Origin of the sequence: Lysinibacillus sp. C5.1 (genome assembly GCF_016350185.1) — a bacterium.
In the GTDB taxonomy this organism is placed as follows: domain Bacteria; phylum Bacillota; class Bacilli; order Bacillales_A; family Planococcaceae; genus Lysinibacillus; species Lysinibacillus sphaericus.
Genome location: NZ_CP066226.1, coordinates 3931041 through 3985918, shown reverse-complemented (window position 1 = coordinate 3985918; position 54878 = coordinate 3931041). Strand labels below are relative to the sequence as shown.

The window sequence follows — 54878 nt, the reverse complement described above, 5'->3', positions numbered from 1 at the left end:
TGTACGGCCAGTATAAGCACGAGCAACACGAATCGTTGTCATGACCGCTTCTGTACCAGAGTTATTAAAACGTACTTTATCCATTGAAGGAATGGCTTCTTTTAGCATTTTTGCGAAGGTTACTTCATATTCAGTTGGTGTCCCAAATAATGTACCGTTTTCAGCAGCATGAGAAATTGCTTTCGCAATATGTGGATGTCCATGCCCTGTAACAATTGGACCGTATGCAGCTAAATAGTCAATATAACGGTTGCCGTCAACATCCCAGAAATAAGCTCCTTTTCCTCGGGCCATTGCAACAGGGGAGCCACCACCTACTGCTTTATAAGAACGAGAAGGGCTGTTCACACCACCAACGATATGCAAAAGCGCTTCTTCGTGTACTGCTTCTGATTTTGAGTGATTCATTAATATTGCCTCCTAAGTCATTATACTTAATCTATTGTAGACCTATCAGTGTAAGAAATCCAAAGAAAATAAGGGATATGACTTGATTTGTGACTTAGAGTAAAATAAGACATGCAAAGGAGGAGTTTAATATGACTTTAGTAGAAGGACAAAAAGCACCGAATTTTTCACTTGTTAATGACAAGGGGGAGCAAGTGCAATTAGCAGATTTCAGAGGCAAATATGTTATTTTGTATTTTTATCCGAAAGATATGACACCAGGTTGTACGACAGAGGCTTGTGATTTCCGTGATAAGCACGATGACTTTAGTCAGTTGAATGCAGTTGTATTAGGTGTGAGCCCTGATGATGCTCAAAAGCATACGAAATTTATTGATAAGCATGGGCTGCCATTTTCTCTTTTAGTGGATGAGGATCACGCTGTAGCTGAGGCTTATGGTGTATGGGTCTTAAAAAAAATGTATGGACGTGAATATATGGGGATCGAACGTTCTACTTTTTTAATTGATACGGAAGGTAAGCTTGTAAAGGTATGGCGGAAAGTGCGTGTGAAAAATCATATTGAAGAAGTTTACGCTTTTTTAGCTAAGCAGGAGGAGCAGTAATGAGAATCTATTTTACGTTTGAGCCAAGACCAGATTTACGTAAACCGTTAGTAGAGGAATTCCCACAATGTGATTTTGTATTTGAAAATCGTTTATCTACGGATGAATTACAAAAAGCAGATGTACTGGTTACATATGGTGAAGATTTAAACGAGGCCAATATACAGTATGCTACAAAACTAAAGTGGATTTTTGTTGCTTCGGCAGGTGTAGAGAAAATGCCAGCACAAGCCATTATTGATCGCGATATTTTAGTATCTAATGTGCGAGGGATTCATAAAACACCGATGGCCGAGTCAATACTTGCTCATATTTTAGCCATTAAGCGTGCATTGCCATGGATGTATGAGCAACAAAAGAAAAGTGAATGGTCGAAAAAAGGAAAGCAAACGGAATTACGAGATACTACAGCACTTATTTTAGGACCGGGTGCCATTGGATCGGAAGTAGGTCGGTTACTACAAGCGTTTGGGGTAACAACAATAGGCTGTAACCGTTCAGGTAATGCAGCACCTTATATGGATGAGATGGTGAATTTCACCAAGTTAATAGAAGCTTTGCCTAAGGCGGATATCGTTCTTTCTGTCTTACCGAAAACACCGAATACTACGCACTTATTGAAGGATGAGCATTTTAATGCTATGAAAAATGATGCCATTTTCATGAATTTTGGTCGTGGAAATTTAGTAGATGAGAAAGTTCTTATTCGTGCTATTGAAGCGGGTGAGATTGGTTATGCCGTATTAGATGTGTTTGAAGAAGAACCACTTCGTGCAAACAATCCTTTATGGTCATACTCGAATGTAATTGTTTCACCACATGTTTCAAGTCATTCTTCACGTTATGTAGAGCGTAGCTTAGCTATTTTTAAGCCAAGTTTGACGAAATGGTTGGATGGAGATACCGCTTTAGAAAATGTTATGGATTTGTCGAGGGGCTATTAAATTGTAATTTAATTTAGATGACGCATAGGCGAATGTTGACAGATGTTAGCTTAATTCGATACACTAATTATAACAATTATAAATTAATAATACTTATGAAAAGGGGTGCATGACGATGTCTATACCGCATTTACAGGATGCACTTGACACGTTAAAAACAACTGGTGTGCGCATTACTCCTCAGCGTCATGCTATTTTAGAATATTTAATTCAATCGATGACACATCCAACTGCCGATGAAATTTATAAAGCACTTGAAGGGAAATTTCCGAATATGAGTGTAGCAACTGTCTACAATAATTTACGAGTTTTCAGGGAAGTAGGATTAGTGAAAGAGTTGACGTATGGGGATGCTTCAAGCCGTTTTGATTTTGTGACCAACGATCACTATCATATGATTTGTGAATGCTGTGGTAAGATTGTCGATTTCCATTACCCAGGTTTAGATGAAATCGAACATTTCGCTTCTCAAGTAACAGACTTTGATGTGCATTCACACCGTCTAGAAATATATGGCACATGTCCAGCATGTAAAGATGTTGAAGCGAAAGTACAGTAAGTTTTCTTGGGATTTCACATAAATTCATAGATGAAAACGATTAAAAAGCAAGTGGGCAATAGCTCGCTTGCTTTTTTGTTATGATGGGGCGAATAATTCCGAATGTTAATACACTTTTTATCATTGGAATAAAACTATTGATGTAGAATAAAAGAACAATTAAAAAATAGTGTATATAGGAAAAACAGTTAGATGTTTAATAAAGAATAGGAAAAAGCGATTATTTTCAAATTAAATAAACTGAATATTTACAATATTGATGTTTTGTGATAAAAAATAGTTAAGAAAATAGTAAAAGGAGTTGGTGACATTCAAAAATAAGAACTCTATTTTGAAAAGGAGGGAGTTAGAGTTATATGTAGTTAAGAGTATTGACTTCACAAGTATAATACTTAGATGTGCAGTACACTATTTCAACGTGTAAAGTTGCTATGAGAAAGTACTAAAGCAAGGTTTTTTATGTTGATTGAGATTTTTATATAAAGTTTGGTTCAAAAGTCTAAGTTACTGAAATTTTTAGCACCTCATCCATTTTGAGTTAGGAAAGCTAGTAGGAGGGATATAATGAATGTACATTTAGGGAGTAGTAATTACCTTAGTACATTAAAAAAAGAAGAAAGTTTATCGGATGATTTATTTCTAACAAACAAAAAAAGAAAAGCAACATACGAAATAAAAAAAGAAAATGGTTATGTACGACATATAGTAACGAAGGAAAATGGTGAAAAAGTAATTGTTAGAGAAGTGAAGATTTCTAAACATGAAGAAAAAGAACAGTCGTCTGGTGACGTAAATGCTATGATTACGCAAAAATTAGTAGAGCAAATGATAAAATCATTCGATGACAGGCAGAACCAGCAGCAATTTTTCAAAACTGGTATAGCTGGTCAAAAGGAGAAACAAATTTCTAAATATATAGTAAGCATATAATATCCATTAAAAATCTCAATCCACTATCAATTAAAAAGGAAGATTAATTGAATAGGAGGTTTTTAAATGAAATTTAAAGTATTTCTTTTATCAATGATTACATTAGTGAGTATTTCAGGACTATCTTTTGGAATGCCGGAAGCCAAGGCTGCTAGTAACGAACGCTCAGTACAAGCAGTAATAAAACTCAATATCAGAGATTATACAGTTAGAGTACCTACTAACAGTAGTAATTACCAATTAACTTATCATGAGCCTGGTATGACTTATGTTACTAGTAATAATTCTATATCTGTAACATCCACTGGTAGGTTAATTACATATTTTTCAACAACAGCGAATGTTTTTGTCTATCGTGATGGTAAGCTAGATCATACGATCACTGTCATTGTTGGTAGAGGATAAAGTTAATAGTGATGTGGAGAAAGTATTCCCCATGTTGCTTTCAGTTAGAACAAATAAAAAATCCTAGCTCTTGAGGACTAGGATTTTTTTGCTTTGTTATTATAAGATTGGTCGAACTCTTTTCCTTCAAGTGTAGGATCAAGAGTTAACGGTTCATTACAGTACATGCACATATCAACTCGACCTAAAACTTTCGTATGCTTATGACAATTTGGGCATTCTACTTGAACGGCTCTTGTAGACAGAAGACCAATCCAAGCATAGACAACTGTACTACCAATAATACATAGTAAACCAAGTGTCATGAAGATTAAGACAAGGATGGGATTGTTTTTAAAGAATATCCCCCCATACATAACAACAAAGCCGATAAAAATAAGTGCTAATGCGAATGAACGGATTTTATTAATTTTACTTTTGTAAGGTTTCATACAATATCTTGCCTCCCAATCTAAAATCTACTATAACATATAAGAACGAAGTATTTTAGCTTTGAGTAGGAGTCAAAGAAGGAATAGTTTTAGAGTATGTCGAAATTTTAACGAAATAAAGGTCTTACAATAAATAGAGGAGGGCTGAACATGGAGCAAGTATTGCGTCCTATATATCAAGAACGCGCGAGTCAGTCTAATACATTAGGTGTTATTTTAATGGAGAAACGTGAAGAGCAAAGTAATGTTACTGACACATTTGATACGGTATTACTAATTATCGTGAAAGAAGCGGATCAGCCTGTTTATACAAAGCACTACCTATATGAGGGAAATAAGGTAGCCTTACATACTGTTACAGAAAAATTGTTACGGAAGTGGTTACTAATCGGCTCTAATAAGAAAGTCGTTGATTGGATTTTCTTTGGGAGAGTGTTGTTTGATCGCAATGAGTTCCTTCATAAACTAAAAATCGAACTGCAAGAGTTTCCGTTTAGTGGTCGGAAAATTAAAACGGGTATTCAATTCTCAAAGTTAATTCGACGTTACTTAGAAGGAAAAGAATATTTTGATAAGGGTAGTTACCTTGATGCATACAATCATGTAGTGGATTCCTTGCATCATTTAGGGCGATTGTCCATTATAGATAGTGGGTTGTATCCAGAAGTTACAGTCTGGGCACAAGTGAAAAAAATTGAACCAGCCATTTACAAGCTCTACGAAGAACTAGTTATGAGCAGTGAACCAATTGAAAAGCGTTTAGAGCTTCTATTTTTAGCAAGTGAGTTTTTAATTCATTCACGTACACATGACGGAGCGCAACATATATTAGAAGTAATGCAAACAAAAGAGTCATGGACTATTCAGGAATTACATGATCACCATGAGCTTGTAAACTATTCTGTTGACTTAGAAGTATTCGTAGAATATTTAGTGGGGAAAGGCTACATTTTGATTGACCCTGTCGTTGCAAAAAGTGAGATGATATTTCATCGACATTATAAGGTGAATAAAGAGTCTATAGAAATTGAATAAACCTTGTAGTATGCTAGTAATCGAGGTATAAAAATGTACCTCGATATTTTTTTGAAAAAAGTGTTGACGTTTAATATACTGATATTGTATTATATTAATTGTCGCTAAGACGTAACAGAAACATTCGAGAAAATTAGTGAAAAAAACTTTTAAAAAGTTGTTGACACAAATTGAATGAGATGTTAATATAAAGAAGTCGCTGAAAAACGACCAAACAAAATGAACCTTGAAAACTGAACAAGCAAAACGTAATCAATATAGTTTTTACTAGCTAACTTTGTTAGTGAACGAAACAAAATTTTGGACATCATAATTGATGCCAGCAAAACAATTTGAGCTAATCAAATTTCTTTTATGGAGAGTTTGATCCTGGCTCAGGACGAACGCTGGCGGCGTGCCTAATACATGCAAGTCGAGCGAACAGAGAAGGAGCTTGCTCCTTTGATGTTAGCGGCGGACGGGTGAGTAACACGTGGGCAACCTACCCTATAGTTTGGGATAACTCCGGGAAACCGGGGCTAATACCGAATAATCTATTGTCCCTCATGGGACAATACTGAAAGACGGCATCTCGCTGTCGCTATAGGATGGGCCCGCGGCGCATTAGCTAGTTGGTGAGGTAACGGCTCACCAAGGCGACGATGCGTAGCCGACCTGAGAGGGTGATCGGCCACACTGGGACTGAGACACGGCCCAGACTCCTACGGGAGGCAGCAGTAGGGAATCTTCCACAATGGGCGAAAGCCTGATGGAGCAACGCCGCGTGAGTGAAGAAGGATTTCGGTTCGTAAAACTCTGTTGTAAGGGAAGAACAAGTACAGTAGTAACTGGCTGTACCTTGACGGTACCTTATTAGAAAGCCACGGCTAACTACGTGCCAGCAGCCGCGGTAATACGTAGGTGGCAAGCGTTGTCCGGAATTATTGGGCGTAAAGCGCGCGCAGGTGGTTTCTTAAGTCTGATGTGAAAGCCCACGGCTCAACCGTGGAGGGTCATTGGAAACTGGGAGACTTGAGTGCAGAAGAGGATAGTGGAATTCCAAGTGTAGCGGTGAAATGCGTAGAGATTTGGAGGAACACCAGTGGCGAAGGCGACTATCTGGTCTGTAACTGACACTGAGGCGCGAAAGCGTGGGGAGCAAACAGGATTAGATACCCTGGTAGTCCACGCCGTAAACGATGAGTGCTAAGTGTTAGGGGGTTTCCGCCCCTTAGTGCTGCAGCTAACGCATTAAGCACTCCGCCTGGGGAGTACGGTCGCAAGACTGAAACTCAAAGGAATTGACGGGGGCCCGCACAAGCGGTGGAGCATGTGGTTTAATTCGAAGCAACGCGAAGAACCTTACCAGGTCTTGACATCCCGTTGACCACTGTAGAGATATGGTTTTCCCTTCGGGGACAACGGTGACAGGTGGTGCATGGTTGTCGTCAGCTCGTGTCGTGAGATGTTGGGTTAAGTCCCGCAACGAGCGCAACCCTTGATCTTAGTTGCCATCATTTAGTTGGGCACTCTAAGGTGACTGCCGGTGACAAACCGGAGGAAGGTGGGGATGACGTCAAATCATCATGCCCCTTATGACCTGGGCTACACACGTGCTACAATGGACGATACAAACGGTTGCCAACTCGCGAGAGGGAGCTAATCCGATAAAGTCGTTCTCAGTTCGGATTGTAGGCTGCAACTCGCCTACATGAAGCCGGAATCGCTAGTAATCGCGGATCAGCATGCCGCGGTGAATACGTTCCCGGGCCTTGTACACACCGCCCGTCACACCACGAGAGTTTGTAACACCCGAAGTCGGTGAGGTAACCTTTTGGAGCCAGCCGCCGAAGGTGGGATAGATGATTGGGGTGAAGTCGTAACAAGGTAGCCGTATCGGAAGGTGCGGCTGGATCACCTCCTTTCTAAGGATATTTTCGGAATACAAACCTTGGGTTTGTAAGATTACGTTTTGCGTTCAGTTTTGAAGGTTCATCATTACGATGAAATACTTCAAAACTGTGCTCCTGTCGCTACGCTTTCGTCGCAAATTTACGAAGAAGTAGAAGCAGGTAGTGAATTTGTTCTTTGAAAACTGGATAAAACGACATTGAAATTGTAACAAACACATTTATTTTTTAATTAAGTTTTTTAGGCTTAATAACTAAATAGGGTTTCAAGACACAAGCAGTTCTAGGAAGCGAACGAGTGAATGAAGGAGCGTACTTACGTACGTGACTGATTGAACGAGAGAAGCTGACAACGAAATGCGCAGTGGATTGGAAGCCGATAGGTTAAGTTATTAAGGGCGCACGGCGAATGCCTTGGCACTAGGAGCCGAAGAAGGACGGCACTAACACCGATATGCTTCGGGGAGCTGTAAGTGAGCTTTGATCCGGAGATTTCCGAATGGGGGAACCCACTACGTTTAATCGCGTAGTATCTTGACGTGAATACATAGCGTCTTGAAGGCAGACCCAGGGAACTGAAACATCTAAGTACCTGGAGGAAGAGAAAGAAAAATCGATTCCCTGAGTAGCGGCGAGCGAAACGGGAAGAGCCCAAACCAAGAGGCTTGCCTCTTGGGGTTGTAGGACACTCTATACGGAGTTACAAAGGAATGAGTTAGATGAAGCGACTTGGAAAGGTCCGCCAGAGCAGGTAAAAGCCCTGTAGTCGAAAGTTCGTTCCCTCCAGAGTGGATCCTGAGTACGGCGGAACACGTGAAATTCCGTCGGAATCCGGGAGGACCATCTCCCAAGGCTAAATACTACCTAGTGACCGATAGTGAACCAGTACCGTGAGGGAAAGGTGAAAAGCACCCCGGAAGGGGAGTGAAAGAGATCCTGAAACCGTGTGCCTACAAGTAGTTAGAGCCCGTTAATGGGTGATAGCGTGCCTTTTGTAGAATGAACCGGCGAGTTACGATTACGTGCGAGGTTAAGCTTTAGAAGGCGGAGCCGCAGCGAAAGCGAGTCTGAATAGGGCGAATTAGTACGTGGTCGTAGACCCGAAACCAGGTGATCTACCCATGTCCAGGGTGAAGGTGAGGTAACACTTACTGGAGGCCCGAACCCACGCACGTTGAAAAGTGCGGGGATGAGGTGTGGGTAGCGGAGAAATTCCAATCGAACTTGGAGATAGCTGGTTCTCTCCGAAATAGCTTTAGGGCTAGCCTCGTGATGAGAATACTGGAGGTAGAGCACTGTTTGGACTAGGGGGCCATCCCGGTTTACCGAATTCAGACAAACTCCGAATGCCAGATATTTATACACGGGAGTCAGACTGCGAGTGATAAGATCCGTAGTCAAAAGGGAAACAGCCCAGACCACCAGCTAAGGTCCCAAAGTAATCGTTAAGTGGAAAAGGATGTGGCGTTGCACAGACAACCAGGATGTTGGCTTAGAAGCAGCCATCATTTAAAGAGTGCGTAATAGCTCACTGGTCGAGTGACGCTGCGCCGAAAATGTATCGGGGCTAAACGATTCACCGAAGCTGTGGATTGACATCTACGATGTCAGTGGTAGGAGAGCGTTCTAAGGGCGTTGAAGTCAGACCGGAAGGACTGGTGGAGCGCTTAGAAGTGAGAATGCCGGTATGAGTAGCGAAAGACGGGTGAGAATCCCGTCCACCGTATGACTAAGGTTTCCTGAGGAAGGCTCGTCCGCTCAGGGTTAGTCGGGACCTAAGCCGAGGCCGATAGGCGTAGGCGATGGACAACAGGTTGATATTCCTGTACCACCTCCTCACCGTTTGAGAAATGGGGGGACGCAGTAGGATAGGGTAAGCGCGCCGTTGGTTGTGCGCGTCCAAGCAGTAAGGCGTGTGTGTAGGCAAATCCGCACACTGTAACGTTGAGCTGTGATGGCGAGTCCGTATGGACGAAGTTCCTGATTTCACACTGCCAAGAAAAGCCTCTATCGAGGTGAGAGGTGCCCGTACCGCAAACCGACACAGGTAGTCGAGGAGAGAATCCTAAGGTGTGCGAGAGAACTCTCGTTAAGGAACTCGGCAAAATGACCCCGTAACTTCGGGAGAAGGGGTGCTCTTGAGCGTGCAAGCGCATGAGAGCCGCAGTGAATAGGCCCAGGCGACTGTTTAGCAAAAACACAGGTCTCTGCAAAACCGTAAGGTGACGTATAGGGGCTGACGCCTGCCCGGTGCTGGAAGGTTAAGAGGAGTGGTTAGCGCAAGCGAAGCTGCGAATTGAAGCCCCAGTAAACGGCGGCCGTAACTATAACGGTCCTAAGGTAGCGAAATTCCTTGTCGGGTAAGTTCCGACCCGCACGAAAGGCGTAACGATCTGGGCACTGTCTCAACGAGAGACTCGGTGAAATTATAGTACCTGTGAAGATGCAGGTTACCCGCGACAGGACGGAAAGACCCCGTGGAGCTTTACTGTAGCCTGATATTGAATTTTGGTACAACTTGTACAGGATAGGTAGGAGCCAGAGATCTCGGAGCGCCAGCTTCGAAGGAGGCGTCGGTGGGATACTACCCTGGTTGTATTGAAATTCTAACCCATGCCCCTTAGCGGGGCAGGAGACAGTGTCAGGCGGACAGTTTGACTGGGGCGGTCGCCTCCTAAAAGGTAACGGAGGCGCCCAAAGGTTCCCTCAGAATGGTTGGAAATCATTCGTAGAGTGTAAAGGCACAAGGGAGCTTGACTGCGAGACCTACAAGTCGAGCAGGGTCGAAAGACGGGCTTAGTGATCCGGTGGTTCCGCATGGAAGGGCCATCGCTCAACGGATAAAAGCTACCCCGGGGATAACAGGCTTATCTCCCCCAAGAGTCCACATCGACGGGGAGGTTTGGCACCTCGATGTCGGCTCATCGCATCCTGGGGCTGTAGTCGGTCCCAAGGGTTGGGCTGTTCGCCCATTAAAGCGGTACGCGAGCTGGGTTCAGAACGTCGTGAGACAGTTCGGTCCCTATCCGTCGTGGGCGTAGGAAATTTGAGAGGAGCTGTCCTTAGTACGAGAGGACCGGGATGGACACACCGCTGGTGTACCAGTTGTCTTGCCAAAGGCATCGCTGGGTAGCTATGTGTGGACGGGATAAGTGCTGAAAGCATCTAAGCATGAAGCCCCCCTCAAGATGAGATTTCCCATTACGCAAGTAAGTAAGATCCCTCAAAGACGATGAGGTAGATAGGTTCGAGGTGGAAGTGTGGTGACACATGGAGCTGACGAATACTAATCGATCGAGGACTTAACCAAAAAGTTTGAAACATTCAATGAACCGTTTATCGAGTTTTGAAAGAATAAAAAAGTATTTCTTAAATACTTGTAATTATAATGATATATGTTATAATAGGTAATGTCTTTCAAATAGTCTAGTGATGATGGCAAAGAGGTCACACCCGTTCCCATACCGAACACGGAAGTTAAGCTCTTTAGCGCCGATGGTAGTTGGGGGCTTCCCCCTGTGAGAGTAGGACGTCGCTAGGCTATACATACTAAAATTATTCCGAAGTAGCTCAGTTGGTAGTAGCACCTGACTGTTAATCAGGTTGTCGCAGGTTCGAGTCCTGCCTTCGGAGCCATTCTTGGAGAGTTGTCCGAGTGGCCGAAGGAGCACGATTGGAAATCGTGTAGGCGGTTAACACTGTCTCAAGGGTTCAAATCCCTTACTCTCCGCCAGCACTTTAGGATTTCAATCATAAAGGCCCCTTGGTCAAGCGGTTAAGACACCGCCCTTTCACGGCGGTAACACGGGTTCGAATCCCGTAGGGGTCACCATTTATAACGAATATCCAGATGGAGGATTAGCTCAGCTGGGAGAGCATCTGCCTTACAAGCAGAGGGTCGGCGGTTCGAGCCCGTCATCCTCCACCATTTTTTAAAAAATCAAAATAGTATTATCGCGGGGTGGAGCAGTGGTAGCTCGTCGGGCTCATAACCCGAAGGTCACAGGTTCAAATCCTGTCTCCGCAACCAAAAATGGTCCCGTGGTGTAGCGGTTAACATGCCTGCCTGTCACGCAGGAGATCGCCGGTTCGATCCCGGTCGGGACCGCCATTTTTAAAATAATAAATATGGGTCAGTAGCTCAGTTGGTAGAGCATTAGATTGAAGCTCTAAGTGTCGGCGGTTCGATTCCGTCCTGACCCATCATGTTTTTTTGCCGGTTTAGCTCAGCAGGTAGAGCAACTGACTTGTAATCAGTAGGTCGTGGGTTCGATTCCTATAGCCGGCACCATGTTTTCCCGGAGGGGTAGCGAAGTGGCTAAACGCGGCGGACTGTAAATCCGCTCCTTAGGGTTCGGCGGTTCGAATCCGTCCCCCTCCACCAGTTTTTTTATAGGGGCATAGTTCAACGGTAGAATAGAGGTCTCCAAAACCTTTGGTGTGGGTTCGATTCCTACTGCCCCTGCCAATTAATTTTATGGCGATTGTGGCGAAGTGGTTAACGCACCGGATTGTGGTTCCGGCATTCGTGGGTTCGATTCCCATCAGTCGCCCCATTTACTATAAAATTAAAATATAACTATAAAGCAATGGCGATTGTGGCGAAGTGGTTAACGCACCGGATTGTGGTTCCGGCATTCGTGGGTTCGATTCCCATCAGTCGCCCCATTGTTGGGGTATAGCCAAGCGGTAAGGCAACGGATTTTGATTCCGTCATGCCTAGGTTCGAATCCTAGTACCCCAGCCATTTATGCGGAAGTAGTTCAGTGGTAGAACACCACCTTGCCAAGGTGGGGGTCGCGAGTTCGAACCTCGTCTTCCGCTCCAATAATATGGCGGCATAGCCAAGTGGTAAGGCACAGGTCTGCAACACCTTTATCACCGGTTCAAATCCGGTTGCCGCCTCCATATTTTTTTCTTAATCGGATACTCCGATTTTTTTTATCTCTAAAGTATTATGCCGGTGTGGCGGAATTGGCAGACGCGCACGACTCAAAATCGTGTTCCTTTGGAGTGTCGGTTCGACCCCGACCACCGGTATCAGTAAGCTCGGATACGCTAAAATTTGAGTTTAAGAAAAAAGCTTGAAACCTTGATAAATCAATGGTTTCGGGCTTTTTTTATGTTTTTGAGGTGGGTTACGGAAGACTTCGTTTTGAAATTTTTATGCACAAGAAATGCACAAGTATTTATTGTGCCATCTTCTCGAAAATACTGATTGTGTTTTTCTCATCTTCTTCACGTAGCTCTTTTATAACATGGGCATAGTCCCTCATAGTAGTTTGTATGTCCCCATGTCCTAATCTTTCGGATACATAATAAATTGATGATTTTTTATAGAGTGATACGCTGGCATGTGTATGTCGTAGTCCATGTACCGTAATAGTGTTTGTTATACCTAAATCTTGCAAAGTGTTTCGTAGCAGTTTATTTGCGGTTCCATTTGCAATTACTTTATATTTTGATTGAGCACTAAAGAAAACTAATCGGTGGATATTTGTCGGTAATTTATCAAATAACTTTTCGAAGGCTTTCATTGTCTCTGCATCCATTTTTATTTTACGAACAGATTGGGGGTTTTTAGTGGGACCAAAACCTTCTTGCATTTTACTTAAGTAACCCCAAGTTTTATCAATGTTCAAAGTGTTATTTTCGAAATCAAAGTCTTTGCGTGTTAATCCAACCAATTCTCCGAAGCGTAGCCCAGAAGTTAGACCAAGCAACAAAAGGTAATATCCTAATCCACGTTCTAGTCGTTTGTATAATTCTTTCAGCAATAATTCGCTTTCGGCAAAATTCAAATGTTTTTCACTATCCTTTTTAGCTGGTACAGAACCTGTCAAAACAGCTTTACGAGTGAACTCAATTCGGATAACGTTTTCTTCAACAGCATCATATACACAAGCTTTGATATGGGAGTGTACTTTTTCAACAGTTTCTTTAGAACGAGTTGATCCATAATTATTTAAAAAATCTTGATAGTCATGACGTGTAATGTCTTTCATTAGTGTTTCTTCAAAATATATTTTAATTGCCTCAAGTGTATATTCATAATGAGTCAGTGTACTTTTGGTAACGATATTCATCTTGTAACGCTTGTACCAAGTCTCGAAGTAGTCAGCAAAAGTAATTGATTCTGTAATAGGCTTAATACCTTTGTTCAAAGCAGACTCGGCTTCGGAAGCAGCTATTTGAGCTTCTTTTTTGGTTTTAAAACCACCTTTCCGATATTGCTTTTGGTTGTGGTAAAAGCAATATTGCCACGCTTTTCCACGTTTAGTGTAACTAGCCATTAATAACCCTCCAATTCTAAATTTCTTTGATTATAGCAAAATTAATATATATTAATGCATTATGGAATAAAATAACTTTTTACAAAAAAACCTAAAATTCAACAAGAAACGACATTTATTTTTTTCTTTTAGTCGGAGAAATTGTATGATGAGGAAATCATTTCTTCATATGTCGAAGCCCGTCTAACGATATTTTTATGAAAAAAAGAACTATGCGTATATAATTTAAATAACAACAAAAATGTCGAATGTTGTAAGTAATACCATGGATAATATTACATAATTTTTTCATTAAGGACAGAACTTCTGTTCTTATACAATTAACCTAAGAGGTGGTACATATGAAGAAAAAGTTAATTGAATTAATTGAGAATCAAGATGATAAAAGATTAATAAGTCTTTTGTATCACTTAGTAAAAGCAGCCATTAAAAAAAAGTAGCTTAAACGAGCTACTTTTTCTATTTTTCTGCAATGTATACATAAGTTTATAATCGAAGTTTGGGTGTTGTTAAATTAATAGTCGATTTTTCTACTACAATGACAAATATTTTGAGATTGTTTTTTTAGTAATCCATCAATCAAGTGTTCGAGCAATATTAAATAGTCATTATCCAATTCAACCACTTTTGTAATTAACCCTTTCACTAATCTGTTCTTTTCATCTTTTAATATCTCACTTAATGATTCTGTGAATTGTTCATCTTCTGTAACAGAGATGAACATAGCACCTTCGCCAGTTCTTAACCATTGTTCGTTTACACCAAATTCATTAGAAATTAATGCAATAGTTCTATCAGTTACTACCCTTAAGTCTTTCTCCATTTTTGAGATGTTGCTGCTAGTCATCATTATTTTTTCTCCGAACGATGCCATTGATAAATCTAGTGAATCTCTTAATAATTTCAATCTACTACCTATTGTCATTTAGAATCTCAACTCCTAGCAAAATAACTTAAAAAAAGTAGCTCCATTATGGAACTACTTTTTTTCATTCTTTTCAATAAGTCCATCAATTAATTGATTAATAATTTTTAAATCAATGCTGTCTAGTTCAACAGTTTTCATGATAATACTCTTAATTTCTTCACTTTCAGAAACAAGTAACTCACCCAATAAAGCAGCGAATTGTTCATCCTCTGAAAGAGTATAAACCATATCACCTTCACCAGTTCGGAACCAATGTTCATCAATTTCAAAAATTGAACAAATAGTCTTGATATGGCGATCTAAAATCTCGCGTTTGCCAATTTCCATCATTGCTAAAGTGGAATGTCCGAAGCCAAGTTTTTTTGCAAATTCTGCTTGACTTAGATTTTTACTCTTTCTAATTTCTTTAAGTCTCTCATTCATCAACTCACCACCTAACAATCTTAAATTATCTCAAATGTGATAAATCGTCAAGGTTATTAATAGAAAATCGTTGACTTATTTCACAAATGAATATATTATGTGGTTAACAACTTCACAAATGAGCAAAAGGAGTGGTAGTAATGGATATCAATAGTGAACGTATTAAAGAAACTATGAACTTAGTAGATAGATTACATCTTTTGAATGAAAAAGAAAGAAGTTATGTATCGGGTGTCGTAGCAGCCTTGGTTTTTAATAAACAACTCGTAAGAGAGCGAGAAAAAGAGGTAGGGCAAAAAGCGATATCTTAATGACATTAGGTTGAAAGGAGATTTTTATGCAACAACAGTTACAGGTGAATTTAACAGTGCCAATACCAGATGGATATGTACTAATTAATAAAGTTGAGTTGGAAGAATTACAGCGCCAAGAGTTAAGTGGAGTCTACTGGACTATGAAAAATTTAGAGGAGCGCGTTAATAAGAAACAGGATTGGATTAAAGAGAATATTCTTTACCCATCGAAGTTTCGTAAAATACTAGATTCTGAAAATGGTGGATTTGTTTATTATCCTAAAAGCGTTGGAGAGAAGTGGATGTTTCATGCCTGCCAGATGACGAAATTTCTAGATAATAATTTCAATAAAATTTTTGGAAGTAAATAAATGCATATTGTACAAAAAGCAAAAAGACATTTGCGAGTGCAATGCTCGCTCATGTCAAGCAGTTTGTAATAGTAAGGGTTGGTTAGCCTAGTCCTCTAAGTGGAGAATTTACAAGCTGCTTGATGTGAAGTCATTACATAAAGAACATCATAAGAAATTTCACATACATAAAAAACTCAATAGAGCGCTGTGATACCGAGCCGATGACGGTATAACTATTCTGACTTATAGCTGATATGACGGTAGCAACGTCAAAACACATGTAAGTGAGGTGAGAGAGGTGGACGAAATGAAAGTCTTGGAGGAAAAAATCCAAAAGCACCAAACATTTTACGAGGTTAAGTACAAAAAGTATAAAGCGATGGATATTGCTGATCCTCGTTTACTCAATCGTTTATATCGCTTAATGAATTTCAACAAAATGATTATGCGCTTATATATGCAACGTCGCTTTTTTAGCATTGGTTTAAATAATTAAAAAGAAGTGGAGGGAAAACGATGTTAGGTGAATTGCAAACAGCATACGGACAAGCTTTGAAAAATCTAGTGTTCGTAGATTTTGTTAACAAAAAAACTATATGTACAGGTGGAATAGATGCTTTGGAATTGGAGCATTCGAAGGAAAGTGCTTGTTGCAGAGATATGATAACAGCTATTAATTTACATTTTCGGAAAGGTGATTTCGATTTAGTGAAAGAGCGGATAGACGTTCTGACAGATAGAGTCGATTATACGAAGACTTTAGAAGATCATTTGAAAGAACAGCGTCGAAACAAATTATTTGATATTGCTAATCAATTAAACAAGCAAGGGAAAATCGGAGAGGTTGTGCATTTTAGTGCAAATCAGAGTTTATGACATAAAAAAACTGCTTAATCGTTGGAGCGACTAAACAGCACTTTAAACCTAGGAAATTTATCTTATCGACATTATATCAAGAAGCGGAATGTGTGTCTAGCACACTCAACAAATAAAAAAGGGGGGAATTTTGTGAAACAAGGTCGCAATTTAACAAGACAGCAAAAAATCTATATAGCAAGTTTTCGTTTGAATCCTAATAACTGGCTTATAAGTAAAAAGGAAGCTGATAGATGGTTGATTATTCATCGAGAAACAGGTCGATCTCGAACTATTCCAGCACCATAAACAAGCTTCCTAATTGAAAAAAAGCACGACAAAAAAGAAAAGCCTTTGTGGGAAGTCACAAGGGCTTTTATAAAGACCAATAAAAAAAGCCGTATCAACTCTGAACAGTTAAAACGGCTCGTTTGACTATTGCCAAACACCTTATTGCTAGTATAGCAACCTTCATGGCAAACAGTCAATTAGCGTCCTTGTAATGAATATTAGATTTACGACGAAACTCTAAATTTAACAAGGATACTAGATTATTAACACATCGGGAGAGAGTAGCCATGAAGAATAAACAGCATAAGGTAAGACATGTATTAGCTTCGTATGAAGAAGCATTTAGTGAGTCAGAAATTAGCAAAATGCATGAAGATAGTTTATTAGATAGAGCAATTGCAGGCTATCGTGTAAAAAGCATTTGGAGTGGTTCGGTTTTAGAGGTAGAAGCATACCCATATTGGAAAATACCACAGGGTAAACGTACAAAAAGAGATAAAAATAGCAGCAAAGCACAAGAAAAATTAAATGAAAAGAATAGGCAGAAGCATGTAGCGAGATTAATTAATACAAACTTTCGTGAGAATGATTTGTACACAACATATACGTATTCTGATGCATATTTACCGAAAGACTATGACCAAGCAAAAAAAGATATGGTTAATCTCATCAGACGCATGAAGCATTGGTTAAAAAAGCAGGAGAAGTATGCGGATTTTGAATTGAAATATATTTATTCAACTGAACATACAAGGGATGGGAAAAAAGTACGAGCACATCATCATATGGTGACAAATTTTCCTGATCGTGAAGTAGCGGAGAAGTTATGGAATAGAGGTCGTGTTAAGTCTCAACGTCTGGAAGAAGATGATCTTGGATTTACAAAGCTAGGAGAATACTTGGTAAAAGAAAAGGGACATAAAACAGCAAAAGGCTATACACCTAGCCGTAACCTAAAACAACCGAAAGTGACGGTATCAGACACGAAATTAACTCGTAGACGTGCTGCTAAAATTGCGACAGAAGAAATAGGTGCGCAAGAAATCTTTGAAAAAATGTATAAAAATTATCAATTCAAACAAATGAATGTGTCATTTTCGGATTACGTAAGTGGGGCATATCTATATGTGCAAATGAAGCGGATTGACACACCAATAAATCGTAAAAGGAGAATAATAAATGACGATGAAGACAATCAGCATTATTAATCTAAAAGGCGGGGTATCTAAAACAGTTTCAGCTATCAATATAGCTTATACGCTAGTGAAATTGCATGGGAAGCGTGTATTACTCATTGATAACGACAAGCAGGGCAACACATCTAAATTTTTCGGGCTGTATGATCCTGAAAGCAAGTGTGGATTATCAGAGTTATTAACAATAAGGGAATTAGATGTGGATAACGTTATTCAGCAAACAAATTATGAGGGGCTAGATATTATCACCGCAAATATGAATTTATTGCGTGCAAATAAGGAAATCTTGATGGATGTATCACGTCCACAGCAAACACGCCTACGTAAAAAACTAGAGTCAGTGAAAGAGCGTTATGACTACGTAATTATTGATAATGCCCCAGATATTAATATGACGGTAGTAAATGCATTAGTAGCATCTGACGATGTGTTAGTGCCCATTAAAATAGATCAATTTAGTTTTGATGGATTAGAACAAATCATAGAGCAGATTGAAGATGTAAGTGAGTTCAATAGTGATATTCGTTTTGCGGGGTGCTTTGTCACAATGTATCAGCGTAACAATGTGAATCAACAAGGGGCTGAATTATTAGAACAGCAGGGTTATCCAATGTTTTCAACACGTATCAGAAAGACTGTAAAAGTAGATGAAATGACGTTCGTTGGAAAGCCGTTATTAGAATATGCGAAGCGGTCAACAGCTTGTGTGGATTATATAGCGCTAGTAAAAGAATACCTAGAATTGTGTTAGTTTCGGGCACATTTTCAAAGAAAGGAGCGGAGTAAATGTCGAAATTCAATCTATCACAGCTAATGAATACAGAATCCAAGAAGCAAATTGTGGCATTTAAGATTGAGCACATACCATTGGATAACATAGTGCCATCGCCCAAAAATAACTACAGTGTGGATGATGTTTCGGAGCTTAAATCGAGTATTGAACTGTTGGGACTTCAACAAAACTTAGTGGTGCGTATAAAAGATGATGGGGCATACGAGCTAATTAGCGGTCATAGACGCTTAAAGGCTATGCAAGAGCTACGCAATGAGGGAAATAAAGATTTTGAAAAAGCGCCTTGCAAAATTGTTAAATCGACAGACGACATCCAAGCAGAATTACAACTCATACTAGCAAACTCAACCACTCGTGTGTTAACAGATGCTGAAAAAACAAAACAGGCAGCACGATTACATGAACTGTTACAAGAGTTACAAAATAGTGGTAATCAACTAAAGGGGCGCAAACGCGAGATTGTAGCGCAACTTATGGGCGTGTCATCGTCCCAAGTGCAACGGATGGACAGCATTAACAAAAAATTAGCTCCTGAACTAAAAGAAGCATTTAGTGAAGGGGAAATAAATATCACTGCTGCATTTGAAATATCGAGGTTGCCAGAAGAAACGCAAAAAGAGGTTGTCCAAGAATACAGAGAGGGTAAACCGCTAACGCCGTCCGTAGCAAAAGAAAAGCGACAGGAAATCATTGAGTCAGAGCAAAAAGAAAAGCCGATGACACATGAACTAGATAGCTATCCTGAACAGTTTGAAGCGATATTGCAAGGCTTGAAAACTTTTATGTGTGGTTTCAATAATCAGAGCTTTCGAGTAGGTGACAAGTTGAAGATAAATGAATTTGACGATGACAAAATCTTGTACACAGGAAGATTTGTAGAAGTGAGAATCATTTACCTGCAAGAAGGGGGAGCAAATGACATCCCCGAAGATTACGTGATTATGAGCATTAAAAAAATTAGATAAAAAGCATTTTTGGAAGGAGGAGAAGCGGTTGGAAAGTAGCTTACGCCAGTTAAGTCTATTTGATGATTATTCACAATCGTCTCGTGCATTTTTTAGAGTGCATGAGACAGTGAAAGTCATTGAAGTAAAGAATAATGCTGAAATCTATGAATATCGCAAACATTATTTTGGTTATGTGATAGGTAAAAAGGGAGTTGTCCAGAAAGTAGATGGTCATTCCGTGTTAGTACGTATCGGGGATGAATCCATACTTTTTGATGCACAGGAGCTAGAGTGGATTGCGTAAAAACGCAAATTTATAAGGGGGCAGAAATAGAATGAGAACACAGAAACGACAATATTCAAGAAGCCATGCCAATAGAGGGCAACTTTTCGAAAATTTAATTGATATGACAAATAATCAATACCGCAATAACAATTTTGCAGATATTCGCAAAGTACCTTCGCCTGTGAAAATATTAAAAGTCACTGGGAATAAGGTGGATGGAAAATTAGAAAGTGCTACATGGGTAGATTATAGCGGTATTTACCGAGGGCAAGCTATTATCTTTGATGCTAAGGAAACAAAACAAAAAAGATTCCCATTGAACAATTTAACTGACGATCAATATAGATTACTTCGTTCATGGCATTACATGGGGGCAAAAGCGTTTTTATTAGTTTGCTTTAGGATTGAAGGTAAAAACGAGCCGGAGATTTATTATCTCAAATTTGAACAATTAGAAACTGCTTGGACAGCTCAAAATAATGGCGGTGCTAAATCAATTCCACTTCAATTTTTCCGAGATCACTGTACTCGAATTAAATCAGGAATATATACAGTCCATTACTTGGAAGCGGTAGGAGGTGCTTCTTGATGACTGAACCTTATTGGAATGCTAAACATGGTGAGTACATCAAATGCCCTGTAGAGGGCTGTAAACACTTCGGAATTATCATAACAAAAGCTCATTGTCGTGTTGAACATCAAATGAGTCGTGAAGAAGTGCGTCAGAAGTACGGTTTACCTAAAACTTTTTCATTTTCAAAGTCTAATAGAAAACAAGTAGAGGATAGAAGACACGTTGATGAGGAGGAGTATTGATGCTGGAGATAAGAAAAAAACAAATGGTCACAACAAGAAAGAAGCATGAATGTTACGGGTGCGTAGAAGAAATCGAAAAAGGCAAAAGTGCAGTTTATGTTTCCGCTAAAGAAGATGAAAAACATATACAGTTTCATCTACATGAAGAATGCAACAAAACAATTGCAAAAGATAAATGGTTTTCTGGAAGCGGTCTTTATCGTGGTTGTATCAAAGAAGCAGTGAAAAATTCGGAGGAATTGAAATCAATTAATATTTCCTCGTTGGATGAATTGCCCTTTGTTTTGGGGAGGTAGTATGTTACAAACTGTTATTACCTACGAAAAAACTACTTTAAAAGTCATTTCAGCAATGCAAATAAACACGATAATTTCAGAAGCAAACATTTTAAAAATGCAGAATTATGAAGTTTTAATTACTTCAAAAAACAATGTTATTCATCTGGACGAAAGTAATCAAATGTACTTAAAAAGAGAATACGTAAAAATATAGGGGGCTAATAAAATGCAAAGCGTAATTTTCGACATGACAGAAGAATCAGTGAAAAAGGTAGCAGGTCAAATTAAAGAAAGTTCTCCTGACAGTATGCTAGTTTTAGCACCACCATCTGGAAACTTTTCAGTACACGCACCAACTAAAACAGGAAAACACAAAGGGTATCATCGTATCAAATTAGAGGTATGGATTCCAGAGGATGCGATTAAAGGCGAAGATGCATTGCATGATTTCGGATTAGTAACTTTACTACGTTTACCTAAAACAAGAGTGCAGCCGCATTTAATTCGTAATGCTGATGAATGAATATTCGATAAAAATTGTACAGAAAGGATAGTGACAGAAAATGAAAAACGCTTCTGTAACGATTAACTACGAGAGTTTCCAATCTATTAAGGAAAAGGCAGATAAATATGATGAGGCGATTCGAAAAAAAGAAGAAATTTTAAGTGAGAATGACGAATTTATCGATATTTTATGCAGTTGTCTTGAAAAAGCAAACGAACAAAAGGTTTCTGCAAATAAGCAATATTTCATTGCCCAGGGTATTAAAGCAATCTGTAAACGTTTTGATATGGATTTGAAGGATGAATATGGTGAGCTAGATGAAGGAAAAGAACCTAAAAAATAAAAATCTTCGTGTTTGAAAGATTTTGTGCAGAAAAGAGAGGGGTATTGTTTTTGAAAATGTTAGTAGCGCATCCAGGGTTTTTTGGGCCAATTCAGCATGAGGTAATAGTAAACCAATTAATATTGCACGAAGGTGTCTACTTAGCATTACATCGTCCTGCTAAAGTCAGCGCTGATGATCCATATTCAATGTGGATTGTATCGGACTTTGTAAGTGGTATGGGTATTGCAAAATCAATTAGTTCAAAATATGCAATCGAGAAGGCAAAAAAACTTGTGTCAAAAAATAAAAAAAGGATGTCTCATTTGCAAAATCAATCTTTAAAAAAATTAATGTCTACTTTTAACATATCAGTCGATTTTGAATTGCTTGAAAGGATAGAACGCAAATGTGCGAAACGAGGTAATACGTCAGTGAGAGTAATGGATTATAGGTAAGTACATTCGAAAGATGTTGTGTAAGGAGTGGAAATCTATGAAAGCCATCACAATAAAACAGCCATGGGCAACTCTGATTGCCCTTGGTGAAAAGAAATTTGAAACACGATCATGGCAGACAAAGTATAGAGGACCTTTAGCAATCCACGCAGGAAAATCAATTGATAAAGATGCATGTGAGGATTCTTGGATTAAGGGAGTTTTGAAAGAACATGGAATTACATCATACAAAGACCTTCCAACGGGTGTTGTACTTGCTACAGTCGAATTAATGGATTGCTACAAAGTTGAAGCAACACTAGGGTACGCATCCGTATTATCCAAAGGAAAAACCGTAAGTGGTTTAGAAGTGGCTTTTGGTGACTATACAGTAGGCCGGTATGCATGGGAGCTTGCCAATTTACATGTTTTAACCAATCCCATTGTAGCTAAAGGGACAATTAAGTTTATGGGAATGGCAAAGAGAATCGGAGGATAAAGAATAAATGGATATGAGAGATGCAATGGAATTAACAAAGAAGTATTCAACTTGCCCAGAATGCGGCAACGATAAAGTGGGTGGTAATCCATCCCAAGGTGCTTTAGTAATTGACGATGAAATATTTACACGTAGTTGTAAATGTGGTTGGTCTGTAACAGTAGATCGAAGAATCAAGCATGTAGCCACCCTAACAAAACGCAGAAGTGGAAAATTAGTTGGAGGAGTTTACGAAGTACGAATCCATGAATATGGCCATAAATATTTACCTTTACTTGAGCTTAAAGAAAAATCAGGTGTTAAGAGAATAGATCATAATGCAAAGATTGAGGATTGGCTAAATAGCCCAGAAGGCCGTAGATGGGCTTTGGAAGTACCAGCAGCAAGTGCTTATTAGAAAGAAAATGTTCAGTAATTGAAAGGGGAAAATATGATGGGAAAAATATTAAGATTCAAAAAAGCACCTACTCTTAAAGATTTAGAGGGGTTGAGTGTTAACGGTGGAACTTTTGAAAACGGAGATGGGTTTATTCAAAAAAATACAATTGTAATGAAAGTACCCAATACTTTTAGATTTTCTACGGCAATAGAGATTTATAGCAACGGTGAAGGCATTTGTGATTTAATTATGGCGCAGTTTTTAACGAGAGGTCCTGATTTGTGGGAAATGGGTGATGCTTTTTATCGTATTGGTTTCAATGATGAAGGTGATACAGAACAACAATTACGTAATTTATGTGACGAATTAATAAATCGTGGCTTAGTAGATTGGGTTGAATAGATTACCTGAACACTTTGAAGATTTCGTTCAGAAACAATCAAATAAATATTCGGAGGTAACAAGTATGCAATCAATTGATAAACAAGCAATCTTAGACGTTTTAAACAGTTTAGAGGTTATTGAACAAGAAGGTGGGGAAAGTGCTTATTTGCTAGTTAAAAATAATGTAGAAAATCATAAAAAGTTAAATGCTGTAGGTGTTCCAAGTAAAACTATTAATAATTACGGTGATAAAGAAACCTTCTGTATTCTTGCATTAGCATTAAGTGAAGGTTATGCAGATCATTACAATGCTTTTAAAGGTGGTTTAGTTTTAGAGCCAGAGAATCGTATAGAAATAGAAACAAGTAATGCGAGTGGAATTAATGATTTATGTAAACAAGCCTATGAAACGGCAGTTTCTAAAGGTTGGCACGATCAACCAAGAGAAATGGGTACATTGTTAGCATTAATACACAGTGAAGTAAGCGAAGCGCTAGAAGCGGATCGTAAGGGAGATACAGAAAATTTCACAGAAGAATTAGCCGATGTATGTATCCGTATTTTTGATTTATGTGGTTCAAGAAATATTAATCTGGAACAAGCGATCATTAAGAAAATGGAGCGTAATAAAGGTCGTTCATATAAACATGGTGGAAAAGCCTACTGAACAGCATTTGAGTAAAGTGTGTAGGGAGGATGAAATAGATGGACAAGAAAGAACGTTTAGAAGCTATTAATAACTTAATTAATTTTATTTCTGAACGAGGTCGCAAGTTTTTCTTTTGTGAAAGAAATAGAGTAACAGCGAATCCACAAACAGCATATATGAAGCTTAAAAATGAGAGAGTGTACTTTGTGGATGCTTACACGAGTGAGGAAGTTTATGCGTACAGCGGATTTACACATCAAGGGTTTTCACATGGCGGAACTTTGTGGTCACTAGTTTGTGATTTCTCTTACTTTATTCGTACCGGTAAATCAGCAAATGGTAAGCATGGTTACGGAGGATTAAATAGCGGTGACTGGGGGCATAGTGATGAAATTCAACAAGAAATTATTAACTATGCAAAAGAAATTGGTTATTTGAAAAATTAATTACTAAACACTTGAAAGAAAATAAGTAGGAGTGATTATTATACCTAATTTTAGATTTCATAGAGGTTCACTTGAAGAAAGTCTAAAGACAGAGGTTGAAGTCGAGAATATTAAATTGCTTCATGAAATGATTTGTAGTGAATTGCAAGATTACTCAATTTCTGAATCGGCTCTAATTATTGATTATTATGGATTCGACAATAGAGTTGCGAAAGATTTGTATTCTGTAAAAGTTTTCGGTGTTGGGATATTCGGGTTTTTAGATTCGGAATTTAGTAATTGAGTAATATGAGGATATTGCATAGGAGATGTGAAATTAATGTCGCGAACTTTAACAATAAATCACGGTGAATATGATTTTACTAGATTTGAACAGGCGGTAAAGACTCTACAAGAAGAATACGGCTATGAAGGTCTTGCTTGGGATATGGTGATAGCTAGTGATGATTTTGAAGTCCTAGCAGGTTTTTTAGAAGCGGATGGATTACAGGTTGAACTGGAAGGATGAATTAGAAAAAATACGTATATAAAGGAGTGAGACATCATGACAGTAGTTAAAGAGCAAATAAGGGTAGAGGAAAATCAATTAGAACAAACTACGATTGATCGTGTAGCAAAGATAGCAGCACAGCAAGCAATTAAATCATATGAAGAAGCGAAAGCGATTATCAACGAAAGGGAACGTAACAAGCGATTGTACAATGCGAAAGAACTCTTAAAACATTATGACGAACTAAAAATATATGTAGGGAAAATAGATCGCAAAGCAAAAGTATCTATTCCCAGATTAATGATTTCAGAAAAGGAAAATATCATTAATTTAATTGAATTTGGAGGCGATATAGTACAATCCATAAAACAGACATCGCAAACAACTATAGCGATGATTCAATATCTTGATAAAGCACTGGACACGCTAGAATATATTTATAAGCAAGAAAACAACATGCGGGACTTAGAAATAATAAAGATGTGCTATATGGAAAAAATAAAAATAGAAATCATTGCAGAGCGCTATGGCATCAATAAGCGTAGCGTATATAAAATAATTAATAATGTTGCAGAGAGGTTAGCTATTTTATTGTTTGGTATTTACGGTATAAAGCTCGAATAACAAGGCACTTTTAGGGCAACACAAGGGCATGTAACTTATGTTAATATGGAAATGTAGAGTAATTGGATTTACTTTACATCAATAGTCTTCCAACTAAATAGACGTTTGTGAAATCGTCAACACTACAGAGTCACATCTAACAAGGTGTGGCTTTTTATTATAAAATTGGATACAACTAAGATGAGGTGATAAACGATGAAGAAAATTGAGTGGCGTAAATTTTATGGTCACGAACCGATTCAACCGTTATCCATTAAAAAATATATTCTAGACGATGGCACTATGAAAGATACCCGACAAATGACTTATGAGTGTTGGTATGAAAACGATGATACAAAAGAAGTTGTAGGTATGTATCCAACATTTGAAATAGATGATGTAGTTACTTGTATAAGGGGTAAGCGCCAAATATATTGCATCAACCGTTATGAACGAGACGGTAGTGAAATACTATTAGAGTTGTTAGATAGTGATTTCAAACGTACTGGCAAAACTACTTATATGGAACCACATGAATTAATGCATATTGTAAAAGGTGTAGAGTGGATTTAATGAGTCATATCCAAATGGGTATGGCTTTTTATTATGCCTTGAGAGGTGGTGAAGGAATGACTTTTCTAAAGCAGTGTGCGTCACATGGTTTGCAACGAATCGGTTATTCAAGAAATGAATCAGAACTTTTGATTGAATGGCTTTATCCTGCAAGTACAATGGAAATCATTCAAAGTAAATTGAGATACAATGGACGGTTTGACAGTAAGAAGATATTCAAATAATTGTGGAGGGATGAAAGTGGTCTCTTTAAAAGATAAAGTTGAAACTTTGGGATTATTAGATGTTGATACAGACCCGACAATCATAGCCGAGTTATATCAACTGTATCAACATGATTCTAAAAAGAATTTTAAATACTTTAAGCGATATGGCGATTCAGTAATGTATTACAGTGAAGATTATTTAGAGCAAACATCTATTGAACAGTTGCTGTTGAAAGATGTATGTAATCAGATTTATTAATTGTGCAGGGCTGAACAATGATTGTTAAATCAATTACAGCTAAAGAAAGACCACCAGTAAATATTAAACCACTATTCACTAAAAACTAGGGGGATAAACAATGGCAGAGATTAAAGGAATCACAATTGAATTAGGGTTAGGCGACAAATCTAAGTTAAAGCTTAGAGCAATAGCAAAGCATGTTAGTGCCTTGGCTGATGAGTTGGATGCAATTGATAATGCAGAATTACATGACGGCAAACCAAACTATTCATCAGAAAAACATTATGATGACGACGGTTGTCCATATTACGATGTGAAGTGTCATAAGTGTGGCATCAGTTATAGCGGAGAACTACCAACACAAAAAGAAACAACAATATCAATTGTAAATCCAAATAATAAAAGCGTAGAGGATATTGTAAATACTTTGAAGGAACAAATAAAAGGTAACGACTAATGAACTTCTACAAATCAAAACCTTGGCGTAATAAACGAAAAACAGTTTTAAGACGTGATAATTATGAATGCCAAGAGTGTAAACGGTACGGTAAGAATCGAACCGCGACTACGGTGCATCATTGCAATCCATTAGAAGAACGACCTGACTTGCGGTTAACGACTTGGAATCTGTTATCTTTATGCGGTACGTGCCATGATAAGATGCATGATCGTGTTAATGATACGTTAACAGATTTAGGAGAATATTGGCGTGAAAAGGTATCCCCCCTACCTTAAAGTTCAGAAAACTAATACGGGAGGAACGAGGAGGAGGACCTTTTCCAATAGAGCGAAGTTTTGAAAAATTTTTTTGAGGAGGTGAAAGGCATGTCGAAAGTACCAAGCAAAGAAACAATTAAGCGAAGGACAATCAAAGATATGAAAGACCTTGGAGTCCACAAACCTCAATATAATCGCCTGATTGACGCATATTCGGATATTGTTCATCAATACTTAATTTTGACTGAAAAGTTCGAAGAAGAAGGATATGAATATGAAAGTTATACGGCAGCTGGTGGTGCAAAAAAATCGCCAATTGTTGCAACCTTGGAATCACTTAGGAAAGATATTCTCGCATACTCTGATCGGCTATGCCTGAATCCAAAATCAAATGATACAAGTGGCAATACTCCTAAAAAGAAAAAGGGATTAGCAGAGGTTTTAAGTAGTCTTGGTGGCTAAACATAAGAACTTTAATCTTGTAATGGAGTATGCGAAATCAATAGTGGAAGGGAGAAAGTTAGCAAATAAAGAGCAAATACAGGGTTGTGAAAGGTTTTTAAGGGATTTAGAAAATCCAGATTACGAGTTCCGCCCAAAAGATGCAGAGTTTGTTATTGGAATTATTGAAAAGACATTTGTACATGCGCAAGGGGAGATGTTGGATGGTACACCATTAAGAGGAAAGCCTTTTTTATTAGAGCCTTTTCATAAATATCAAGTTTATAACCTGTTAGGATTTTTTCATAAAGATACTGATATTAGGCGTTTCAAAGAAGCTTTTATTTACATTCCTCGAAAAAATATTAAAACGTCATTTGCTGCTGCATTAGCATGGGCGTTAGGTTTATTAAATAGGAGATCAGGTTCAAAAGTGTATATTGTTGCTGCTGCTTTAAAGCAAGCCCTTGAAAGTTTCAATTTTATAAATTTCAACCTTGGTCAAATGGGTGAAAAAGAAAATTTCCGAGTTATAGATAATAATCAGGAACATTCTATTTCAGGTGATTTTGGAGACGGTTCGCTTTTTATACAGGCGTTAGCTGCTAATCCTGATAAACAGGACTCATTGAACTGTAATATTGGTATTGCGGATGAAATGCACGCTTATAAAACTCCTAAACAATATAACATCATTAAAGAAGCAATGAAGGCATACACTAACAAGCTGATGATTGGTATTACAACAGCAGGTGATAATATGTCTTCATTTTGTTATCAGCGTTTACAGTATTGTAAGAAAATATTAGATGGAACGGTAGAGGACGAGCAATATTTTGTATTTATAGCAAAAGCGGATGAAGATGAAAAAGGCAATGTGGATTATACGAATCCTATTGAACATGAAAAGGCTAATCCTGCTTATGGGGTGTCCATTCGCCCGCAGGATATGTTAAGTGATGCATTGCAGGCTCAAAATGATCCTCAACAAAGAAAAGATTTCTTGGCAAAATCCTTAAACATATATACATCTGCTATTAAAGCGTACTTCAATATTGATGAATTTAAGACATCGGATAAAAAATATAAATGGACTATTGAAGAATTGGCGAAGTTACCTATCACTTGGTATGGGGGCGCAGACTTATCCAAGATGCATGACCTTACAGCAGGAGCATTATACGGAAATTATCAAGGTGTCGATATAACAATCACTCATGCATGGTTTCCGATTGTAGCAGCAACAGCGAAAGCGGAGGAAGATGGGATTCCTTTGTTTGGATGGAAAGATGATGGTTGGCTAACTATGTGTAATACTGCAACGGTTAATCATTCTGATATTGTGAATTGGTTTATTAAGATGAAAAAGAAGGGCTTTAAAATCAAAAAAGTAGGATTTGACCGCAAATTTAGTCGTGAATTCTTTTTAGCTATGAAGCAAGCAGGGTTTAAAGTTATAGATCAACCACAATACTTTTATAAAAAATCAGAAGGTTTTAGACGAATTGAAAAGAAAGCAAAAGATGGTCATTTTTATTACTTACACTCCCAAGCTTTCGAATACTGTACTCAAAATGTTGCTGCTATAGAAAAGACTGATGATATGATTCAATACGAAAAAGTTATGGAAACTCAACGTATTGATATATTTGATGCTACAGTTTTTGCTTCAATTCAGATGCTAGAAGATATGACAAAATCGGCAGATGTATCGGCTTGGTTAGGGGGATAATTAGTTGGGTTTAATACAAGATAATATTTTAGAAATCATGTTGCTTATCGGAGTTGTATTTCTTGCGATAGGTTTTTTTATGCTCTCTATTCCTGTTGGCTTTATCGTAACAGGTGCATTACTTTACGGTACGAGTATAATTTTGGTTCGTCTGGGAAAGGAGAGGATTGAGTAAATGGGTTTTTTATTTACGAGAAGTGAAAGGAAAATCAGAGCAGAAACAAATGAAAGTCCAATAGGTTTATTTATGTCAGGTCAAGATTCATCTTTATTAGTCAATGGTTATACAAAGCTTTCGGACAATCCAGAAGTGCAAACAGCAGTCCATAAAATAGCTAATTTAGTTTCTACAATGACAATTCACTTAATGGAGAATACGGATGATGGGGATGTAAGAATTAAGAATGCTTTGTCAAGAAAGCTTGATATAAATCCTTATTCTTTGATGACAAGAAAAACGTGGGTGTACAACATTATTTATTCGATGTTACTTGATGGTAGAGGGAATAGTATTGTTTATCCTGTTGTTGAAGATGGAATGATTTCGGAACTAATACCATTACAACCATCGAAAGTAAATTTATTAGAAACTAATAATGGGTACTCAATCCGTTACGGCTCTAGAGTCTTCAACTATGATGAAGTTCTTCATTTTGTTTATAATCCTGATCCAGAATATCCGTGGAAGGGAAAGGGTCTACAAGTAGTCCTGAAAGACTTAGTACACAATTTGAAACAAGCAGCTCATACAAAGAAGAACTTTATGAGTGATAAATGGAAACCTCCGTTAATCATTGCTGTGGATGCTTTAACAGAAGAATTATCAAGTGATGATGGTAGAGAAAAAATTCTTAAAAAGTACGTGTCCGATACGGACACAGGTATGCCTTGGGTAATTCCTGCTGATTTAGTGAAAGTGGAACAAATTAAGCCTTTGACTTTAAATGATTTAGCAATTAACGAAGCGGTTGAATTGGATAAAAAGACTGTTGCTGGACTCATAGGAGTGCCAGCTTTTTTCATGGGGATTGGACAATTTAATAAAGATGAATATAACAATTTTATTGATACAACTATCCTTCCAATTGCGAAAGGAATCGAACAAGTGTTAACAAAGGGGCTTTTATATCAGCCAAATTGGTATTTTAAACTTAATCCTCACAGTTTATATGCGTACTCAATTACAGAAATTGCAGCAGTTTACAGTGATTTATATGTAAAAGGGTTATCTCCGGGTAACGAAGTACGCGATAAAGTGGGACTATCACCTATGAATGGATTAAATGAACTTGTAATGCTTGAAAACTACATTCCAGCAGACACGATAGGACTTCAAAAGAAATTAATACAAGGTGGTGATAAGAATGAATAAGGAACGTGGGAATGTAATTCAAATTAGGAGTGCAGTAAGTGAGTTGCAAACTCGTAATGAGCAAGAAAATGAGTACATTATAGAGGGCTATTTTGCTGTCTTTGGAAAAGAAACGGAACTTTGGAAGGGTGCTTTTGAAGTAATAGCACCAACAGCATTTGATGATACCTTAAGCAATGATATTAGAGCGTTAATTAATCATGATTCTGCACTTGTACTTGGTCGAAATAAATCAGGAACATTGGAATTAAAAATAGATTCTAGGGGACTGTGGGGAAAAATTCGTCTGAACCCTAAAGATACAGATGCAATGAATTTATATGAACGTGTAAAGCGCGGTGATGTAGATCAATGTTCATTTGGTTTCAACATCATAGATGAATCTACAGAGTGGTTTGATGATGGAAAAGTTAAATGGACAATTAATAAGGCTGATTTACACGAAGTTTCAGTAGTTACATTTCCAGCTTATGAAGAAACAAGTGTGCAAGCTAGACATGCTCAATTTGAGCAAATGAAAGAGCGGAAATTTGAACAAAGAAAACAAGAATTGAAAGCGAGGCTACAAAGATGACTTTAAAACAATTAATGGTTAGTAAGAAAATTGAACAACGTAAATCAACATTAGTAGATTTGATGTTGCGTGAAGAAGAATTTCAAAATCGAAGTGCAGAACTAGTTGCAGCGTTGGAAGAAGCAAAAACTGATGAAGAAATTTCGACCGTGGAATCTGAAATTAACAAGCTGGACAGTGATAAAGAAGAAGTTGCTAGTAAAAAATCTGTTTTAGAAGATGAAATAAAAACACTTGAAACGGAATTAGAGCAGTTAAATTCAAATGCTCCTACCAATCAACAACGTTCTATGCAATTACAAAATCAAACAAGAGGTGAAGAAAACATGAATCGTTTACAAGTTCGTGAATTATTAAAAACAGGCGAATACTACGAGCGTAGTGAGGTAAAGGAGTTTTACGATCAGTTTAAAAACCTCCGTGCCGTAACAGGTGGAGAATTAACTATTCCAGAAGTAGTAGTGAATCGAATTATGGACATAATGGGTGATTTCACAACACTTTATCCACTTGTCGATAAAATCACTGTAAAAGGTACAACTCGTATTTTGGTGGATACAGATACAACAGCAGCGACTTGGATTGAACAAAAAGCAGCTATTCCAACTGGTGACGTAGGAACAGTTACGGCTATTGACTTTGATGGTTTCAAAGTAGGTAAAGTAACATTTGTAGATAATTATTTATTGAATGATTCAATTATTAATCTGGATGACTATGTAACAAAGAAAATTGCTCGTGCCATCGCAAAGGCTTTAGATATTGCGATTGTAAAAGGTGAGGGCGCAGCGAATAAACAACCAACTGGTATTGTACCTTCTCTAAAAACAGAACATAAAGTAGAAGTTAAAGCGGATGCAAATTTGGTTAAAAATACTGTCAAACAAATTGGGTTAATTGATACTGGTGAAGATACTGTAGGGGAAATTGCTGCTGTAATGAAACGCTCGACTTATTATAATCGTTTCCTTGAATTTTCAATTCAGGTGAATGCGGAAGGTAATGTTGTTGGTAAATTACCTAACTTAAAGCAACCTGATTTATTAGGTTTGCCAGTTGTATTTAACAATGGTGTGGAAGTGGATCAAGTCCTTTTTGGTGAATATGATAAATACACTCTAATTGAACGTGAATCTATTACTATCGACAATTCGGAACATGTTAAATTTGTCGAAGATCAAACTGCTTTTCGTGGAAAAGGACGTTACGATGGGAAGCCAACTAATGTAGATGCGTTTGTATTAGTTACTATCAAAGATGTTGAAGGAGTAGCAGGAGCGTAATTATGAAAGGGTGATATAAGTGGCAAAATATAAAGTTATTTATATGTTTCGTGACTTGAAAGACAATGACCATATTTATAAAGTAGATGATAAATATCCACGTAAAGGGCGTGTAACAAAGGCACGTATTGATGAATTGTCTTCAACTGATAATAAAATTGGCATACCACTAATTGAAGAAATAAGTGAGGACGGTGAGGAGTGATGGAAGAAACCTTACTTGCTAACTGTTTGCAATTATTGAAGTTAGATTTAAGTATTACACATAATTTGCGTGATACCTATTTTATTAACATTTTGAAAACAGCTAAGAAGGAAATAGAAAAAATGGGCGTTAATATGGCTGAATCTACTAGTGTAGAAGATACTCAACTCATTGTGGATTATGCTGTATGGAACTACAGAAAACGTCAAGAAGACGTAGGGCTTCCTAGAAATTTGAAATTCCGTATTCATAACCGTGTTATTCAAAAGGCTGGTGCAAGTGATGCCGAGCCTTAAACAATCTGTACAAAATGGTCAACACATATCAAAAGACGATGTGTGTTTTTTAATGTCCTCAACTATTATTCTTGATGAAATGCTTCAAGAAATAGAAACCACTTTACCAGAGTTGGTATACTGTGCGCCTGTAAGTATTGGTCAACGCGAATTTTCCGTCACAATGCAAGTAGGATTAAAAGCGCAATTAACTTTAATCATCGACCATGATGAATATGATGGCGAAAAAGAAGTTGAATATAATCGTGTGAAGTATTCAATATATCGGACATTTGTACGTAATGACGGTGATATTGAGCTGTATTGCGAGGTGCGTAAAGGTGTCAATTGACGTTGAATCATTGGCTGCTGAAATAAATCGCACTCTTGCATTATATGCTCGTCAAACAGAAGAAAAGATAGATGTTATTTCAGAAAAAGTAGCAAGTGACGGTGTAGAGTTGTTGAAAGCTGATTCGCCAAAATCACCTATGGGCGGTGATTATGCAGCAAGTTGGGATTATAAAAAAGTTGGTAAAAAGTTTATCATTCACAATAAGAAACATTATAGGTTAACGCATTTACTTGAAAAGGGACATGCAAAGGTGAATGGTGGTAGGGTTGGGGCAAGAGTTCATATTGCGCCAGTGGAGGATAAATTGATAAATGAATTTAAGGGAGAATTACAAAGGGGGTTGAGTGAATGACTCTAACTGAATTAGCTCATAAATTAAATTCTTTGTATCCTACTCGCTATTCTCATTTCACAAGTACCCAAGAACCACCATTCATTTGCTATTTAGATGATGGGTCTAATAATTTTTATGCTGACAATAAAGTCTTTGTAGAAGGAACGCTTGTAAATATTGAGTTATATACAAAAACAAAAGATTTTACGGCAGAAAAGAAAATAAAAGAGATGTTAAACGAAAATGAAATACCATACGAACAAACCCCTACCGTTTTTATTGAATCGGAAGGGGTCTTTCAATGTGTATTTTCAGTTACATTAATTTAAAAAATCGGAGTGTGAAAAGTATGTATAACGTATTAAATGGTAAAAAAATCACGCAAAATTCGAATGATAAAATTACTATTCCGTTTCATTGGAAACCAATCATGGATTTAGATATCCAGTTCTTTGCAGAAAATAAAGTTGAATTTGGATTAAGTAATGTTCACTATGCACCGTATACCGAGGGTACTAATAATGAGATTATTTTTGAAACACCAATTCCAATTCCGGGTGCAGTAAGCATTACTTCTGAACCAATTGGTGAGGCAACGAAATTCTTCGCTGATAACATGGTCTACTATGTTGTTAATAGTAACCAAGGATATGAGGCTACATTGAGTATTGCACTTATTCCACAGCAATTTGCAATTGACGCATTAGGAGAGGAACTTGATTCAACAGATGGGGTATTAAATGAATTGGCGAATGCCCAAGGTAAACCGTTTGCGCTTTTATTCCAGTTCGAAGGAGATCAAAAGGCAACTCGTCATGTTTTATACAATTGTACTGCTAATCGTCCAAGTATCAGTGGTAATACAAAAGAAGAAGGTACAGAAGTATCACCAAACGAATTAACGCTTACTGCATCGCCTATAAAAATTGGTGAAAAATTGATGGTAAAAACAAAGACAACATCAACAACTAAAGAAGAAATATACAGTAATTGGTTCAAAAAGGTATACCAAAAAATTGCAACTGTTGAGGGCGCGTAAGAGGAGGGTAACCAATGGAAATTACATTACCTATTGATGGGAAAGAAGTACCTTTTAAATCAAATGGCGCGGTTGCAAAGCGTTATATGATGCAATTTCAACGTGATTTGTTAAAAGATATTCTAAGTATGGGTGTTGCAGAAAAGAGCTTTGATGATATGAGTCAAAGTGAAAAAATCCAATGGATTCGTGAACATGTTGATTTCAATATGTTTTTCGATATTGCTTGGGTTTTTGCTAAAACGGCAAATAATGAAATTCCTGAACCTATGAAATGGTTAGAATCATTTGATGAGTTCCCGATTTTGGATATCATTGAACCGTTACAAATGTTACTTGAAAAGACGATTGCTTCTAAAAAAAAATAACAAGTAGCAATGCTGTTGAATCAAGTCGCCCAATTAGCACAGAGCAATTTTTAGTGTTATGTCGAGAATGTAACCTTTCGCATGATGATTTGGAAACAATGACTTTTGGTATGTGTTTAGATTACATTGATGAGTATTTAGAAACTAAAAATCCGAATAAAAAAGAAGCGAAAGTTCGCAAAGCAACACAAGCAGATTTCGATTCATTCTAGCACTTACCTTTTGGTAGGTGCTTTTTATTTTTAGAAGGTAGGGGGTAGGTGGAATGAATGTCTAGTGGTCGAATACAAGGGATTACAATAGAGATTGGTGGAGATACAAGAGGGCTGACGGATGCTTTAAAAGATGTTAATAAGGAAAGTAATAAAGTTGCTAGTGAGTTAAAAGAAGTTGAACGTGCTTTGAAATTCGATCCAGGGAATGCTGAATTAATCGCTCAAAAACAGCAGCTTTTAGCAGAGCAAATACAAAAAACTAGTGAAAAACTAGATGTTTTAAAAACTGCTCAATCACAAGTAGAAGCTCAATTTAGAAGCGGTGAAATAGGAGTAGAACAGTACAGGGCATTTCAACGTGAATTAGCAACTACTGAAGCAAAGATGCAACGTTACAATGCTCAAATAGATAGCACTGCTGTTGAACAAAGTCGATTGGCGCGTGCTACAGGAGAGTTATCGGCTTTTTTTGAAGCAACGGGTACAGATGTTAACCAATTCGCTGACTTATTGGGCACACGTTTAACAAATGCAATTAGAGATGGTTCTGCCACTACGGATCAAATGAATCGTGCTTTACGTATAATGGGACAACATGCATTAGGTGCTGGCGTTGATATTGACCAAATGAGAGATGCGCTAAGGAGAGCAGCCGAAGGAGCTGATTTAAGTGGAGTTCGACAAGACTTAGCAAGAATCACTCAAGAAGCTAATCAAGCGGAGGAAGCTGTCAATGGATTTGGTCAAGAATTATCAGGAGTGGTTGCAGGACTAGCAGCGGGCGGAGGAATTGCGGGAGTTATAGAAAAAGCATTAGATGTTTCTAGTTTGAATACTCAAATTGAAATGTCTATGAACCTGAACGAAGCCGATACTAAAGCAGTTAGGCAGACAATTATGGAAACGACGGCTGCGATTGGTGATGAGGAGGCAGCATACGAGGGTGTACGAAGACAATTAGCTCTTAATAAAGACGCTTCTATCGAAACTAATCAGGAAATCATAAAAGGCGCTGCTGCTATTTCACATGCCTATAAAGAAATTGATTTTAAAGAGTTGATTCAAGAATCACATGAAATAGGTAAAGAACTCGGTATCTCGCAAAAAGAAGCTTTAGGTCTTGTTAACGGTTTATTAGATGTTGGATTTCCGCCAGAACAATTAGACATCATTTCAGAGTATGGAAGTCAACTTGTCATGGCTGGTTACAATGCTGAACAAGTGCAAGCAATAATGGCATCGGGTGTTGCCACTGGTACATGGAATATTGATATACTTTTGGACGGTTTAAAAGAGGGAAGAATTGTAGCCGCTGAATTCGGTCAGGGTATCGACAAATCTATGCAGGATGCTATTAAAGGTACTAATATCAGTGAACAACAATTAGTTAAATGGGGTCAAGCAGTAGCTTCGGGCGGTCAAAATGGTGTGAAAGCCATGCAAGAAATGAATCAAGCCTTGTCATTAATAGATGATGATACCAAACGAAATGAACTTGGTGTGAAAATGTACGGTACGCTTTGGGAGGAACAAGGAAGCAAGGTTTCGCAAACAATTCAGGGTATGAATGAACATATCAGGACGGCAGCGCAAAACACCGAAGCATTAAATGGTGATGTTTCAACATTAGAATCAGACCCAGCTTATCAATTAGCGGTAGCGATGGGGAGTATTAAAGAAGCGTTAGAGCCTGTATTGGCTAGTATTGCAGATTTTGTTGGCAAAATAGCTGAATGGGTAAGTAATAATGCAACATTAACAGCAGCAATTGTTGCAATAGTTGCCACGATTGCAATTCTTGCAGGTGCGTTTATGGCTTTAATGCCAGCGGTAGGTGGGCTTGTAACTGCATGGCCAGCTTTAGTAGCTGCAATAGGGACTATTTCTGGACCAATTGTTCTGATTGTTGCTGCGATAGCAGGTCTTGGAATCGCGCTTGTGGCTGCATACAAAAATTCTGAAACATTTAGAGAAAATGTGAATAGTGTATTTCAGGCGATAAGGGATGTTGCAGTCACTGTATTTGAAACAGTGGCTTCTTTTATTGGTGAAAAAGTAGCTCAAATAAAGCAATTTTGGAGTGAGAATGGCACTCAAATTTTACAAGCTGTACAAAATGTCTTTAATGGCATAAAGGCTGTAATAGAGTTTGTCATGCCAGCGGTTAAATTTATAGTCGAAACTGTATGGAATGCCATTAAACAGGTCATTGATGGTGCATTGAATGTCATAATGGGGGCTATAAAAGTTTTTAGCGGGCTGTTCACAGGGGATTTCTCAAAATTGTGGGAAGGCGTAAAGCAGATTTTTAAAGGAGCTATTGATGTAGTAGTTGGTTGGATGACATTAAGCTTCTTTGGTGGAATTAAAACAATCGTTATGAACTTGGCTAAAACGGGTGTAAATCTGTTAAAAGGCATGTGGGATAACATTGTTAGCTTCTTTACTTCAATGGGCACAAAAGCATCAACCACTGTATCGAATTTTTCTACATCTGTTATTAACTTCTTTAAAAATTTGGTTACTAATTCAGTTAGTACTATTTCCAACATGGTTAATTCTGTCGTGAATTTTGTTAAGAACTTAGCTACCAATTTCGTGAACATCATTTCAACTATGAAAACAAATGTTTTAAATAAGATGAATGAAATTAAAGATGGTCTCATTAATAAAATTAAATCTTTACCTGAACAATTTACGTCAATTGGTAGAGATATAATTAACGGTCTCATTAAAGGTATTTCTGCCATGACTGCAAATGCTATTGAATCCATTACTGGAGTTGTGGATGGTGTAGTAAGTAAAGCAAAGAGTTTGCTTGGTATCCATTCACCTTCAAAGGTTTTTGAGCAAATTGGTTTATGGACAGGCGAGGGTCTTGTAAACGGCTTAGATGGTTCACAATCTAAGGTACAAAAATCAATTGAAGAATTAGGCGGAATATTAATTGACGTTGCTGAAAATAATTTAGATGAAGAAAAGAAGATTACTACAGCATCAAAAGAAGAAATCGCTAAAATTGAAAAGCGCGCTACAGAAAATATTGAAAAAATACAACGTGATGCAGCTAAAAAGAAAAGAAAATTAACCGCCGATGAAAACTTGAAAATCGAACGCATAAAAGAAGATAGTGCAAAAAAGGTTGCTGATATTGAGAGCAAAGCTACTAAACAAAAAGTAGAGTTAATTACAAAAAATCAAAAAGAAATGTTAGAAGAAATTAAATTATATATTAGCGACAAACAATCACTTGAAGAAATGAGCTTAGAACAAGAAGCTGCACTTTGGGAAAAATCTATTGCACTTTTCGATGAAGGTACGAAAGAACGTGTAGAAGCTCAAAAAGCATATAAAAAAGCCGTGGAAGACATTAACAAAAAAGAATTGGAAAATGTTAAACAAAATATAGCTGATAAAAAATCTTTGGAGGAACTGTCTTTAGTAGAAGAAGCGAAAATTTGGGAAAAAACCATTGGCTTGTTTGATGAAGGTAGTAAAGAACGAATAGAGGCACAAAAGGAGTACCGAAAAGCATTAGAAGCAGTGAACAAAGAGATAGTTTCCATTAACAAAGATTATCAATCACAGATAAAGCAAATAAATGATGATCTATTAAAAGAAGAAGATAGATTAAACAAAGAGTATAAGACGGCTTTTGACAATCGCGTATCAACGCTTATGTCATATGCAGGTACGTTCGATGCTTTCAAAGTTGATTTAAATCGTACAGGTCTTGAACTAATGTCTAATTTACAAGGACAGGTTGATGGATTTAAACAATGGCAATCTGAATTTGAAACCTTATCAAGTAGAGGTGTTAATAAAGAGTTACTTGAAGAACTTTCATCATTAGGTGTAAAAGCTTTGCCAGAACTTGTGGCTTTGAACCAATTAACTGATGAACAATTAACCCAATACAGCGCACTTTATCAAGAGAAATCACAACTTGCAAGAGAGCAAGCGGAGAAAGAGTTATTAGGTATGAAAACTGATACTCAAACAAAAATTGATGAAATGCGAAAGGCTGCCAATGATGAATTATCAAAATTAAATAACGAATGGCAAGATAAAATCAAAGCTGTTACACAAGGGACTAAATCGGAGCTTTCATCCTTAAAGCAAATTGGTGTAGATGCAGGTAATGGGCTTTTAGAAGGTCTTTCATCCACAGCTGGAGCATTATATGCTAAAGCGCAAGAAATTGCAGATAACATTGCAAGAACAATAGCTGCTGCATTAGATATTCATTCACCTTCAAGGGTAACAATGGGCTTTGGTGTTAATATCAATGAAGGTCTCATTAAGGGGATGGAAAAGTCTAGTGGTAGATTGCAACGTGCTATGAATAATGTTTATGGTTCACTTGCAAGCAGTGCTGAAAAGTCTGTTTCAAATAAGACAGCTATAGTTCAAGCAAATACGCCATCTACAACAACGACTACAAAAACAGAAAATCATTATCATATGAGTTTTACAAGTCCAAAAGCACTTGATCCATACGAGTCAGCCAGAATGGCTAAAAACGCATTAAAAGAAATGGGATTACAGTTTTAAAAGGGGGCTAGGACATGATTGAGTCTTTCCAAAGGCGAGAGAAATTAATTTTTGATAATCATCGAGGGCAGACATTTGAAATTTCGGTGTCTAGCCCTTTTTATTTAGACGGCGCAGATGGACTAGAAGTATTAGAAAATGAATTTTATAACGTAAAAAATTATAACGAGGACGGCACTAATATAAAGGGTTCTAGCGTCAGAGAAAGAAACATTGTGATTAATGGTCGTATTCGATTAGATAAAGATATTAACAGAACAAAGATTATTCGTTTTTTTAATCCTAAACATCAATTTACACTGAAATATACCAATGGAGATATTGTTCGTTATATTGATTGCAAAGTTGAAAAGACACCAGTAGTCAGTAGGCACGACATTCCTGAATTTATGATTTCATTTTTATGTCCGAATCCTTGGTGGTACACAGAAGAACAAAAGTATGAGATTGCTATGTGGGTAGCTGCCTTTGAATTTGAGCTGGAAATTGATGCGGAAGGAGACGGTATTGAAATGGGCTATCGAGAGACGAATAACGTAGTCAACGTTTTCAATGATAGCGATACAGCCTCTCCTCTACGTATTCAATTTAAAGCTATTGGAAGTGTGGTTGATCCGTACATTGAAGTAGTAGATACTGGGAGAATTGTAAAAATCGAAGCTACCTTAAAAGGTGGAGATGTTGTTACTGTTAATACAAAGCGTGGAGATGAGTACGCCATTCTTGAACGTAACGGACAACAGATTAATTACTTCAATTATCTTTCACATGATTCCGATATTCAATTAAGTGTGGATGTTGGAGATAACTTGATTCGCTATGATGCTGCTGAATTTGTATCTAATTTAGAGGTGTCTATTTACTTCACACCTCAATTTGTAGGGGTGTAGCCATGCTATATGTATACAACGAGAATTTTCAAAAACTAGGATACATCGGTAAGTTTTCTTATCTACTTTGGAGAAAGAAGTATGGACCATTTGCCGAAGCGGAGTTGCATGTCGATGTAACAATGAAAAATATTGAGTTGTTGAAAAAAGGAAATATTATTCATCGGCAAGATGATAATGAAGCAATGTTTATTTATTATCGCCAATTTGATGACAGTAGTGGAGTGGATCAATTAGTAATTAAATGCTTCTCTCTGACACGATGGACAGACAGACGTATTTTGTGGAAGCAATACGACTTCAATGATACGCCTGAAAAAATAATGAGACAAAGTATCATTGAAAGTATGATAAGCCCAACTGATCCAGCTCGTAAAATTCCGCAGATACAACTAGCTATCATAAAAAATATTGGTCAAGCTGTTCAACAGCAAATTTCATACAAACAGGTGTATGAAGTATGTGAGAGTTTATGTACTACACATGAAATTGGAATGCGTTCTTTATTCGATGGTAGAAAGCTCGAATATGATTTTTATGAAGGGGTAGACAGAACGATTAATCAAAGTTTGAATCCACGTATTATCTTGTCAAAGAATCGTAGTAACTTGCTTAAACGTACGTACGAGGATGCAGACAATGATTTAAAAACAACAGCTCTAATAGGCGGTGCTGGCGAAGGTACAGTGCGTAAGATGGCGAGTATTGGGACATCTATTACAGGGTTAAATAGACGTGAAATATTTATTGATGCACGCGAGATTTCGGATACAAGAGACAGTGACGGCGAGCAGATACCGATTCCAGACGGTGAATACAACAATTTACTTGTAGCTAAAGGCAACGAAAAGATAGCAGAATATACGGAGTTCATCGGCTTTGATTGTGAGTTAGATGTGACCAAAGAAAATACAAAATACAACGAAGATTTCTTCTTGGGTGATTTAGTCACGATTAAAGATGATGATTTAGGGATTTTAATGAATAGCCGTGTGATGCAAGCAGATGAAGTATTTCAGGAGGATGGTAAATCAATCTACGTGACGGTTGGTAAATCAGTGCCTACTCTTCCGCAGGCTATAAAAAGGATGGTGAAGTAGCAATGATGAAATTTAAACTTCATAAATTTGAAATGGTTGGTATTGAAGGTGAAGCCTATGTTCACTTCGTAATTGAAAGAAAAGGCGAAATACTTGAAAATACTGTGCCGTTATTAAAACAAAATAAAGAAGATGTGTTATTCATTAAATCAATCTATCCGCTAATAACTTCGAAATTAACACAGCAAGAAGGTGAAATAAATGATGAAATTTGGAATGTTTAACTCCATTAATGGAGATAGAAGATATAAAGCAGAGGATTTCGCTCGGTATTTTGCAACGTTTATTGGTAATGGTATTTTTGTTAAACCTTCTGATTGCTTACAAATTAAAGCAAATGGAGATTCAATGAGTGTAATTGTTCGCCCAGGTAAAGCGTGGGTCAATGGTTATTATTTAATTAATGATGAGGATTATAATTTAGCTCTTTCCACTGGAGATACAACACTTAATCGTATTGATCGTATTGTCATTCGATTAGATTTTATTCAAAGAAAGATGAGTGTGGAGGTCAAGAAAGGTGTGCTATCTGCTTCACCTGTTGCACCAACATTAAAGCGTGATGCAGATGCCTATGAGTTAGCATTAGCAGATGTTTATATTGCAAAAGGTGCTCTAACAATTAATCAAGCTACTATTACAGATACGCGATTAAATAATAACTTATGTGGTCTCATGCATGGTGTTGTTGACCAAGTAGATACTACGACAATCTTTAATCAGTACCAACAATGGTTTGATGATTATTCAGTTACAAAAGCATCTGAATTTTTAACATGGCAAACAAATGTAACCACAGCTTTAGAAGCTTGGATTGACGCACAGGAACAAGATTTCACAGCATGGAGACAAGCAGAGGAGCAACTTTATTATGCGTGGCTAGAAGGACGTAAGAATGGTTTCGATGCATGGTTTGAAACTGTAAAAGGAAAGTTGAGCGAGGATGCTGCGGGTAATTTATTTAATATGATTGAAGACCATAAACATGCGCGTTTGCCACATTTTCAAATTGATGTAGTGACAGGTAAAAAATATGCAACGGGCTGGATTATCGAAGATGGTAAACTATATTTCGAAGCAGAAGAGGTGAATAGCTAATGAAATTTCAAGTAGCGACAGAGCCTACACAATTAGAGATTAAAACTTTAATTGAATCATTAGAAGCCAATAATGGACTTTTAGTAGACAATGTTGGTAAAAAATATTTACCAGTTATGAACGATATATACGATTTTAGAACAATAGAAGGTGAAAATTCCCTAGCTCCACTTCAGGAATCGTTAAAAACAAAATTTCCGGATTTAGCATCTAGTATAAACGTGTCGGACATTATTCAGAAATACCACATCGAGAATAATATACATTTTATGTATTATAATAGTGGATATGACAGCTCTAGAAGTTTTAAATGCTGTCATGATTAGTAAGGACACTCCAAACTGGTTTGGAGCTACGGGAAACAATTTTATTGACGATAATTATATATATATTAGAGGCTATAATAAAGTTCAGCAGGTTGCCATTTTCGCAGTATTCAATAGATTCACATATGAATATATCAGAACCATTGGGTGGAACGGTGGTTCTGGAACTCTAGGCTCATACAGTACGCCATTTACTGGTGAAATGGTCAGATTTGGTCAATATTTTATGGCAGCTCTCGGAGACGCAAACGTGATTCAAGTTTGTAAAATAAATTATGACTCATTTGGGAAACCATCGAGTTTCTCTGGAATAGGTCAAACATATTATTATACTGGTAATGCTTCAGCTAACGCATTCTGGGGAGACGATAACGATAATGTGTATGTTCTGTGGACAATAAGTACTAATTCGTTTGGTATGGAGAGAAAGAAATTCGACAGGTCTAACGGTAAGTTAACATTAGTCGCATCTAACAATTTGACAAATGTAACTGTTCCGAGTATAAGGTCGTTATGGTGTGTTAAATATAAATTTGATAATAAAAATTTAATATTGATAGCTTTCGGAAATGGTTCGTCATCGAATAGTATGGTTATAAATTACGATGATTTAACCGTTCATCAATATGTTAATGGAGCAGTTTTAATGAAATATCCGTTGTTCGATTATCAAAACAAAAATCTTATGTACATTCAACCTTATACTATCACAGGCTATCAAATTGACGGAAACGGATACGATATATTACAGGAATATCGACTTATTGACGGGAAGTGGAAAGGGTCGAATATATGCGTTCCTGCCATTAAATATATGAATCAAAATGATTTTGGTAGAACATTATATGCTGGAGACCAATACGGGTATATACGAGATGGTAAAGTATATGTTACAGCATTTAGTAGACACTTTAGATTGCTAACTAAATCCAATATTATATCTCATTATAAGGAGGTGCTTAAATGATTGGTTATGCACACCATAATGGCGATGGCTCGTACGCGTTATTCTTCGATATTAATAACGTTCCCGAATGGATGCGTCCTAAAATTGAAGAAATGACGGTTCCAGAAGGTTCTGGTATTCTACGAAAAAAAGAGGATGGTTCTTTCTATTATGAACCTTTCCCATCTGATAAAGAACCACCAATCATTGAGCAGCCAACAGAGCCTGAGCAAACTGAAACACTCGAAGAAAAAATAAGTAGGCTATTTACAGTTACAGAACAAAACAATCTAATTACTGTCGATGCTGTATTAGGTGTTTATGAAGAACTAATTGCATTGCGTGAAGAAGTAGCTGCATTAAAAGGAACATCCAACAATGCTTAGAGCACTGTTGTTAAAAATAAAATTAAAACTAAAATTGGAGGTCTGCAAAATGATAGATGGATATGTATTATTAATTGCAAACACAGACAAAACAGGCTCAACGATTGAACGTGTGCCAGCGAAATTAAAAGCTCCAGTACTTACAAAACTAGAGGCTTTAGGGTTAGATGGTTATGGTAATCCAATTGAAGAAGTGTTAGAGAAAACGCAAGCATAAGCTTAGCGTTATTTTTATTGTCTAAATTAGAAGGAAAACATTACCTTTTGTCGAATAATAAAGATGAAAGGGGGGATTAATAATGTTTAAGCAAAAGGAGTATGCCTTTAACCTTCATTCGGGGATTTATCAATTTCAAGTACCTTTTTATTTGGCAACTTTAGTACCCGGAGAAGATGGTATTGTACCAGTAAGTTACTGTGATGTAGAAATGCATATTGGATCAAAAAATCTTGATGATGATACGATTGCAACAATTTTAATTAGTACAAAGAAGGAATATCAAAGCCCAACTAATTTTATTGAACAGGTAATATCGGTAATCTATGATAATTATTTACCTATTGCTATTATTGGAGACAATGCACATAAATTCATTCGATGGGTTCAAAGAGAACATTATCCGCAAGAAATATTCTCTGAATTAGAAGTTAAATATAGCTCAAAGGGTAAAATAGTGGGTATGGCTTTCGGCGGGAAATTGAAAGATAATGACTTTATTCTTCAAAATCATAAACTGCCAAAATACTAAATTGATTTTTATTTAAACTAAAAGGGATACGTTAATAGACGTGTCCTTTTTATTATGCAGAAAAGGAAGTGTTGTAATGGAATTAACAGCTATCGTAGGTGTTCTAAGTGCGTTGTTTGGAATGCTTTTCACATATCTTGCATTTTTGAAAAACAGAGATAAAGACGTACAACAAAGTGCTGCCGAATCTGCCGTTATTAGTACAAAATTAGATTCAATTAATAACGGTGTGGAAAATATACGAGTTGATATGAAAGTCGAACAAAAGGCACGTATGGACTTATCAGAACGTGTTACACGCGTTGAAGAATCGAGTAAGCAAGCGCACAAACGAATTGATGAATTGGGGGATAAAGTGTATGAAAATTAATTGGAAAGTACGTTTACAACATAAACAATTTTGGGTGTCATTAATCGCATTGTTACTTGTGCTCGCTAATCAAATAGCGGGCATTTTTTATGTAGATATTACAATTTACAACGATCAAATTACAGCTATTTCAGAGACTGTATTAAGTATTTTAGGATTGCTTGGTATTATCATTGATCCAACAACAAGCGGTGTTTCTGATAGTGAGAGAGCAATGAATTATGACAAGCCAAAGGATGGTGTACAGTAATGGTGACAGTACGTAAAAAGCTAGTATCTGATGCACAGGCAGCTAAAGTTACAAATGGTAAAGGAAATACTAAAAGAAAAGTAGTTATACATGGTACTGACAATTATCGAACAGGTGCTGACGCTGATGCTCATGCTCGCTTACAAGCAAATGGTAACAGTCGCTCTGCTTCATGGCATTGGCAAGTAGATGATAAAGAAGCGGTACAATCCTTTGAACATACATGGAAATGCTGGGCTGCTGGAACAGCGAAAGGCAATACAGAGGGTATACATGTAGAAATGTGTGTGAATAGTGATGCCAACTATAGAAAAACAGTGGAAAATACCGCAGAGTTAGTTGCTAAGATATTAAAAGATGAGGGACTTGCTATTACTGATGTTGTTCAGCACAATTATTACAGTGGTAAAAACTGTCCTCGTGAAATCCGTGCAGGTAATGTTACTTGGGCTGTCTTCTTACAAATGGTTAAAAACGCTGGTGCTATAAAACAACCAAAACCAATCGCAGACAACAATAAGTATCGTATTTTAACAGGCACATACAGTACTTTGCAGGCTGCTGAAAATGCTTTGGATGTGTTAAAACATCGTTTCGGGTGGGTGGCTTATATTGAGCAAGATGATTCGGAATGGCGTATTAAATCAGGAACGTTTACTGGCATGGATGCTGCACAAGCTGGAGCAAATAAAATTAAAGCAGCTAAACTTGCACAAGTTGCAAACATTATAGCTGCATAACAGTAAAGCCCAGCGCTCAATTAATTTTGAGTCTGGGCTTTTTTTGTTTGTGATTATTGTTTTACTTCAAAATCTTGTCTACCTAATTCTTTACCTTCAATCCCTTGGGTTGCAACTAGTGTTACGGGTGTTTCTAAATCGTCTAATTCATAGGCGATTGCATTTTCAACTGTTCCATCTTTTTTAATCACTTCTAGTTGCGTATTTAAAAATTTATCGTCAGGTAACATGCCAACTTCTAATTCATTCACAGAATTAGGATTGTTATCTTGGATTGCTGTAAAGACGACTGTCCAAGCAGTTGTAGGATCAATCTCTTTATCACTTAGATTTGTTGTATTATACCATATAGCAATTACAGGTTTTTCACCGTATTCATTTCCTTTTTCTCCAACAGGAATTATTTTTGTTTGAGTAATGTTAACCTTTAAATCGACTAATTTAGCTTCACCATCTTTAAAGTAAACATCCTCATTTTTTTCTTCTTTTTCTGAACTATCAGCAGTTACAGGTGTTTGAGATTCCTCTTTGTTTGGTTCTTCTTTAGCTTTTTCTTCTCCACATCCTGCTAATCCTAAACTTAAAACTAACGCTGCACTAAAAATTAATTTTTTCACTATATAATTCCTCCCTCTGTATTTCCATTTTAGGTAATTAAGAGTAAAAAGTACAGATGAAAAAGAGAAACGTGATCTTTAAAATAATTTTTTAATTGTTCGTTTTAAAGATGGTTTGCGCTTTTTCTTAATTAATGGCTTAGGTTTCTTAATCTTTATAGGTTTAACTCCGATAGCTTCATACATTGCTTTTTTAGCTTGTTTCTTTAGTTGACGTTTCTTTTTACTAATTAGTTGTTTAAACATGGTTACCCTCCTAATAGATGATTAACAAACAGGAATACTAATAACAAATAGATAAAATGTAAAGGATTCACAAGTAAGTATACGCTTTTAAAGAATACCATGTGCAATAAAAAGTAAGACTATTAATCGTTATTAAAAATAGCCTTACAATGCACAAAAAATAAAAATGCACAATTTATGCACAAGGTTGTGCATAAATGCTGATTTATCAATACTTATAGGGTATATATTTACCCCGACCACCGGTATCATCACGTACATATACGTTACGTTTAGTAAGATTAGAAAGCTCACAAACCTTGATAGAAAAGGGTTTGTGAGCTTTTTCCATTTCTTGGGTTACGATAAGAATCGAAATCTTTTTACACATATTTTACACACAGGCAGGTTCATTTTACACAAGCTGCAATCCGAGAAAATGTGATTGATAAATGAGAGCAAACTAAAAAAGCTCATGTTTGAAAAATAAACATGGGCTTTTTTAATTGGATTTAATTTGTACATTGTGAGGTGTTAATTGTTATTCTCCTGATACATTTCTGTAAAAGTATCGATTGCCAATTGATCGTTCTCTTCAATTGTTTCTTTTAAATGATGTGCATAAGTTCAAGCGAAGCTATAATACTACTTGGAGGTAATAGGGGTACTGGTGAATACGTTTAGAACCAAGAAAATAGTAATACAAACCAAAGCGATGGTTTGTATTACTAATGTTAGTATGCTTCACCTTTTAAAATTATTGAACGCGAGCAAATCCAAATCCTGAAGCGTAGTCATCACCTATAGCAGCTCCATAACCACCTTTAATATCTACTGATTGTGCTCTCGCTTGTAAGTTAGAACGTAGTTGCGTGTTAGACAATGACGGATTTTCAGCCCAAATTTTTGCTGCTAAACCAGAGACATGAGGAGTAGCCATTGATGTGCCGCTAATTGTATTATAACCGCCATTATACCATGTAGAATAAACGGATGAGCCAGGAGCTGAGATTTCAATATCACCTTCCTGGATTACATAATCTCCAGCTGTAGATATATAACCACGTGAAGAGTAATCAGCTACACGATAAGTCCCATTTTGTTGTACATTTTCTAAAGCTGCAACGGCGATTGCATTTGGTAATGCCCCCGGATAACCAATTGTTCCTTGCGCATAGCCTGAATTACCAGCTGCAGCTACTATTAGAACTCCTTTACTATATGCGTAATTGACAGCACTTGAAATGAGGCTATTATTCGCTGAAGAACCTAGAGACATACTAATAATAGTTTTGGTACCAGTAGCTGTTGCTTGATCTGCTGCATGTCGAATAGCAGCAGCAATATCATCTGAGTATCCAGAACCGCTATCTAATAACACTTTGTAAGCCCAAAGATCAGCATTTGGAGCTACACCGTAAACGCCTGCTTGATCGCTTCCACCATCAGCTAAGGCCGTACCAGCAACATGTGTACCATGTCCGTTTCTGTCTGTACAGCTGTTGTTAATGGGTGTTGTCGCACCTGTAAAGTCTTTACATTGCTCTACGTTATTGACAAGGTCAGGATGAGAAGTATTTACACCCGTATCGAGTACAGCAATATTAATGTCACTTCCTCCAGTTGTAGATGTTAAAGTATCATTGTTATAAATTGCTTTAATTCCCCAAGGTATTTGTTGAGAAGCTCTTAAAGAAGTTACCAAATCTAGGGTTTCATTTTCTACCATACTATCGTCTTCCAAACCTATCGTATCTAATGTAACGATAGGAACTTTTGTAACTGTGTAATTTTTATTTTTCTGTAATGCTTCGAATTGTTTTTCATTCATATCAGTTGAAAATCCGTTCTCTGTTAATTCCCAACGAACAGAATATTGATTTTTTAATGTTGATTTTTCTGATTTTTTGTTTGTCTCAACATAAACACGGAATTTCTCCTGACCACCGTCGTTTCCTGAGCTATCTTCGCTATTCATCGCTGTTGCGTACACCGGATTTATTACTGATCCTGCAATCAAAAGACTTAGCAACGTACTTTTCATTTTTTTCATTCATTCCATCCCCTTTTCAAATGTAAGTTATAGTATTACAATTTGAATCTACCATAATTTAGGTTTTTTGATTATTGGGAAAATTATGATTATAATAAATGTAAAATATAGTCATTCTATACGGGAGGTTATGAAAATGAAGATAGGTTCATTAATTAAGTACTATCGTACAAAGCTAGGAATGACACAGAATTCAGTGGCGATGGGGATTTGCTCGATTCCTCATTTAAGTAAAATTGAGAATAATAATAAAGAAGCAAATAGCGAGACAATACGTCTACTGCTAGAACGATTAAATATTAGTATTCACGATGTAGAGAATAACGAACAAAATATTATTTGTCTATTAAATGATTTACAAAAACATATAAATTACCTAGAGAATGAGAAAGTAAAAGAGACAATGAGCAGATTAAAAGAATATGAAGAAATAATAGGTTTTACAGAATCTATTTATTTATATGAACTTTATAAGTTACGTTATTATGTGTTTGTTAAAGAGCATAAATTAGCAGACAATCAATTAAGATGGCTAAATGCCCACCGACAAAATTTTTCCCAACATGAAAGGTATTTACATTCATATTATTATGCATTAGTTTTAATTACAAAAGGTAAATATGAGGAAGCAGCTAAAGAACTAACTCAAATACTTCAAATACATCCAGAACTAGGATCACTAGAAGGAGAGTTTTACTATCATTTCGCTTTAATAAAAGGGCGGTTAGAAGAACCAAGCCAAGCAATTATTTATGGGAAAAAAGCTCTTCAATTCTATAAGGACCAATTTAATTTTAAAAGAATTGTTTATACATTAATGTCTCTGGCACTCAACTACTCTCGAGGAAAAGTGTTTCATGAAGCAATCGAAATCTATGAACATTTAGTGAGAAATGTGGAGCTATTACAGCAACAGCAGCTATTACCTGCTATATATCACAATTTGGGGGATTTGTACCAAATGAGATGGGAATATGAAAATGCATTAATTTACTTTGAAAAAAGCGCTTCTTTAATGTCAAAGAACTGTGATCATTATCTGCTTTGCTTATATAATTTAGGTGTTACACAATTTCGCTTAGAACAAACGGAAAAAAGTATAAAAACCTTTACTATTCTAAAGGAAGAAGCAAAAAATAAGAAAAAAATAAGTTTTAATTTATTTGCTACTTTTTATTTATATTTGCTAGGAGAAGAAAAAAAGAAAGCAATGGATTTTTTAGAAGGGAGGTTAATTCCATTTACAGCAGATAATGAAGAATTAAAAGAATTGCACCAACAATTCTCTAATTTATTGGGAGAGTATTATCGACAAGAAAAGCAGTTTGAGAAAGCTATGCAATTTATTGAAATCTAAAGGAGAGTGTGAATATGAAGAAAAATGTTGGATTATCAATCTTAATACTGAGTGCTGCAGTAATAATTATATCTGTTCCAATTCATCCACCAGTTTTATAAAAGGCAAGAGTGGTAGAAGGTAGTGGCTCTATCTTATGATTGAGGAACAGTGTTTTTCAAACTCGAAATGTGAGGCACTTCACAACCAAAAAATTGCCATTTTCTTGGATAAGATAAACGTAGCAGCATGTACTTTTCTAGGCTTTATATTGAGCCTCAGCGGGCATAATTCTCGCATTAAAGATTTAGCAACCGGGATTAAACGCCAATTGCCTTAGGGCTAAAAAATTGCATATGTATTAAGGTTCTCATTAATTTGAGAACTCTTTTTTATTTTATAAGGAATCGTCTTATTACAAGAGGTAGTTAAACATCAAGGGGGATTATAAGAATTAAATGCAACCCATATTGAAATGGTGTGAAAAATTACAAGATTAGCGGATATTGCAAATCCATATTTTTTCATTTTACTCCGAAACAAGAATTTCGTTTTATGGTATAATATATTTCAAATGTTTATTTAGGTATATTATGTATAAAAAAGATATTTCTACTAAATGCTTGTGGAAGTAGTTTCGTAGAAGGCGAATAGGGAATGGCGTTGATGAAGTAAATAAACCCTCTTACTAATAAGGGAAGCTAGAGTGATAATTTGCTAGGCTTTGATTTATATAAAAACTACAAAACTTAAATGACCTATTAACCCCCCTTGCAACGTATTGCAGGGGCGTTTTGCTATGTACACGATTAGAAGTGTAAATGTATAAAGACTTGGGTATATGGACACTAATGCAAGGCAACTCTTCAAAACAGCTTTTAGTTAATATTTATTTTACTTGATGAATAGGATAACGAAGATGGAAGTAAATATAGGGGGAAAAGTATGAAAAAAATAAGTAAGATGTTGATTGTAGTTTTAATTTTAGGGTTACTCCAGATTCAGCCTGTTTATGCAGCTAGTTTTAAAGATGTATCTTCGGACAATACGTTAAGTACGGAAATAGATTATTTAGTAGAGCGTGGGATTATTAAAGGGTATCCTAATGGCACTTTTAAGCCAAATGAGTATGTCACAAGGGCACAGGTAGCTGTTATGATAACACGTGCGTTAGCTTTAAAAACAACGAATGTAAAAAATCCGAAGTATCAAGATGTATCGACATCTCATATTTACTATAAGGAGATTGCTGCGACACAAAATGCTGGAATATTTGATGCAGCTAAAAAGTTTAATCCAAACGGTACGTTGACGAGAGCAGATATGGCTATTGTTTTGCAACGAGCTTTTAAATTAAAGGGAACGACGAGCCCATATTACTTTACAGATGTTACAGAAAAGACACCGGGCTATAAAGAAATTTTAGCGGTAGCGAACAATAATATTACGAGCGGTTATCAAGATGGCTCATTTAAACCAAAATTGCCATTAACAAGAGCCCATTTTTCAGCATTCGTAGCTCGTGCATTAACTCTTTCAAATCCTAATTTATTAAAGGACCCTGCCTATACCTATACTTATGCCTATTATTCACCTGATGATGGTCTAAGATATACATTAAATTATCAATATAGTCATAATGATAATAAAAATGATGTTTGGACAATTACGAATATGACTAATAATAAGCCGTTTTATGATGAATTATTATATTATGATGGCTCAGTATATGCGCAAGCAATCGCTCAGGAGTATAGCTCACATTACGATTTTTATATAGGGCTCCCACTAAGAATAGGCGTGATAGTTCATGAAGACGATGAACGTCCTGTAAACGGCAATCGCATTACCGTCCAAACGACGGATGGAACAGTTCGAGCAGGTGGTGTTAACTATAAAAATGTAGCAATATTAGAAGAAAGCTTTAAATATATTGATGTAGTGAAGACATATTATTTTGTAGATGGTATTGGCTTAGTTAAGGAACTTCACAATGGGGAAGTTGTTTATGAGTTACTAAAACGAACAGCAAATTAAAGATTGAAAAGGATGCATTGAAAAATGCATCCTTTTTTAAGTAAGCGATATATGAAAAAAACGTTTAAGGGCTTGTAGCCATTCTTTATCGGTATGTGTTGTATAAGTTGTTAATGATTGCCCTTCGTATATCCGAAATTCATTATTGAACATCGTATGTCGACCAGTAGGGGTGCGAATCATGGCGATTTTATTCTTTTGTTGAGAAAGACGTGGTGCAAAATTGGCATCGTTCCCGTTATCTGTGAAGTTGTACAGTAGGCGCCAATTGTGTGATGTTTGCTCATACAGCATCCAACCGTACGTGTCATGCCATTCAATTTTGTAAAGCTCATTGCCCTCGCGATGTTCGTGATGCGCAATTAAAGGTACTGGTTTACACGGAGCTAAAGCACCTACACCTACGTCCGAGATATAAGTTATGCCGTCAAATTGAACGAGAAGTAGCTGGTGCATGGGAACTTCTTCAATCGGTGTACTATCATCCGTATTACGCCAAAATTGCGCATAGCGATTTGTTACAGAAAAACCGAGCTCTCGTAGTAGCCAGCTATATAGAATGTTAAGTTCAAAGCAATTGCCTCCGCGTTGTTGAACAATAATTTTTTGAAAAATATCTGGGATAGCAAAGGAAATGTCACGTTTCAAAGCAACATCTAAATTTTCATAGGGAATGGTATGTAGATGTTTCGTTTGTAATTGACCAAGTAGCTTTAAAGACGGCTCTAAAGATCCTTGAAATTGAATGAATTTTAAATATTGTTGAATTTGAGCATTCATAAAATCGCCTCACTTCCTTATTAATTAACATAACCGAAATAGCACTAGAATACACGTGAAAAATAGAGAAAGAAAATAATAGAAATAGAGCTAAATAACTTGTAAAATTAATATATTCACTACTAGTTCGTAATGAATTTCCCATTTTTAGTTAAAAATAACGTTTCTAAAGGTAGGTATATAAATGAAGAATGAAATAAAATGGATTGAAGTAAATTCATATGATGAAATGAGTAACGTAGCTGCACATATTTTTACTGAGCAATTACAAGCAAAACCAGCTAGCATACTAGGGCTTGCAACAGGGGGTTCACCAGTTGGGATGTATAAGGAATTAGTTAAGCGTCAACAAGCTGGTGATATTTCTTTCAAGGAAGTTACAACATTTAATCTAGATGAATATGTGGGCTTAGAACAAAATAGCCCAGCAAGCTACTGGACGTTCATGCATGAAAATTTATTTAATCATGTGGATATTAACGAAGAAAAGATACATTTACCAAACGGCAAGGCAACTGATTTAGAAGCCGAGTGTGTGGCATATGATGCGCAAATTGCCGAAGCAGGTGGTATCGATTTACAGTTGCTTGGAATAGGGGTTAATGGACATATAGGTTTTAATGAGCCTGGTACATCATTTGATTCACTGACAAATATTGTAGAGCTGACAGAATCAACACGAACTGAAAATGCTATTTATTTTGACAATCCAGAAGATGTTCCTACTCATGCTATTACAATGGGTATTCAATCTATCATGAATGCAAGGGCGATTGTGCTCATCGCATTTGGTGAAAAAAAATTAGAAGCAATTGAAAA

At 36.9% G+C, this 54878-nt stretch carries 72 protein-coding genes, 16 tRNA genes and 3 rRNA genes (2 of these 91 cut by a window edge); 82 read left to right on the top strand and 9 right to left on the bottom strand.

Annotated elements, in window-relative coordinates:
* Window positions 1–408, bottom strand: the 5' end (the start) of a protein-coding gene (locus I5435_RS19660) for a glutamate-1-semialdehyde 2,1-aminomutase (RefSeq protein ID WP_024364567.1). It extends 879 nt beyond the left edge of the window; only the first 408 of its 1287 coding nucleotides appear in the window; it begins with the start codon at window positions 406–408; its stop codon lies beyond the left edge, outside the window.
* 131 nt (window positions 409–539) lie between these two features.
* Here I5435_RS19660 and bcp point away from each other — a divergent pair, with 131 nt between their 5' ends.
* The 5 genes from bcp (at window position 540) to I5435_RS19635 (ending at window position 3851) form a co-directional block, all read left to right on the top strand.
* A complete protein-coding gene (gene bcp, locus I5435_RS19655) occupies window positions 540–1013 on the top strand; it encodes a thioredoxin-dependent thiol peroxidase (RefSeq protein ID WP_337982840.1) in 474 nt (157 codons plus the stop codon).
* Window positions 1013–1957, top strand: a complete 945-nt coding sequence (locus tag I5435_RS19650) for a D-2-hydroxyacid dehydrogenase (protein WP_337982839.1) — start codon at window positions 1013–1015, stop codon at window positions 1955–1957. The genes bcp and I5435_RS19650 overlap by 1 nt, the downstream gene beginning before the upstream one ends.
* 115 nt (window positions 1958–2072) lie before the next feature.
* Complete coding sequence (perR, locus tag I5435_RS19645) at window positions 2073–2516, top strand: peroxide-responsive transcriptional repressor PerR (RefSeq protein ID WP_024364570.1); 444 nt, start codon at window positions 2073–2075, stop codon at window positions 2514–2516.
* 564 nt (window positions 2517–3080) lie between these two features.
* Window positions 3081–3446 carry a hypothetical protein gene (locus tag I5435_RS19640; RefSeq protein ID WP_025220593.1) on the top strand — a complete coding sequence of 122 codons (366 nt, stop codon included), beginning with the start codon at window positions 3081–3083 and terminating at the stop codon, window positions 3444–3446.
* Between the two features lie 66 nt (window positions 3447–3512).
* The gene (locus I5435_RS19635) at window positions 3513–3851 is read left to right on the top strand and encodes a hypothetical protein (RefSeq protein WP_337982838.1); all 339 of its coding nucleotides are present in this window, start codon (window positions 3513–3515) and stop codon (window positions 3849–3851) included.
* A gap of 77 nt (window positions 3852–3928) precedes the next feature.
* On the opposite strand, the gene I5435_RS19630 is transcribed toward I5435_RS19635, so the two are convergent.
* On the bottom strand, window positions 3929–4282 hold the full coding sequence (locus tag I5435_RS19630; protein ID WP_024364572.1) for a YgzB family protein: 354 nt from the start codon (window positions 4280–4282) through the stop codon (window positions 3929–3931).
* A 150-nt stretch (window positions 4283–4432) separates the two neighbouring features.
* Here I5435_RS19630 and I5435_RS19625 point away from each other — a divergent pair, with 150 nt between their 5' ends.
* The 20 genes from I5435_RS19625 (at window position 4433) to I5435_RS19530 (ending at window position 12246) form a co-directional block, all read left to right on the top strand.
* Window positions 4433–5317 carry a nucleotidyltransferase-like protein gene (locus tag I5435_RS19625; RefSeq protein WP_069509412.1) on the top strand — a complete coding sequence of 295 codons (885 nt, stop codon included), beginning with the start codon at window positions 4433–4435 and terminating at the stop codon, window positions 5315–5317.
* Between the two features lie 351 nt (window positions 5318–5668).
* Window positions 5669–7221, top strand: a 16S ribosomal RNA gene (locus I5435_RS19620).
* Between the two features lie 367 nt (window positions 7222–7588).
* A 23S ribosomal RNA gene (locus I5435_RS19615) occupies window positions 7589–10516 on the top strand.
* A gap of 115 nt (window positions 10517–10631) precedes the next feature.
* Window positions 10632–10747 (top strand): 5S ribosomal RNA (gene rrf, locus I5435_RS19610).
* The 16S, 23S and 5S rRNA genes sit together here with 16 tRNA genes alongside, the layout of an rRNA operon.
* Before the next feature lie 18 nt (window positions 10748–10765).
* Window positions 10766–10842 (top strand) — tRNA-Asn (locus tag I5435_RS19605).
* A gap of 5 nt (window positions 10843–10847) precedes the next feature.
* Window positions 10848–10939 (top strand) — tRNA-Ser (locus I5435_RS19600).
* A 24-nt stretch (window positions 10940–10963) separates the two neighbouring features.
* Window positions 10964–11038: transfer RNA gene (locus tag I5435_RS19595), tRNA-Glu, on the top strand.
* Window positions 11039–11058: 20 nt separating this feature from the next.
* Window positions 11059–11134 (top strand) — tRNA-Val (locus tag I5435_RS19590).
* Between the two features lie 27 nt (window positions 11135–11161).
* Window positions 11162–11236: transfer RNA gene (locus tag I5435_RS19585), tRNA-Met, on the top strand.
* 5 nt (window positions 11237–11241) lie between these two features.
* Window positions 11242–11317, top strand: a tRNA-Asp gene (locus I5435_RS19580).
* Window positions 11318–11336: 19 nt separating this feature from the next.
* Window positions 11337–11409: transfer RNA gene (locus I5435_RS19575), tRNA-Phe, on the top strand.
* Window positions 11410–11421: 12 nt separating this feature from the next.
* A tRNA-Thr gene (locus tag I5435_RS19570) sits at window positions 11422–11497 on the top strand.
* Between the two features lie 9 nt (window positions 11498–11506).
* Window positions 11507–11590, top strand: a tRNA-Tyr gene (locus I5435_RS19565).
* Between the two features lie 10 nt (window positions 11591–11600).
* Window positions 11601–11674: transfer RNA gene (locus I5435_RS19560), tRNA-Trp, on the top strand.
* A gap of 12 nt (window positions 11675–11686) precedes the next feature.
* Window positions 11687–11762, top strand: a tRNA-His gene (locus tag I5435_RS19555).
* 36 nt (window positions 11763–11798) lie between these two features.
* Window positions 11799–11874: transfer RNA gene (locus tag I5435_RS19550), tRNA-His, on the top strand.
* 4 nt (window positions 11875–11878) lie between these two features.
* Window positions 11879–11953 (top strand) — tRNA-Gln (locus I5435_RS19545).
* 5 nt (window positions 11954–11958) lie between these two features.
* Window positions 11959–12033 (top strand) — tRNA-Gly (locus I5435_RS19540).
* 7 nt (window positions 12034–12040) lie between these two features.
* Window positions 12041–12114, top strand: a tRNA-Cys gene (locus tag I5435_RS19535).
* 51 nt (window positions 12115–12165) lie between these two features.
* Window positions 12166–12246 (top strand) — tRNA-Leu (locus I5435_RS19530).
* Window positions 12247–12395: 149 nt separating this feature from the next.
* On the opposite strand, the gene I5435_RS19525 is transcribed toward I5435_RS19530, so the two are convergent.
* The 3 genes from I5435_RS19525 to I5435_RS19515 form a co-directional block, all read right to left on the bottom strand.
* A complete protein-coding gene (locus I5435_RS19525; RefSeq protein WP_337982837.1) occupies window positions 12396–13499 on the bottom strand; it encodes a site-specific integrase in 1104 nt (367 codons plus the stop codon).
* A gap of 514 nt (window positions 13500–14013) precedes the next feature.
* Window positions 14014–14424 carry a helix-turn-helix domain-containing protein gene (locus I5435_RS19520; RefSeq protein WP_337982836.1) on the bottom strand — a complete coding sequence of 137 codons (411 nt, stop codon included), beginning with the start codon at window positions 14422–14424 and terminating at the stop codon, window positions 14014–14016.
* 54 nt (window positions 14425–14478) lie between these two features.
* Complete coding sequence (locus I5435_RS19515; protein WP_337982835.1) at window positions 14479–14850, bottom strand: helix-turn-helix domain-containing protein; 372 nt, start codon at window positions 14848–14850, stop codon at window positions 14479–14481.
* Between the two features lie 140 nt (window positions 14851–14990).
* On the opposite strand from I5435_RS19515, the gene I5435_RS19510 reads away from it, so the two are divergent.
* The 54 genes from I5435_RS19510 to I5435_RS19240 all read left to right on the top strand — a co-directional run bounded on the left by I5435_RS19510 (window position 14991) and on the right by I5435_RS19240 (window position 47011).
* On the top strand, window positions 14991–15161 hold the full coding sequence (locus tag I5435_RS19510) for a hypothetical protein (protein ID WP_337982834.1): 171 nt from the start codon (window positions 14991–14993) through the stop codon (window positions 15159–15161).
* Between the two features lie 26 nt (window positions 15162–15187).
* Window positions 15188–15514 (top strand): DUF771 domain-containing protein, encoded by a 327-nt coding sequence (locus I5435_RS19505; RefSeq protein WP_231785141.1) that lies wholly within the window; start codon window positions 15188–15190, stop codon window positions 15512–15514.
* A 289-nt stretch (window positions 15515–15803) separates the two neighbouring features.
* Window positions 15804–15992 carry a hypothetical protein gene (locus tag I5435_RS19500; RefSeq protein ID WP_337982833.1) on the top strand — a complete coding sequence of 63 codons (189 nt, stop codon included), beginning with the start codon at window positions 15804–15806 and terminating at the stop codon, window positions 15990–15992.
* Between the two features lie 20 nt (window positions 15993–16012).
* Entirely contained in the window at window positions 16013–16372 is a 360-nt protein-coding gene (locus tag I5435_RS19495) for a hypothetical protein (RefSeq protein WP_337982832.1), read from the top strand.
* Between the two features lie 132 nt (window positions 16373–16504).
* Window positions 16505–16660, top strand: a complete 156-nt coding sequence (locus I5435_RS19490; protein ID WP_167331270.1) for a DUF6906 family protein — start codon at window positions 16505–16507, stop codon at window positions 16658–16660.
* 269 nt (window positions 16661–16929) lie between these two features.
* Entirely contained in the window at window positions 16930–17850 is a 921-nt protein-coding gene (locus I5435_RS19485) for a rolling circle replication-associated protein (protein WP_337982831.1), read from the top strand.
* Window positions 17822–18589, top strand: coding sequence for a ParA family protein (locus tag I5435_RS19480; protein ID WP_337982830.1), 768 nt, complete (start codon window positions 17822–17824; stop codon window positions 18587–18589). The genes I5435_RS19485 and I5435_RS19480 overlap by 29 nt, the downstream gene beginning before the upstream one ends.
* Window positions 18590–18624: 35 nt before the next feature.
* Window positions 18625–19596, top strand: coding sequence for a ParB/RepB/Spo0J family partition protein (locus I5435_RS19475; RefSeq protein WP_337982829.1), 972 nt, complete (start codon window positions 18625–18627; stop codon window positions 19594–19596).
* A 28-nt stretch (window positions 19597–19624) separates the two neighbouring features.
* Window positions 19625–19882 (top strand): hypothetical protein, encoded by a 258-nt coding sequence (locus I5435_RS19470; protein ID WP_337982828.1) that lies wholly within the window; start codon window positions 19625–19627, stop codon window positions 19880–19882.
* Window positions 19883–19913: 31 nt separating this feature from the next.
* A complete protein-coding gene (locus I5435_RS19465) occupies window positions 19914–20453 on the top strand; it encodes a Holliday junction resolvase RecU (RefSeq protein ID WP_337982827.1) in 540 nt (179 codons plus the stop codon).
* Window positions 20453–20680: a hypothetical protein gene (locus I5435_RS19460; RefSeq protein WP_337982826.1), complete on the top strand. Its 228-nt coding sequence runs from the start codon at window positions 20453–20455 to the stop codon at window positions 20678–20680. Before I5435_RS19465 ends, I5435_RS19460 begins: the two co-directional genes overlap by 1 nt.
* Entirely contained in the window at window positions 20680–20976 is a 297-nt protein-coding gene (locus I5435_RS19455; RefSeq protein WP_337982825.1) for a hypothetical protein, read from the top strand. The genes I5435_RS19460 and I5435_RS19455 overlap by 1 nt, the downstream gene beginning before the upstream one ends.
* A gap of 1 nt (window position 20977) precedes the next feature.
* Entirely contained in the window at window positions 20978–21172 is a 195-nt protein-coding gene (locus tag I5435_RS19450; protein ID WP_337982824.1) for a hypothetical protein, read from the top strand.
* Window positions 21173–21184: 12 nt separating this feature from the next.
* Window positions 21185–21481 (top strand): hypothetical protein, encoded by a 297-nt coding sequence (locus I5435_RS19445; RefSeq protein ID WP_337982823.1) that lies wholly within the window; start codon window positions 21185–21187, stop codon window positions 21479–21481.
* Window positions 21482–21521: 40 nt separating this feature from the next.
* The gene (locus I5435_RS19440; protein ID WP_337982822.1) at window positions 21522–21806 is read left to right on the top strand and encodes a hypothetical protein; all 285 of its coding nucleotides are present in this window, start codon (window positions 21522–21524) and stop codon (window positions 21804–21806) included.
* 50 nt (window positions 21807–21856) lie between these two features.
* A complete protein-coding gene (locus tag I5435_RS19435) occupies window positions 21857–22243 on the top strand; it encodes a hypothetical protein (protein WP_337982821.1) in 387 nt (128 codons plus the stop codon).
* A gap of 37 nt (window positions 22244–22280) precedes the next feature.
* A complete protein-coding gene (locus tag I5435_RS19430) occupies window positions 22281–22721 on the top strand; it encodes an ASCH domain-containing protein (RefSeq protein ID WP_337982820.1) in 441 nt (146 codons plus the stop codon).
* 7 nt (window positions 22722–22728) lie between these two features.
* Complete coding sequence (locus I5435_RS19425; RefSeq protein ID WP_337982819.1) at window positions 22729–23118, top strand: DUF3797 domain-containing protein; 390 nt, start codon at window positions 22729–22731, stop codon at window positions 23116–23118.
* A 36-nt stretch (window positions 23119–23154) separates the two neighbouring features.
* Complete coding sequence (locus I5435_RS19420) at window positions 23155–23502, top strand: hypothetical protein (RefSeq protein WP_337982818.1); 348 nt, start codon at window positions 23155–23157, stop codon at window positions 23500–23502.
* 64 nt (window positions 23503–23566) lie between these two features.
* On the top strand, window positions 23567–24151 hold the full coding sequence (locus I5435_RS19415) for a MazG nucleotide pyrophosphohydrolase domain-containing protein (protein ID WP_337982817.1): 585 nt from the start codon (window positions 23567–23569) through the stop codon (window positions 24149–24151).
* A 38-nt stretch (window positions 24152–24189) separates the two neighbouring features.
* Window positions 24190–24579, top strand: a complete 390-nt coding sequence (locus tag I5435_RS19410; RefSeq protein ID WP_337982816.1) for a hypothetical protein — start codon at window positions 24190–24192, stop codon at window positions 24577–24579.
* 319 nt (window positions 24580–24898) lie between these two features.
* The gene (locus I5435_RS19405) at window positions 24899–25087 is read left to right on the top strand and encodes a hypothetical protein (protein ID WP_337982815.1); all 189 of its coding nucleotides are present in this window, start codon (window positions 24899–24901) and stop codon (window positions 25085–25087) included.
* A gap of 36 nt (window positions 25088–25123) precedes the next feature.
* Window positions 25124–25693, top strand: a complete 570-nt coding sequence (locus I5435_RS19400; protein ID WP_337982814.1) for a hypothetical protein — start codon at window positions 25124–25126, stop codon at window positions 25691–25693.
* A gap of 195 nt (window positions 25694–25888) precedes the next feature.
* Entirely contained in the window at window positions 25889–26245 is a 357-nt protein-coding gene (locus I5435_RS19395; RefSeq protein ID WP_337982813.1) for a hypothetical protein, read from the top strand.
* Window positions 26236–26469 (top strand): hypothetical protein, encoded by a 234-nt coding sequence (locus tag I5435_RS19390; protein ID WP_337982812.1) that lies wholly within the window; start codon window positions 26236–26238, stop codon window positions 26467–26469. The genes I5435_RS19395 and I5435_RS19390 overlap by 10 nt, the downstream gene beginning before the upstream one ends.
* A gap of 10 nt (window positions 26470–26479) precedes the next feature.
* Window positions 26480–26710, top strand: coding sequence for a hydrolase (locus I5435_RS19385; RefSeq protein WP_337982811.1), 231 nt, complete (start codon window positions 26480–26482; stop codon window positions 26708–26710).
* Between the two features lie 100 nt (window positions 26711–26810).
* Window positions 26811–27149 (top strand): hypothetical protein, encoded by a 339-nt coding sequence (locus I5435_RS19380; RefSeq protein WP_337982810.1) that lies wholly within the window; start codon window positions 26811–26813, stop codon window positions 27147–27149.
* Window positions 27149–27427, top strand: coding sequence for an HNH endonuclease (locus I5435_RS19375; RefSeq protein ID WP_337982809.1), 279 nt, complete (start codon window positions 27149–27151; stop codon window positions 27425–27427). Before I5435_RS19380 ends, I5435_RS19375 begins: the two co-directional genes overlap by 1 nt.
* 90 nt (window positions 27428–27517) lie before the next feature.
* Window positions 27518–27871 (top strand): P27 family phage terminase small subunit, encoded by a 354-nt coding sequence (locus tag I5435_RS19370; protein WP_231785113.1) that lies wholly within the window; start codon window positions 27518–27520, stop codon window positions 27869–27871.
* 22 nt (window positions 27872–27893) lie between these two features.
* Window positions 27894–29582 carry a terminase large subunit gene (locus tag I5435_RS19365; protein ID WP_443136948.1) on the top strand — a complete coding sequence of 563 codons (1689 nt, stop codon included), beginning with the start codon at window positions 27894–27896 and terminating at the stop codon, window positions 29580–29582.
* 4 nt (window positions 29583–29586) lie between these two features.
* Window positions 29587–29757, top strand: a complete 171-nt coding sequence (locus tag I5435_RS19360; RefSeq protein ID WP_231785112.1) for a hypothetical protein — start codon at window positions 29587–29589, stop codon at window positions 29755–29757.
* On the top strand, window positions 29758–30954 hold the full coding sequence (locus tag I5435_RS19355; RefSeq protein ID WP_337982807.1) for a phage portal protein: 1197 nt from the start codon (window positions 29758–29760) through the stop codon (window positions 30952–30954).
* Entirely contained in the window at window positions 30947–31528 is a 582-nt protein-coding gene (locus I5435_RS19350; RefSeq protein WP_025220560.1) for an HK97 family phage prohead protease, read from the top strand. The genes I5435_RS19355 and I5435_RS19350 overlap by 8 nt, the downstream gene beginning before the upstream one ends.
* Window positions 31525–32811 (top strand): phage major capsid protein, encoded by a 1287-nt coding sequence (locus tag I5435_RS19345; RefSeq protein ID WP_231785110.1) that lies wholly within the window; start codon window positions 31525–31527, stop codon window positions 32809–32811. Before I5435_RS19350 ends, I5435_RS19345 begins: the two co-directional genes overlap by 4 nt.
* 19 nt (window positions 32812–32830) lie before the next feature.
* A complete protein-coding gene (locus I5435_RS19340; protein ID WP_231785109.1) occupies window positions 32831–33016 on the top strand; it encodes a hypothetical protein in 186 nt (61 codons plus the stop codon).
* Entirely contained in the window at window positions 33016–33312 is a 297-nt protein-coding gene (locus I5435_RS19335) for a hypothetical protein (RefSeq protein ID WP_231786360.1), read from the top strand. Before I5435_RS19340 ends, I5435_RS19335 begins: the two co-directional genes overlap by 1 nt.
* 52 nt (window positions 33313–33364) lie before the next feature.
* On the top strand, window positions 33365–33643 hold the full coding sequence (locus I5435_RS19330; RefSeq protein ID WP_038510614.1) for a hypothetical protein: 279 nt from the start codon (window positions 33365–33367) through the stop codon (window positions 33641–33643).
* Window positions 33633–33998 (top strand): HK97 gp10 family phage protein, encoded by a 366-nt coding sequence (locus I5435_RS19325; protein ID WP_337982806.1) that lies wholly within the window; start codon window positions 33633–33635, stop codon window positions 33996–33998. The genes I5435_RS19330 and I5435_RS19325 overlap by 11 nt, the downstream gene beginning before the upstream one ends.
* Complete coding sequence (locus tag I5435_RS19320; protein WP_337982805.1) at window positions 33995–34309, top strand: hypothetical protein; 315 nt, start codon at window positions 33995–33997, stop codon at window positions 34307–34309. Before I5435_RS19325 ends, I5435_RS19320 begins: the two co-directional genes overlap by 4 nt.
* A 101-nt stretch (window positions 34310–34410) precedes the next feature.
* Window positions 34411–35019 (top strand): major tail protein, encoded by a 609-nt coding sequence (locus I5435_RS19315; RefSeq protein WP_038510611.1) that lies wholly within the window; start codon window positions 34411–34413, stop codon window positions 35017–35019.
* A 14-nt stretch (window positions 35020–35033) separates the two neighbouring features.
* Window positions 35034–35387, top strand: a complete 354-nt coding sequence (locus tag I5435_RS19310) for a hypothetical protein (protein ID WP_025220552.1) — start codon at window positions 35034–35036, stop codon at window positions 35385–35387.
* A 269-nt stretch (window positions 35388–35656) separates the two neighbouring features.
* A complete protein-coding gene (locus I5435_RS19300; RefSeq protein ID WP_337982804.1) occupies window positions 35657–40156 on the top strand; it encodes a hypothetical protein in 4500 nt (1499 codons plus the stop codon).
* Between the two features lie 14 nt (window positions 40157–40170).
* Window positions 40171–41046 carry a phage tail domain-containing protein gene (locus I5435_RS19295; protein WP_337982803.1) on the top strand — a complete coding sequence of 292 codons (876 nt, stop codon included), beginning with the start codon at window positions 40171–40173 and terminating at the stop codon, window positions 41044–41046.
* 2 nt (window positions 41047–41048) lie between these two features.
* A complete protein-coding gene (locus tag I5435_RS19290; RefSeq protein WP_337982802.1) occupies window positions 41049–42146 on the top strand; it encodes a siphovirus ReqiPepy6 Gp37-like family protein in 1098 nt (365 codons plus the stop codon).
* Between the two features lie 2 nt (window positions 42147–42148).
* Window positions 42149–42370 carry a hypothetical protein gene (locus tag I5435_RS19285; RefSeq protein WP_337982801.1) on the top strand — a complete coding sequence of 74 codons (222 nt, stop codon included), beginning with the start codon at window positions 42149–42151 and terminating at the stop codon, window positions 42368–42370.
* Complete coding sequence (locus I5435_RS19280) at window positions 42348–43244, top strand: hypothetical protein (RefSeq protein ID WP_337982800.1); 897 nt, start codon at window positions 42348–42350, stop codon at window positions 43242–43244. Before I5435_RS19285 ends, I5435_RS19280 begins: the two co-directional genes overlap by 23 nt.
* Window positions 43244–43570 (top strand): hypothetical protein, encoded by a 327-nt coding sequence (locus I5435_RS19275; RefSeq protein ID WP_337982799.1) that lies wholly within the window; start codon window positions 43244–43246, stop codon window positions 43568–43570. The genes I5435_RS19280 and I5435_RS19275 overlap by 1 nt, the downstream gene beginning before the upstream one ends.
* Window positions 43533–44537 (top strand): hypothetical protein, encoded by a 1005-nt coding sequence (locus tag I5435_RS19270; RefSeq protein WP_337982798.1) that lies wholly within the window; start codon window positions 43533–43535, stop codon window positions 44535–44537. The genes I5435_RS19275 and I5435_RS19270 overlap by 38 nt, the downstream gene beginning before the upstream one ends.
* Window positions 44534–44902 (top strand): hypothetical protein, encoded by a 369-nt coding sequence (locus I5435_RS19265; RefSeq protein WP_337982797.1) that lies wholly within the window; start codon window positions 44534–44536, stop codon window positions 44900–44902. The genes I5435_RS19270 and I5435_RS19265 overlap by 4 nt, the downstream gene beginning before the upstream one ends.
* A 49-nt stretch (window positions 44903–44951) precedes the next feature.
* Window positions 44952–45119, top strand: coding sequence for a hypothetical protein (locus I5435_RS19260; RefSeq protein WP_337982796.1), 168 nt, complete (start codon window positions 44952–44954; stop codon window positions 45117–45119).
* 82 nt (window positions 45120–45201) lie between these two features.
* The gene (locus I5435_RS19255; RefSeq protein WP_337982795.1) at window positions 45202–45651 is read left to right on the top strand and encodes a hypothetical protein; all 450 of its coding nucleotides are present in this window, start codon (window positions 45202–45204) and stop codon (window positions 45649–45651) included.
* Between the two features lie 76 nt (window positions 45652–45727).
* Window positions 45728–46021 (top strand): hypothetical protein, encoded by a 294-nt coding sequence (locus tag I5435_RS19250; RefSeq protein ID WP_029747502.1) that lies wholly within the window; start codon window positions 45728–45730, stop codon window positions 46019–46021.
* A complete protein-coding gene (locus tag I5435_RS19245) occupies window positions 46011–46271 on the top strand; it encodes a phage holin (protein WP_337982794.1) in 261 nt (86 codons plus the stop codon). Before I5435_RS19250 ends, I5435_RS19245 begins: the two co-directional genes overlap by 11 nt.
* Window positions 46271–47011 (top strand): peptidoglycan recognition protein family protein, encoded by a 741-nt coding sequence (locus I5435_RS19240; protein WP_337982793.1) that lies wholly within the window; start codon window positions 46271–46273, stop codon window positions 47009–47011. Before I5435_RS19245 ends, I5435_RS19240 begins: the two co-directional genes overlap by 1 nt.
* Before the next feature lie 53 nt (window positions 47012–47064).
* On the opposite strand, the gene I5435_RS19235 is transcribed toward I5435_RS19240, so the two are convergent.
* The 3 genes from I5435_RS19235 to I5435_RS19225 form a co-directional block, all read right to left on the bottom strand.
* The gene (locus I5435_RS19235; RefSeq protein WP_337982792.1) at window positions 47065–47628 is read right to left on the bottom strand and encodes a DUF5067 domain-containing protein; all 564 of its coding nucleotides are present in this window, start codon (window positions 47626–47628) and stop codon (window positions 47065–47067) included.
* A 78-nt stretch (window positions 47629–47706) separates the two neighbouring features.
* Window positions 47707–47874 (bottom strand): hypothetical protein, encoded by a 168-nt coding sequence (locus I5435_RS19230; RefSeq protein WP_158497906.1) that lies wholly within the window; start codon window positions 47872–47874, stop codon window positions 47707–47709.
* Window positions 47875–48610: 736 nt separating this feature from the next.
* Window positions 48611–49906 carry a S8 family peptidase gene (locus tag I5435_RS19225; RefSeq protein ID WP_108031334.1) on the bottom strand — a complete coding sequence of 432 codons (1296 nt, stop codon included), beginning with the start codon at window positions 49904–49906 and terminating at the stop codon, window positions 48611–48613.
* 136 nt (window positions 49907–50042) lie between these two features.
* On the opposite strand from I5435_RS19225, the gene I5435_RS19220 reads away from it, so the two are divergent.
* Together I5435_RS19220 and I5435_RS19215 are read left to right on the top strand one after the other, a co-directional pair.
* Window positions 50043–51263 (top strand): helix-turn-helix domain-containing protein, encoded by a 1221-nt coding sequence (locus tag I5435_RS19220; RefSeq protein WP_024362346.1) that lies wholly within the window; start codon window positions 50043–50045, stop codon window positions 51261–51263.
* A 924-nt stretch (window positions 51264–52187) separates the two neighbouring features.
* Window positions 52188–53279: an S-layer homology domain-containing protein gene (locus tag I5435_RS19215; RefSeq protein ID WP_337982791.1), complete on the top strand. Its 1092-nt coding sequence runs from the start codon at window positions 52188–52190 to the stop codon at window positions 53277–53279.
* A 36-nt stretch (window positions 53280–53315) separates the two neighbouring features.
* Here I5435_RS19215 and I5435_RS19210 read toward each other — a convergent pair whose 3' ends face one another.
* Window positions 53316–54059 carry an arylamine N-acetyltransferase family protein gene (locus I5435_RS19210; RefSeq protein ID WP_024362344.1) on the bottom strand — a complete coding sequence of 248 codons (744 nt, stop codon included), beginning with the start codon at window positions 54057–54059 and terminating at the stop codon, window positions 53316–53318.
* Between the two features lie 196 nt (window positions 54060–54255).
* Between I5435_RS19210 and nagB the strand changes: the two genes are divergently transcribed.
* A protein-coding gene (nagB, locus tag I5435_RS19205; protein WP_337983880.1) for a glucosamine-6-phosphate deaminase crosses the window boundary here: on the top strand, window positions 54256–54878 show its 5' portion. It continues 91 nt past the right edge of the window; 623 of the gene's 714 nt are visible here — the first part of the coding sequence; it begins with the start codon at window positions 54256–54258; its stop codon lies off the right edge, out of view.

Bases quoted from the DNA above. Each gene is read 5' to 3' on its own strand.
- I5435_RS19465 (WP_337982827.1), top strand. From the start codon at position 19,914: ATGAGAACACAGAAACGACAATATTCAAGAAGCCATGCCAATAGAGGG.
- I5435_RS19425 (WP_337982819.1), top strand. From the start codon at position 22,729: ATGGATATGAGAGATGCAATGGAATTAACAAAGAAGTATTCAACTTGC.
- I5435_RS19365 (WP_443136948.1), top strand. From the start codon at position 27,894: ATGGAGTATGCGAAATCAATAGTGGAAGGGAGAAAGTTAGCAAATAAA.
- I5435_RS19330 (WP_038510614.1), top strand. From the start codon at position 33,365: ATGTCCTCAACTATTATTCTTGATGAAATGCTTCAAGAAATAGAAACC.
- I5435_RS19245 (WP_337982794.1), top strand. From the start codon at position 46,011: ATGAAAATTAATTGGAAAGTACGTTTACAACATAAACAATTTTGGGTG.
- I5435_RS19275 (WP_337982799.1), top strand. From the start codon at position 43,244: ATGAAATTTCAAGTAGCGACAGAGCCTACACAATTAGAGATTAAAACT.
- I5435_RS19355 (WP_337982807.1), top strand. From the start codon at position 29,758: ATGGGTTTTTTATTTACGAGAAGTGAAAGGAAAATCAGAGCAGAAACA.
- I5435_RS19475 (WP_337982829.1), top strand. From the start codon at position 18,625: ATGTCGAAATTCAATCTATCACAGCTAATGAATACAGAATCCAAGAAG.
- I5435_RS19515 (WP_337982835.1), bottom strand. From the start codon at position 14,850: ATGAATGAGAGACTTAAAGAAATTAGAAAGAGTAAAAATCTAAGTCAA.
- I5435_RS19285 (WP_337982801.1), top strand. From the start codon at position 42,149: ATGATGAAATTTAAACTTCATAAATTTGAAATGGTTGGTATTGAAGGT.
- I5435_RS19460 (WP_337982826.1), top strand. From the start codon at position 20,453: ATGACTGAACCTTATTGGAATGCTAAACATGGTGAGTACATCAAATGC.
- I5435_RS19260 (WP_337982796.1), top strand. From the start codon at position 44,952: ATGATAGATGGATATGTATTATTAATTGCAAACACAGACAAAACAGGC.
- I5435_RS19270 (WP_337982798.1), top strand. From the start codon at position 43,533: ATGACAGCTCTAGAAGTTTTAAATGCTGTCATGATTAGTAAGGACACT.
- I5435_RS19215 (WP_337982791.1), top strand. From the start codon at position 52,188: ATGAAAAAAATAAGTAAGATGTTGATTGTAGTTTTAATTTTAGGGTTA.
- I5435_RS19400 (WP_337982814.1), top strand. From the start codon at position 25,124: ATGACAGTAGTTAAAGAGCAAATAAGGGTAGAGGAAAATCAATTAGAA.
- I5435_RS19295 (WP_337982803.1), top strand. From the start codon at position 40,171: ATGATTGAGTCTTTCCAAAGGCGAGAGAAATTAATTTTTGATAATCAT.
- I5435_RS19480 (WP_337982830.1), top strand. From the start codon at position 17,822: ATGACGATGAAGACAATCAGCATTATTAATCTAAAAGGCGGGGTATCT.
- I5435_RS19410 (WP_337982816.1), top strand. From the start codon at position 24,190: ATGGACAAGAAAGAACGTTTAGAAGCTATTAATAACTTAATTAATTTT.
- I5435_RS19255 (WP_337982795.1), top strand. From the start codon at position 45,202: ATGTTTAAGCAAAAGGAGTATGCCTTTAACCTTCATTCGGGGATTTAT.
- I5435_RS19230 (WP_158497906.1), bottom strand. From the start codon at position 47,874: ATGTTTAAACAACTAATTAGTAAAAAGAAACGTCAACTAAAGAAACAA.
- I5435_RS19220 (WP_024362346.1), top strand. From the start codon at position 50,043: ATGAAGATAGGTTCATTAATTAAGTACTATCGTACAAAGCTAGGAATG.
- I5435_RS19650 (WP_337982839.1), top strand. From the start codon at position 1,013: ATGAGAATCTATTTTACGTTTGAGCCAAGACCAGATTTACGTAAACCG.
- I5435_RS19505 (WP_231785141.1), top strand. From the start codon at position 15,188: ATGCAACAACAGTTACAGGTGAATTTAACAGTGCCAATACCAGATGGA.
- I5435_RS19430 (WP_337982820.1), top strand. From the start codon at position 22,281: ATGAAAGCCATCACAATAAAACAGCCATGGGCAACTCTGATTGCCCTT.
- I5435_RS19335 (WP_231786360.1), top strand. From the start codon at position 33,016: ATGGAAGAAACCTTACTTGCTAACTGTTTGCAATTATTGAAGTTAGAT.
- I5435_RS19415 (WP_337982817.1), top strand. From the start codon at position 23,567: ATGCAATCAATTGATAAACAAGCAATCTTAGACGTTTTAAACAGTTTA.
- I5435_RS19495 (WP_337982832.1), top strand. From the start codon at position 16,013: ATGTTAGGTGAATTGCAAACAGCATACGGACAAGCTTTGAAAAATCTA.
- I5435_RS19520 (WP_337982836.1), bottom strand. From the start codon at position 14,424: ATGACAATAGGTAGTAGATTGAAATTATTAAGAGATTCACTAGATTTA.
- I5435_RS19375 (WP_337982809.1), top strand. From the start codon at position 27,149: ATGAACTTCTACAAATCAAAACCTTGGCGTAATAAACGAAAAACAGTT.
- I5435_RS19380 (WP_337982810.1), top strand. From the start codon at position 26,811: ATGGCAGAGATTAAAGGAATCACAATTGAATTAGGGTTAGGCGACAAA.
- I5435_RS19485 (WP_337982831.1), top strand. From the start codon at position 16,930: ATGAAGAATAAACAGCATAAGGTAAGACATGTATTAGCTTCGTATGAA.
- I5435_RS19510 (WP_337982834.1), top strand. From the start codon at position 14,991: ATGGATATCAATAGTGAACGTATTAAAGAAACTATGAACTTAGTAGAT.
- I5435_RS19350 (WP_025220560.1), top strand. From the start codon at position 30,947: ATGAATAAGGAACGTGGGAATGTAATTCAAATTAGGAGTGCAGTAAGT.
- I5435_RS19625 (WP_069509412.1), top strand. From the start codon at position 4,433: ATGGAGCAAGTATTGCGTCCTATATATCAAGAACGCGCGAGTCAGTCT.
- I5435_RS19250 (WP_029747502.1), top strand. From the start codon at position 45,728: ATGGAATTAACAGCTATCGTAGGTGTTCTAAGTGCGTTGTTTGGAATG.
- I5435_RS19385 (WP_337982811.1), top strand. From the start codon at position 26,480: ATGAAAGTGGTCTCTTTAAAAGATAAAGTTGAAACTTTGGGATTATTA.
- I5435_RS19345 (WP_231785110.1), top strand. From the start codon at position 31,525: ATGACTTTAAAACAATTAATGGTTAGTAAGAAAATTGAACAACGTAAA.
- bcp (WP_337982840.1), top strand. From the start codon at position 540: ATGACTTTAGTAGAAGGACAAAAAGCACCGAATTTTTCACTTGTTAAT.
- I5435_RS19405 (WP_337982815.1), top strand. From the start codon at position 24,899: ATGTCGCGAACTTTAACAATAAATCACGGTGAATATGATTTTACTAGA.
- I5435_RS19525 (WP_337982837.1), bottom strand. From the start codon at position 13,499: ATGGCTAGTTACACTAAACGTGGAAAAGCGTGGCAATATTGCTTTTAC.
- I5435_RS19300 (WP_337982804.1), top strand. From the start codon at position 35,657: ATGTCTAGTGGTCGAATACAAGGGATTACAATAGAGATTGGTGGAGAT.
- I5435_RS19420 (WP_337982818.1), top strand. From the start codon at position 23,155: ATGGGAAAAATATTAAGATTCAAAAAAGCACCTACTCTTAAAGATTTA.
- I5435_RS19630 (WP_024364572.1), bottom strand. From the start codon at position 4,282: ATGAAACCTTACAAAAGTAAAATTAATAAAATCCGTTCATTCGCATTA.
- I5435_RS19280 (WP_337982800.1), top strand. From the start codon at position 42,348: ATGATGAAATTTGGAATGTTTAACTCCATTAATGGAGATAGAAGATAT.
- I5435_RS19290 (WP_337982802.1), top strand. From the start codon at position 41,049: ATGCTATATGTATACAACGAGAATTTTCAAAAACTAGGATACATCGGT.
- I5435_RS19440 (WP_337982822.1), top strand. From the start codon at position 21,522: ATGAAAAACGCTTCTGTAACGATTAACTACGAGAGTTTCCAATCTATT.
- I5435_RS19635 (WP_337982838.1), top strand. From the start codon at position 3,513: ATGAAATTTAAAGTATTTCTTTTATCAATGATTACATTAGTGAGTATT.
- perR (WP_024364570.1), top strand. From the start codon at position 2,073: ATGTCTATACCGCATTTACAGGATGCACTTGACACGTTAAAAACAACT.
- I5435_RS19640 (WP_025220593.1), top strand. From the start codon at position 3,081: ATGAATGTACATTTAGGGAGTAGTAATTACCTTAGTACATTAAAAAAA.
- I5435_RS19315 (WP_038510611.1), top strand. From the start codon at position 34,411: ATGGATTTAGATATCCAGTTCTTTGCAGAAAATAAAGTTGAATTTGGA.
- I5435_RS19450 (WP_337982824.1), top strand. From the start codon at position 20,978: ATGTTACAAACTGTTATTACCTACGAAAAAACTACTTTAAAAGTCATT.
- I5435_RS19265 (WP_337982797.1), top strand. From the start codon at position 44,534: ATGATTGGTTATGCACACCATAATGGCGATGGCTCGTACGCGTTATTC.
- I5435_RS19210 (WP_024362344.1), bottom strand. From the start codon at position 54,059: ATGAATGCTCAAATTCAACAATATTTAAAATTCATTCAATTTCAAGGA.
- I5435_RS19225 (WP_108031334.1), bottom strand. From the start codon at position 49,906: ATGAAAAAAATGAAAAGTACGTTGCTAAGTCTTTTGATTGCAGGATCA.
- I5435_RS19500 (WP_337982833.1), top strand. From the start codon at position 15,804: ATGAAAGTCTTGGAGGAAAAAATCCAAAAGCACCAAACATTTTACGAG.
- I5435_RS19455 (WP_337982825.1), top strand. From the start codon at position 20,680: ATGCTGGAGATAAGAAAAAAACAAATGGTCACAACAAGAAAGAAGCAT.
- I5435_RS19240 (WP_337982793.1), top strand. From the start codon at position 46,271: ATGGTGACAGTACGTAAAAAGCTAGTATCTGATGCACAGGCAGCTAAA.
- I5435_RS19395 (WP_337982813.1), top strand. From the start codon at position 25,889: ATGAAGAAAATTGAGTGGCGTAAATTTTATGGTCACGAACCGATTCAA.
- I5435_RS19310 (WP_025220552.1), top strand. From the start codon at position 35,034: ATGGAAATTACATTACCTATTGATGGGAAAGAAGTACCTTTTAAATCA.
- I5435_RS19370 (WP_231785113.1), top strand. From the start codon at position 27,518: ATGTCGAAAGTACCAAGCAAAGAAACAATTAAGCGAAGGACAATCAAA.
- I5435_RS19320 (WP_337982805.1), top strand. From the start codon at position 33,995: ATGACTCTAACTGAATTAGCTCATAAATTAAATTCTTTGTATCCTACT.
- I5435_RS19445 (WP_337982823.1), top strand. From the start codon at position 21,185: ATGCAAAGCGTAATTTTCGACATGACAGAAGAATCAGTGAAAAAGGTA.